Raw genomic sequence first — 57671 nt, 5'->3', positions numbered from 1 at the left:
TGTGCGCGATGCCGGCATCCGGAACGGTCGTTGCCGCACGCGCGGCGATCGAGGAGGTCGCGGCGGAGACCGGTGTGGATGCCGACGGCATCGTTGCGCGCGGGAGCTATGCCCGTAGCTGCTGGGTCCAGGGCGGCGAGGGCGACTGGCTGATCGAGCATGTCGCAAACGAATCTCCGCATCGCGGCGGCGGTCTGGTGCAGGCCCTGATCGGCCGCGCGCTCGCCGACGGCAAGGCTGCGGGCTATGCCCAGGCGTCGGTTTCGTTCGTGATCGGCAACGACGTGGCCGAACGCTGCTACGCCAAGGCCGGCTTTGGCTTCGCCGAAGAGAAGCGTGACGCCGCATTCGAGGCGCTGACCGGTGCGCCGGGCTTTCGCAGATTTGCGCGAGCGATTTGAGGCGGTGCTCGACCCCCCATCCACCGCCGTCGTCCTGGCGAAAGCCAGGACGACGCTGAATGTGTGGCCTGACTTTTGAGTCGGGTATCTGAGCCCTGCGACAGGTTTTGCCGAGTTGCCTGTCGGGCAGTCACATATCGCGTCACATTCAGCGTCAGCCATCGTCGCTTGCCGGGTCCCCTGCGCGATGGCAGAATTGCCTCATCTTGTGCAAGATCGGACACGGCCGTGCCACTCATCCGGATTTGGGTCTATGACGGCATCCTCGCTTCGGGGGTCGCCGGCATTGTCGACGTGTTCACCGCCGCCAATTCAGTGGCGGCGAACCGGCCCAGGCGTCAGAACGGCAAGCCGTCGCAGCTGCGGTGGCGCATCGAGTCCCTGAGCGGCCGGCCGATACAGACCGCGTCCGGCCAGATCGTCGGTGTCGACGGACCGATCAGCGCGCGGTCATCGGCGGATGCGGTCGTGATCCCCGGACCGTTCGTCGGCGATATCGAGCGGTTCTTCGCGCGGCTCGATACGGTCGAGCCGCTGCTCGCCGCACTGCGGCGGCAGCATGAGCGCGGCACCCTGCTCGCGTCCTATTGTACCGGCAGCGTCATCCTCGCCGAAGCCGGCCTGCTTGACGGCCGGGTCGCGACCACCCATTGGGCAAAGGGGCGGACATTCGCGATGCGCTATCCGGCGGTGGACCTGCGCGTTGCCGAAATCCTCACCGAGCAGAACCGGATCGTCTGCTCGGGCGCGGTGACCACGTCGCTCAATCTTGCGCTGCGGCTGGTCGAGAAATTCGCCGGCACCGACGTGGCGACCGAGACCGGCAAGCTGATGCTGATCGACGGCAATCGCGTTTCGCAGGCGCCCTATGCCAGCCGCACCCACGACATACAGCATTCCGACGCGTTGGTGGCGCAGGCGCAAAGCCTGATGGAGAAGTCGCTGCAACGGGGCTTCAGCCTCGCCCGGCTGGCGCGCGACCTTGCGGTCAGCGAGCGCACCTTGAACCGTCGCTTCAAGCTGGCGGTCGGCGAAGCGCCCCTGCAATATCTGCAGGCGCTGCGCGTCGACGTCGCCAAGCGCCTGATCGAATCCAGGCGGCTGAAGCTCGACGCCGTCAGCGCGCGCGTCGGCTACAACGACCTGTCGACCTTCCGCCGCCTGTTCAAGCGCGAAACCGGGCTATCGCCCCGCGAATACCAGCGCCGGTTTGCGCGTGTCACCGCGCGCATCGCACTGGCCGGCTGACGACGCGGTGTCCGAAATGCCCCTGCGAATGGCGATACTGCCACTGCTGCCGGAGGCACCCCGCGCATAGACCTCATGCTGGCAACAACAGGAGGTTTCCCAATGCCGATGATCGATGTGACAATTCCCGAAGGAGCCCTGAAGCCGCAAGCGGAAGCGCGGCTCATCAAGGAGCTCGGCGACATCCTGATCGGTCACGAGGGATTCGACCCGGCCAACAAGGTTGCGCAAAGTGTCACGGTCGTGTTTCTGCACCGGCCGGCTGCTGTCTATGTGGCGGGCGAGCCGTCGCCGTCGCCACGGTATCGCATCGTCCCGACGGTGCCCGAGGGGCAGTACACCGAGGCCTCGCGCGCGGCCTTGGTAAAGGACGTGACCGACGCGGTGGTGCGCGCCGCAGGCGGTTCGTTCGAGGATGTGGCGCCGCAGGTCTGGGTGTTTCCAACCGAGATACCGGACGGCCAGTGGGGCAGCCGTGGCGTCATTCGTCCGCTGCCGGACATCCAGGCCTTCATCGCGGGCGAGCACGAGCGCAAGGTCGGCGAGGCGCGTCTTGCACGCCGCCGGCGCGTCAAGGCGCTGGAGTTGCTCGGGGGCGCGTTCGACGCCGCCCGCAAGGGCATCGACTGAGGCGGCGAGGGACCATGACAATCGACACGCATTTCAGGCTCGCGGCGATCCAGGCCGCCGCGATCCCGTTCGATCGCGAAGCGTCGGTGGAGAAGGCCTGTCGCCTGATCCGCGAGGCCGGCGCCATGGGGGCCACGATTGCCGCCTTCGGCGAGACCTGGCTGCCCGGCTATCCCTTCTTCTGTCACGCTCCGACCGGGCCGAGCACCTTCCGCGCGATGGCGGAATATCTCGACAGCGCCGTCGAGATTCCGTCGCCCGCGACCGACCAGCTCTGCGATGCCGCAGCGGCTGCCGGGATCGATGTCGTGATCGGCATTGCTGAACGCGATGCGGTCACGAAGGGCACGGTGTACTGCACGTTGCTGTTCATCGGCCGCGAGGGCCGAATCCTCGGCCGCCATCGCAAGCTCAAGCCGACCTTCAACGAGCGTTCGGTGTGGGCCGATGGCGACGCAGTCGGCCTGCGTGTGTATGAGCGGCCCTATGGCAGGATCAGCGGGCTCAATTGCTGGGAGCACAACACCATGTTGCCCGGCTATGCGCTGGCCGCGCAGGGAACGCAGATCCATGTCGCCGCGTGGCCGGGACGGGAGCCCGCCGCGGCGCCGCCATCGCCGACGCCGCTCTGGCCACGCCAGGTGCTGCTGTCACGCGCGTTCGCGTCCCAGGCCGGCTGCTACGTCATCGCCGTCGGCGGCGTGCGGTCGCACGAGGTGACGCCCGAACGCTATCGCGAGCTGTCGACGATCGAGTACAGCGGCGACAGCGTGATCATCGATCCGCGCGGCGAGATCATCGCCGGGCCGGCACAGGGCGAAACCATCCTGATCGCCGAGGGATCACGGCAAGCAGTGCTCGCCGCCAAGGCGCTATGCGATATCGGTGGCCATTACTCGCGGCCGGACCTGCTGCGGCTGATCGTCGACCGCAATCCGCAGGATCGGGTGATCGATTGCAGCTTCGCCGGGCGGGTCACGCCGGACATGTGGGAGTAGTGCGATCGGCGCGGGTATCCCGCGCCGTTCGCGCTTGTAGCGGAGAAGGCTCACTCCGCTTCCGGCGCGACCATACCGCGGCGACGACCGTGCGTGACAGCAACGCGGTGCGAACCGGACGCGCTCGATCCGGCGGGGCGCGGCGTCGATTAATGCATGGTGGGGTGCAAAGGAGCGTCATCTGCGATGGCGCTCAGCCCGTGGTCCATGATCGCAACTCTGAAAACAATCCAATTGTCATCTGCGTGTCGCGTTAGTCCAAACCCATGTCGCGATTGTCCAAGTGTCAGGACGGCGCGTCGTCGTAGTCGTCTTTGCCCTCCGACTGTCTCCATTATCGAGGACCGATCCGTGATTAAGCTTTTTCGCCGCTCGTTCGTTGCCGGCCTGCTGTCGCTTGGCCTGGCTCTGCTGTCTCCGCCTGTCGCGCAGGCCCAGGCGCAGGGCACCGACACCATTCTGGTGCTCGACGCATCCGGCTCGATGTGGGGCCTCGTCGACGGCCAGAGCAAGATCGCCGCGGCACGGCAGGCGGTCGATTCGATCCTGTCGAAATGGAATCCCGCCGATCGCCTCGGCGTGATGGTCTACGGCCATCGCTCGAAGGGCGACTGCAAGGACATCGAGCTGATGATCCCGGTCAGCAAGTTCGATCCGGCGCGGATCAAGGCCGCGGTCGACGGCATCAATCCGAAGGGCAAGACGCCGATCGCGGATTCGCTGCGCGCCGCTGCCGAGGCACTGCACTCGACCGAGAACAAGGCCAACGTGATCCTGGTCTCCGACGGGATCGAGACCTGCGCGCCGGATCCGTGCGGCGCCGCGGCCGAGCTGAAGAAGGCCGGCATCGGCTTCACCGCCCATGTGATCGGCCTCGACGTCGCCGATCCCGCGGCGAAGAGCCAGCTGCAATGCATCGCGCGTGCGACCGGCGGCGTCTATCTCGATGCCAGCAACGCCGCGAGCCTGACCGGCGCGCTGACCAAGGCGGTGGCGGCGACGCAGGGCACCAAGGTCGCGAGCGAGGCGCCGCCGAAGCCGGCGGCGGCCGATCCCTATCTCGGCAAGAACATTCGCGGCGTGGCGCGGCTCGCCGAAGGGCTGGATCCGATCAGCGACGAGGACGTCAACTGGGGCATCTACAAGCGCGCCGGCGACGAGAAGGGCGAACACGTCAACACCTTCTACGGTGCGCCGTTCGCCGACAACATCGCGCCCGGCGACTACGTCGTCGAGGTGAGCTACCGGCAGCTCAAGCGCGAGTTTCCGCTCAAGGTCGAGAAGGGCAAGCCGGCGGCGCTCGACGTCATCCTCGATGCCGGCTACGTCACCAGCGAAGGCTCGGTGGCCGGTGGCGCGGCCAAGGTCGATGACGTGGTCTGGCAGGTCTCCGACAAGGGCGGCAGACTGATCGCGCAGGAATACGACGCGGTACCGCGCTTCGTGCTCGCCGCAGGCAGCTATGTGCTGACCCTGACCAAGGGGCAGTCGAAGACCAGCAAGCCGTTCTCGGTCGCCGCCGGCGATTCCAGCAACGTCCAGCTCAGCCTCGATGTCGGCAAGCTGATCGTGACCTCGACTTACGCCGAGGGCGGCCCGAAGGTCGAGAAGGACATCGTGGTCGCGGTCCGTCAGCCCGCCAAGGCCGACGGCGACGAGGGCGAGAAGGTCGCGCAGGAATACGACGCCGAGTCCAGGTTCGATCTGCCGAGCGGCAGCTACGACGTGACGGCTGTGGTCGGCGAGGCCAAGGGCACGGTGCGCGCGGAGGTGAAGTCCGGCGCGCCGACCCGGATCAACGTCAACCTCAACGCCGGCGTGGTCGGGATCAAGGCCGACGGCGCCCAGGAGATCGACATCCTCAGCGCCGAGCGCGACCTCAACGACGAGCGCAAGCGCATCTCGGTGAGCTATGACGCGGCCTATAACGTCGCACTCAGCGCCGGCGACTATGTCGCGGTCGCCATCTATGCCGACGGCCACAAGGTCGAGAAGCCATTCTCGATCGCCGCCGGCAAGCGCCAGACGCTGGAGATCAAGCAGTAGGGGCGGTGGTGCTTCACCGCTGTGCGTAAGGAACGCGTGGCCAGATGCCCACTTCGGCCGTCGTGAGTTTGCGGCGTGAGGTGGGCACCCTCTCAGGCTCCCTCCCCCTTGCGGGGGAGGGTGGGGAGAGGGGTAAGCCCCGGGCGAGGTGACTGAACAAGGCTTGCTGTCGCAATCTCGTCGTTCTGCAAATGGAGAGAGTGCGCCGTGTGGCCACCCCTCTCCCCAACCCTCCCCCGCAAGGGGGGAGGGAGCCCGTCTGCTCGTGCGTCCATCACACAAGCGGGAAGCTGCACACGCGCTTGCATGCGCGTGTCGCGGACGCCCTCACGCCCTTGCGGCGGCGTGGGAGAACACCACCTCGATCAGCGTGCCGGTGCGGCCGCCGGTGCGGATCTGGAATTTGGCGCGGTTGGCTTCGACCAGCGCCTTGGTCAGCGACAGGCTGACGCCGCCGGAGCCGGCCTGATCGGATGGCGTTGGCGCCCGGAACGGCTCGAGTGCGGCAGCGACCTCGTTGTCGTTGAGGCTCTGGCCGGTGTCGCGCACCCGCAGCATCACCTCGCCGAAATCCGACAGCGCGGTCGAGACGATCACCTGGCCGCCGGCATTGGCGAGATGGATCGAGTTGCCGATCAGGTTCAGCGTGATCTGGCGCAGCGCGCGGGCGTCGGCGACAACAGGCGGCAGCGTATGCGCGAGCGAGGTGCGGATGATGATGCGCTCGCGGTTGGCCTGCGGCTGCATCACGGCGACGCAGCTCTCCACCATCTCGTTGAGGTTCTGGCTGGTGAAGGCGAGATCGAGCTTGCCGGTCTCGATCCGCGACAGATCGAGCAGGTCGTTGACGATCGCGATCACCCGTTCGCCGGAGGCGCGGATGTCCTTCATGTATTCGACATAGCGCTCGTTGCCGAGCGCGCCGAAGCGCTCTGTTATCATCACCTCGGCAAAGCCGATGATGGCGTTGAGCGGCGTGCGCAGCTCGTGGCTGATCCGCGCCAGCACGTCGGTCTTGGCGTTGGCGGCGCGTTCGGCGAGCCGCCGCGCCTCGCGCAGTTCGCCCTCGCTCTTCCTGGTCTGCGAGAGGTCGCGGAACACCGCGAAGAAGTTCGGCCCGTCGGCGCGGGTGCGGCCCATCGTTACCGACAGCGGGATGATGCCACCCTGGCGGACGCGCCCGAGCGTCTCGCGGCCATGATCGAGCAGGCTGGCGACGCCCGCCGATTTCAAGCTGGAGAGATAGTCGAAGATGCCGTGCTGGCTTTCCGGCGCAAACAGGTCGGCGAGATTATGCGTGACGAACTCGTCGCCGTCATAGCCGAACAGCGCTTCGGCGCTGCGGTTGCAGGAATGGATGTTGCCTTCGGCATCGAACATGATGATGCCCTCGGCCGCGGTGTCGAGGATCGCGCCGAGCTCCTCGGCGTCGGCGTGGCCGGCCTGCGGCGGCGGTGGCGCCAGCACCGGCTCCACGATCGCGGCCGGTTCGGGATCGGAGAGCGCGGCTGCGACCGCAGTGTCTTCGTTCAGCGTGCGCGAGAAGATCAGCGCCAGCGCGGACTCGTCGTCCCAGTTGATGGTGTGCAGCCGCGCTTCCGCGGACACCTGCTCGGCCTGGCCGTTCTGGTTGGCCGAGATCGTGACCGGCGTGCCGGTGCCGGAGGTGCTGCTCGCCTGCGAGACGCCGGGCTCGACATAGAGCGCATCGAGCCCGCCGGCGGCTTCCAGCGCGTGCAGGCTGTCATAGCCCATGCGGGCGAGGAAGGCGTGATTGGCATAGAGCAGGCGGTCGAGCCGGTAGATCAGGATGCCGACCGGCAACAGATCGAGCAGCGCGCGGTCGCGCCGGGAGTCGGCGCGCGGCGCGGGCTCGGCCGCCGCGAGCCAGCCGGCCTTTGGCGGCTCGGCCGGCGTCTCCTGCTGCGTAACCTTTTCCTGCTGAGACGCAGCCTCTTGCGGCGGCTCGCCTGCGGACGGCTCGTCGGCGATCGGCTCAGCGGTGGCACTGTCGTTGGTAGGCGCGGTGAGGCCGGCCTCGCTCTCGAGCCGCGCCGACAATTGGCGGGCGAGCTCGTTGAAGGCGTTGTTCTCGACAGGTGTCAGCGAGGGCGGCCGGGTGTCGCCGGCAAGACGGAACGGCACCACATTCTGCGGTGTGTCTTGACGCACTTCCTGCGTTTCCTCGTGCGTTTCCACGGCGTGATCCGGATCGGCTTGGTGTGAAGTCTCTGCTGCTGTCGGCTCGGTCAATTCCTCGGGTGGTGCGGCTGCGTTGGTATCGGGCGGCGGCTCCGCGTGTGGCGGAGGACTTTCATGTGGCGGCGCAGCGGTGCGCGGCGCCGGCGCGACGTCGGCCGACAGCAATTGCGGCACGATCGAGCCGCTGAAGAACTCATAGCGGCGCAACGCGGCGAGTCGCGCAAGCCCGTCGAGATCACGACACACACCAAAGCCGCGATAGCCGGCGAAATTCCGGTTGCGGTCTAACACCGGCAGGCCGGACAATTCGACCGGCAAGCGGCCGCCGCCGTCGACCGGCCAGTTCAGCGTGATGCCGCTCCAGGTGTCGTGGCTGGCGAAGGCCTGCATCACGCGGCCTTCGGGATCGACGCCGAAGCTCTCGGCGATGTCGCTCCACAGCCGGCCGAAGCCGGCCGCGGTGTGCAGGCCGATCAGCCGGGTGAATTCGTCGGAGCCGAGCGAGAAGCGGGCCTCATGGTCCATCTGCCACATGAAGCGCAGCGGATGCCGCCGCACCGGCAACGGCTCGTCGAGCCAGGATGGCGGTTTTGCTGGTGCTGATGCCACGGGCTCCGGCTCGGCGACCGGCGGCACGGGCAGATCCGCGATCGCATAGGGCGAGGGGACGGGATCGGCGGGCGGCGCCGGTGTTTCCGAAGCTGGCGCAGCTGCGGTCGCTTCGAGAACGGATGCGGGCTCCGCCGCAGGCGCTGCGACCCGCTCCTCGGCGGGCACTTCGATCAGCGCTTCCGACAGCGGCTCCTCGACGGCGGGCGTTTCGTCGGGCGTGGTGTCGAGAGGCGCGGTCTCGACGTGCGCCTCTTCTGCTGCCGCGGGAGATGGAGCCGCGTGCACGGGCTCCTCGACCTGCGCTTCCATAGGCGCCTCGATCAGCGCTTCCGACAGTGGCTCCTCGACAGCGGGCGTCACGTCAGGCGTGGTGTCGAATGCCGCGGTCTCGACGGGCGCCGTCTCCACGTGCGCGTCTTCTGCTGCCGCGAGCGATGGAGCTGCGTCCGCAGGCCTGGATTCAGCGGGACTGATGATCGGTTCGGCTACTGCCTCGTCCGCCGGTGGATCAAGCGCATCGAACAGCGTGAAGGTGGCCGGCGCTTCGCTGGCCGGTGCGGGGGCTTCATCCTGCACGGTGGGTTGCTCGACAGCGGCAGGCGCCGGCGGCGGCTCGACTGCGGCGGCCTCTTGCGGCGTCGTCGCTGCGGTGACCGGCGTTTCCGGCTCAACCGGCTCAGGCGCAATCGGCGCCGCCGGTCTGGCAGCGAGATGCGGGGCCGGCTTGATCAACGCGATCAGCGCGCGATCGGCGCCGCGGCCGATCCGTTGCAGCACGACGCGGCCGATCGCGACGCTCGCCGCCGCGCGGCCCTGCGCCAGCGCCTCGTCGCGCGCGGCATCGAGGCCGGCTTCGGTGAGATCATGCAGGCCGGGCAGCGAACGTGCGCCTTCGTTGGTTGCGATCAACAGTCCATCGCCGTTGAAGGCGGCGGCGGGACGGTCCAGTCCCTGCACCAGCCGCTGCAATCGCTCGGCAAGCGGCATGCTGCGGCCGCCGGCATTGAGCGCCGAAATCAGGATGCCGTGGCTGCCGTTCGGCAGGTCGATACGGATGCAGCCGCAGGTCGCGAGCATTCCGGGTGCCGCGCCGAAGCCGCGTAGCCGCTCCAGCCGCACCGCGCCGTTGGCGCCGAGGCCAGGGCCGAGCCGGGCAACCTGGCGGCGATGCGGATCGGCCGGACCGAAGGCGCGCTTGGCCAATTCAGCGCTGTTAGCGGCGCCAAATACCTGCGCGCCGACCGGATTGGCCCAGAGAATCCGTGCGCCGTCAGCCGACCACAGCCATGCCGGCAGGTTGCCCGTCGCATGGTCCGCCAGCTTGACATCGCCGAGCGCCTGGATCTGGAATTCCGCGTCACTCATCACGCAAGATTTGACTGCATAGGTTTGGCTTCTTCCTTAGCTTTGCCGAAGGCCGGCAGCCGCAGGACGACAGCCTTAACAGAAGGTTAGTATCGCAACTGGGGGGCGGCAGGTCCATGTCCGCAGGCAGGATGCCGCCGCCAAAGCCGGGATAACGTTAACTTGGCTGAACGATCCACAGCCGTTTGGCGTTGTCGGGCAAAGGCGGCTGCGACAGCATGATGCGGAACCAGGCGGCACCGCGTCACACCTGCGATGGCAGTGCCACGATATATCGTGCCGTCTAGTCCACCTCTATTCTGCCTCTATTCTACTTTGGGCCCGCAGGGCCAACCGGCGGGCCGATCACCAAGCGAGGGAGAGCGACCATGAGCGACAACGGGCGTGACCATTTCGAGATCCCCAAGTTCGAAATCCCCAAGGACATGCGGTCGATGGCCGAGGCGAGCTTCGACCAGGCGCGCAAGGCTTTCGAGCAATTCGTGACCAACGCCAGGGACACCGCCGGCAAGATCGAGGAGCGCAACGCCACGATGCGCGCCGGCGCCAAGGACCTGTCCACCAAGGCGCTGTCCTACGCCGAAAAGAACGTGCAGTCGTCGCTGGACTACGCCCAGTCGCTGCTCAAGGCCAAGGACCTCACCGAGGTGATGCGGCTGCACAGCGAATATGTGCAGGGCCAGATGCGCTCGCTCGCCGAACAGGCCAGCGAAATGGGCCAGGCGGTCAGCCGCGCGGCGATGGACGCGGTCAAGCCGAAGAGCTGACGGGGCGAGTCGATTCAGGCTGATTTTGGCCCTCAAACTTGGTCGGGCGCGGTAACCCCATATTCCGTCACATAAAAAATGTGGCGTCGCACGCGATCTTACGTTGCGTTGCACAAAATTGACATGATATGGGTGTTTATTAGGCGCGCCCGACGAAGGGCACTCCCGTGAATCAAGGCAGCGTGATCCATTTCAGCGCTCCCGGCCTGATGGGCTCGGGGACGTCCGCAATGGTCACATCTACTCACCCGTTGCGAAGGATTACACGTATGACCAACCCGTCCGATCCGTTCTCCGCCTCCATCATCCCGTTCGAGGTTCCCGAGCAGGTGCGCGCGTTCGCCGAAAAGGGCGTGCTGCAGGCCCGCGACAGCTACGCCAAGTTCAAGGACGCCGCCGAGACCCACAACTCGACGGTCGAGGCCGTGTTCACCTCGATGAACAAGGGCGCCACCGCCTATTCGGCCAAGCTGATCGAGTTCTTCAAGGCCAATACCACTTCGTCGCTCGACTTCGCCCAGGAGCTGTTCAGCGTGAAGTCGCCGACCGAAGCGGTCGAGCTGTGGACGTCGCACGCCCGCAAGCAGTTCGAGACCTACACCGCGCAGGCCAAGGAACTGGCCGAGCTCGGCCAGAAGGTCGCCAGCGAGACCGCCGAGCCGATCAAGGCCAGCGCCTCGAAGTTCTATCAGCAGCCGGCCGCCTGATCGCGGTCTGCACGAGCTAACGAAAGGCCCGGGCCTTGCTGGTCCGGGCCTTTTTGCTGGACGGGCCATCGAACGGCCCGAGATAAGAGCGGAAATCGGCGCGTTACGGCCTTGCCAAAGGCGGGCGTTGCACCTAGTTTCCGCCCGAAATCGCCGCCCCCCTTCATGTGGGGCCGTGCGTCAGGATGCAGTTGTAGCTCAGTTGGTTAGAGCGCCTGTCTGTGGAACAGGAGGTCGGTGGTTCGAGCCCACCCAACTGTACCAACAAGATCAAATCTTTAGAGAAAACATCGAAGGCTGGCGGATTGCCGTAGCTACCAACTAGCTACCACCAGAGCGCAAGTGTATTGCGCTCGCTTGAGCGCGACCGAAATTCACGTGGAGGGCGCGTTTTAGGCTGCTGTCGGTGTGAAGGAAAATGGACGGACTCGCATCGACATCCGTCTCGGATCCGCCGGTTAACCCGGATTACGCCTCACTATCCGACGTGCCTCGCACTCCTCGGCGCCACGCTCCCGGACTGACGCCGACCATTGCTGAAAATACCCTCGTAAAGTGGCTCTGATTGGCAAACCCAGCCGATTTCGCAACCTCGGACAGCGGCAGATCGCGGATGGTCATCAACTGCTCGGCCGTCTTCACCCGCCGGCGAAGTAGCCATCGATGCGGCGGCAGACCGGTGGAGATTCGGAACGCCCGCGAGAAATGATCGACCGAAAGATCAAACTCGGCTGCGATCTGCCGCAAAGGAGTCTTTCCGGCGAGATCGGCATTGAGCCTATCGCAAGCACGGTCTAATTGCCACGGAGCGAGGCCGCCGCGGATCGGCTTGGCGCTGCGCGGGAGGCCACCGTAGGTTTGAGCGATGTGTGCAGTAAGTGCGTGCAACATGTGGTCGACGAAAAGCTGGTTGGCCTCGTCCGCTCGACGCAAAGCTTCCACGAGCGACGCACCGAGGTTACGGACGACTGCGTCGTCGTGGCCTATACCCGGCTCATAGGCAAGCTCGCCAATGCGCGGTGCGCCGGCCTGCCTCGCAATGTCGTCAAGGGCAGAGCGCGGAAGATAGAAAAAGAGGGAGTGAAACGGCTTGTCGATGACGTACCGCAGAGACCGGGGAGGAGCCGGGCACGATTCCGTTTCTCAAGCGCTTTACCGTATTTGGTCTCGGCTACCAAAACCCACTTCCCGCGCTATGACGTCGATCGAGTGCCGGCCGTCTTCGACCATCACCTTTGCCGTCTCGATGCGCAGGTTTTCAACCGCTTTGGCCGGCGACTGGCCCGTCTCCTCATGAAATGCGCGGCTGAATTGACGCGGACTGAGATGCGCCGCCTCTGCAAGCTGCTCGACCGTCAGCGGGGCATGGAGATTGCGGCGGGCAAACTCTAACGCGCGTTGAATTCGGTCGGATTTCGGTTCGATTTCGAGCAGCGCCGAATGTTGCGTCTGCCCGCCCGCCCGCCGATGAGACATCACCAAGTTTCTCGCCACCGATCGGGCGAGTTGTTTTCCTGCGTCTTTCTCCACCATGGCCAGCGCCAGATCGATGCAGGCCGTGCACCCGGCCGAGGTCCAGATCGAACCATCCACAATGAAGATACGATCTTCGTCTAGCCTCGCCTTCGGGAAACGCTCCCGGAAATAGCGGGCGTAGGCCCAATGAGTCGTGACGCGGCGATCATCCAACAGACCGGCCTCCGCAAGGACCAGCGCTCCGGTGCAGATCGACGCAACCCGTCGGGCTTTGCGCGGAGCGTTCCTCACATAGGTGAGGAGCTCTGGCGAAAAGGTTGGCTTTTCGACGAGGGTTCCGAGCACGATCAACGTGTCGAACTCGGTCTCGTCGAACTTTTCCGTCTCCAGGGTCAGGCCACTAGAGGTTTTGACGGGCCCCCCGTTTTCGGAGAGGACGCACAAATCATAGAGCGGCTCCGGCGCAAGCATGTTTGCACATTCGAAGACGGAGACCGTGCTCAAGCTCAGTACTTGAAAATGCGGGAAGGTGATAAAGCCGATGCGTCGCATGGGAGGTCTCCAATATCGAACCGCACGCGGTAACTGTCTCCCCGACGCCCAGGCTTGCACGTGTATCCTGCCATGCGCATCGTGGCCAGCCAACGTGTTGGGAAGTTGAATAGCCGTCGCGATAAGTGCCAGTATCTCTGCGCGGCACCTCCGCCTTGGTTAGAAGATCGGATCAGCTGGAGGCGGTAATATCCGTCCAAAGAGCAACGAACACGGGCCGCTAGCCCGTCGAATTACCGTTCGTGCCCGCCGTCGCGTAGCGCTACGCGAAGCGACTTCGCAAGCTGTCGCGCCCGGAGCCGCACGCGCACACGGCTCCTTGGGTCATCTTCGGTCTTTGGGCTACGACATGATGTCCGTCGCCACCCATCGCTGACAATTCTCCGCATTCACACGGACTGACCGCTTCGGGTCGCGAGCGTCGTCTTGTGCAATAGACGGGTGCTCGTCAACTTCCGCTATGCCCCGTTTGCGACCGAGTTCGTGACGCGACGCAATATGTCGCGAAATTGCTAACCGAAGGGTCATGTCGGCTCATCAGAAGAACAACAATATGCAAGGTGACTCATCAAAAAGAATTGGATTCTCTCGATGCCCGCGAACTTCGACTTTTCACACAGCCTGGGCCACAAGCAGACATACGCGGGGGGCCACGGCACCGCGCGGTTCGTCTGTCAGCCCCCGGGGCCGTCCTTCATGATGTAGCCCATCAGGTCGTCCACGTTGTGCTCCAAATCCCGGATGATGTTCTTGACGACGTCTCCGATCGAGATCACGCCCACGACCTTGCCCGCGTCCAGCACTGGCAGATGGCGAAAGCCGCGCTGAGCCATCATTGCCATGCAGCCCTCCAGCCGATCGTCCGGCTTGACCGTCACCGGGTTGCCCGTCATCACTTGGCCCACCGGCGTCTGCTTCGCATCGAGCCCGGGCAGCAGAACTTTGATGGCGCAGTCACCCTGGGTCACGATACCGACCAGCACGTCGTCGTCGATGACCAGCACCGACCGGACCCGGTTGTCGCGCATCTGGCGCAAAGCTTCGACGACCATGTCGCCGGAACGAACATGGATCAGGGCGCCACTCTTCTGGGCCAGAGCGTTTTTTACTGTGCTCATCGATTTCCTCTCGTGGGCTCTGTCCTGTCCGCCTTGATGGTCCGCATCGAAGGATAGTCGAAATATCTTGCGTCGTCAGCACCGCGCCGATGTCTTCGGCGAAGCCTGCCACCGATCCCGACAGCGGGATTTTCACCGCCTCCATGGCGTAGCCCTGGTACCCAGGTTCAAGCGGTCTAAGCACTGGCACGGGCTCAAGGGCTGCTATGGAGCCCACTGCAGACTACCTGGACCCGAAAATCCATTTCTGAGATTGAACCCTTAGCTGACATGCGCTTGCTGTGAGGGGATTGCAATTCGTGGAAGTGAAGCGCGAGCCGCGCTCTCGAACGAAAATTGAACGTATCTGGCGCGGTTTCCGGTGCGGTCGCCGCGCTGCGGGCAACAAAGACCAAGCAAGACGTTGATATTCTTGGTGGGCCCGGCAGGACTCGAACCTGCAACCAGACCGCTATGAGCGGCAGGAAATGGGATGCGGTGATTGATTATTCTACATTTTTTTTGATGTTTAGCCGCGTTTATCGCGCTTGGCGAGATCGCTTCTGGTGCGAAACTGGTGCGGTTGGCCTAGCTTTCGATAGCGACCGCTGAACGGCGTGGCTCGTAAGGTCGTCTTCCACTCTCTCCGCCCCACTGCTTCTACTCCGCATTTAACCGTTCGAAGCGACAGCAACGCAAGCGTCCCTTCACTCCCAACTTTTCTTCGCGTTTATGACCTGTGGCTTTGCTGCAGATTGGCAGTGCAGGAAAGGCGCTTCGGTCAGAGCGTTTTCGGCATTCGACTCCACACGTACTCCGGAGCGTGCACAGCTGAGTTGTTAGGAGTGGCCGCTGTTGGCGTAAATCTGACACTAAGGCCGGTCCGATCGGCCGAGGCCTCAGTTTGGATCGCGGCAACGATGGGACTCGCCAGGAGGGCGCGTTGGGTTGATTTTGAGAGCGTACTGACTTGCCTGTTCGAAGCGGTCAAAGTGATCTTGGGCGTGCCAGCCTTCCTCGGGAAAAGTCCTGCCTCCAAATGAACCGATGCGCGACAGTTCATTGATGCGCCGGCCGTGGCCAATATCATGAGCCGCGATTTAATCAGTCTGCGGGATTAAAATCCAACTATTCGATGTTGGATCTGCAGACGGCGCGTGTGGTGAGAATACGGGGCCCTTAATCGAGAGGTGTCCCGATGAACTCCATCCTGCCGAACGAAGCATTCGATGACCGCCCGTTGTTTTCGGGACTTAGGGTTCTCGATATCGCCAGCTTCATCGCCGGGCCTACCGCTACGACCGTGCTGTCGGACTTTGGTGCCGAAGTGGTCAAGGTGGAAGCGCCCGGGATGGGGGATCCGTATCGACACACATACTTGAGCCCGCCAAATCCATCTTCGAAAGAAAACTACGCATGGCAGCTCACCAATCGCAACAAGCGAAGCTTGGTGGTGGATTTGAAGAACCCACATTCGGCGGAGGTTTTGGCCCGCCTAGTAAAGTGGGCCGACGTTCTCGTGACGAATTTTCCTCCTCGGGTGCGACAAAGGCTGGGTTTGAACTACGAAGATGTATCTTTGCTCAATCCACGTCTCATCTACGCCGATATCACCGGATATGGTGAGGTGGGACCGGAAGCGGACAAGCCCGGATACGACACGACTGCGTATTGGGCGCGTTCGGGTTTGATGCATGTCACTCGCCAAGCGTCTAGTCCGCCCGCCTTGCCGGTGCCGGGGGTTGGCGACCATGCCACAGCGATTTCCCTCTACGCTGGCATCGTGAGCGGGCTTTATCGGCGCGAGCGCACCGGCAAGGGCTGCAATGTCCAAACCTCTTTGATCGCCAATGGCGTATGGGCGACAGCCATGTGGCTGCAGGGCGCACTGCAGGGCGCGAAGTTCAGCGACGAAATTGATCGACGCCGGCCCCCGAATGCACTCTTCAACAGTTACCGAAGCCAGGATAGTCGCTGGATCTTGCTCGCGTTCGTCCAGGAAGACAAGAACTGGCCCGCTTTTGCTCGGGCTATCGAGCGCCCCGACATGCTGTCGGATCCGAGGTTCGCCGATGCGGAGCGTCGCCGCGCACGTTCACCGCCAGCGACAGATCGAGATCTTCAAGCGGAAACGTGTCGATCGGTCCGAGCCGCAGGACCCCGGCATTCACCACGACGGCGTCAAGCGGGCCCAATTGATCTGCTGCGAAGTCAACCGCGTGTTGGATCGCTTTGCTATCCGCGCTATCTGCCTTCAATGCGGTGGCTCGGCGCCCTCTTGCTTCGACAGCGGCGACAATTTCCGCAGCACGATCCGGTTGAGAGACAAAGGTGAACGCGACATCGAAGCCGTCTTCACCCAAACGTTTAACGATGGCGCCACCGATGCCTCGAGCACCGCCGAAGACCATTGCTACCTTGTTCGTCATGGGACCAGCACCAGCTTGCCCGCGGTCTTACGGCTTTCCATGTCGGCCTGGGCGCGGCTTGCCTCCGCCAACGGATACTAACCGCCCGGATGGATTCTGAGCTTTCCTTCCCTGATCCAGTCGAAGAGCTGCTTTGAGTGCTGCCGCAGCAATTCCACTGTGTAGATATGATGAAAGAAAGTCGCATAGCCAATTTTGATGCTGTTCGGCAGTGTCATGAGATCGAGGCCGCCAGGCCCGCCCAGAACCGGGCTGTACCAGCAGAAGGTGCCGGACCGCCTCAGGATGTCGAGCGAACCCTGGAATGTGGTCGGCCCCGAGCCGTCGTATACGACGTGAACACCTTCGCCCCCTGTTAGGCGCAGTGCCTCTTCCGCGAAGCGGCTCTGCGTATCGACAATCACGTGATCGGCGCCGGCCGCCTTGGCGATTGCGACCTTCTCCTCCGACGAGACGCGGCCGATCACCCGGCCTCCGCGTATTTTGATGACCTGTGTCAGGAGGAGGCCGACACCCCCCGCGGCTGCGTGGATGAATGCGATGTCGCCCGGTTGGACCGGATAGAAGTCGGTCGCGAAATGGCTCGCGGTGAGCCCGTTCATCATGACCGATGCAGCCGTGCGGTCGTCAATGTCATCCGGGATCGGGACGAGTGCGGTTGCTGGAATTGAAATCCGTTCAGCGTAGCTGCCCGGGGCGTATACCCAAGCGACGCGCTGATTGGTGACAAACCCCTCGACGCCATCGCCTACTGAGGCAACGCGCCCGGCGCCCTCGACGCCGAGAATCTTTGGGTTCGGTCTGTCCGTCCATGCAATTCCCTGGCGGACGCCGATGTCCATGAAGTTGATCCCTGCATAGGCGATGTCGACCAGGACTTCGCCCGGACCAGCAACTGGTTCCGGCATATCGACATGCTCCAGCATCTCGCGGCCGCCTATGCCATTCATCACGACTGCTTTCATCATATCACCTTTGTTGAACGATCGTTCCGTTATTGGGCAAAAAAACTAGCGCATTGCCCGAAGCGCCATCTCGCCAAGACTGGTGAGATCCTTCGGTTTAGCCCCGCCGCGAGCCGCGATCCGAATGCCGGCGAAGCTTGCCATCAGGAAAGTCGCCAGTTGATCGGGATCGAGCGCACCAGAGATGTCGCCCTCGGCCTGCGCCTTGCGGATGCTGTCCAGCATAGCGGCGCGAAGCCCCCGATCCGCCGCGGCATTGATCTCCGTGAGCTCGGGACGGGCGCAGCCGAACTCGGCAATTGAGCTCACACCCAAGCAAGGCACCTTTGCCTTGCGCACGACGCGGTCAAGCATCGCGCGGATACCGTCGATCGCGCGCTTCCCTGTACGCAATGCGGCACGATGCTCGCTGCCTTCCGCAATCACATAGCGCCGCACCACGCTAAGGTAGAGCTGCCATTTGTCGCCAAAGGCGTCGTAGAGACTCTGGCGACCGATCCCCATCGCATCAACGAGCATCTGCGCGGAGGTGCCTTCATATCCGTGCTCGCGGAAGACACTTGTCGCGCCATTGAGCGCCGTATCGATATCGAAGGTTCGGGGTCTTGCCATGATCCGAATATAGGATTGGCGGAACGATCATTCAAGTATGTGCCGGCTAAAATCCAACCCTCGTTCATCTTTCTCGCCGTATCGTGTGAGATCGATGCCGGAGACCGTGAAGCCCAACTCGTTGGTTACAGGTTCAAAGTTGATCGACATATCCTCACCCACAGCCGGTTACGGCCCTGTCTTTTCGTTCACGCGAAGCATGCGGCTCCTGTCATCCGCTCGCTAAGCTTCCAGAGGCGATCGGCCAGATCCTCGTCCATCGCCCATGGGCGAACGCCAGGTCCGAGGTATGTGTCGTCGTCGGACACCGCTTCGGCGATGTTGCAATCTGTCAATCGGCTTGCAAATTTGACGGGGGGCAATATTGCAAGCCGAATGACAGTTGCAATCTTCACAATAGAGGCCACCGAGGCCTTCGATCTGGGGACTGGTTGCGCACCAGACGCTGGTCGCGGCGCCCTGTGCAATCGTCTTGCTGCCTGCCGGACCCTCGCGCTGAACCCGGCCCTCCGCGTCGATAATGCCCATCGCCATCAGTTCTTCGCGGGATAGGTAGCGAGCGATATCGGTCAGGACGCTGCCGGGGTGCAACGAAAAGGCGCGAATGCCGTACGACGCGCCGCGCTCGTCGAGCCCCAGCGCGAAAACCGCGTTCGCCGTCTTCGACTGACCGTAGGAATCCCACTTGTCATAGGGACGGCGCTCATAATTGGGATCTTCGAAATTCACCTTTCCGCGGCGGTGGCCGCGCGAGGAAACCGAGACCACGCGCGCACCGCCCGCATCGGCCAGCGCCGGCCACAGCCGTGCCGCGAGTTGGAAATGGCCGAGGTGATTGATCGCGAACTGGCTCTCGTAGCCGCGCGCGTCCTTTTCAAGCCCGGGAGGTGCCATGATCGCAGCGCTATTGACGAGCATGTGAAGTGGCCGCTTGCTTGCGAGAAACTCGGCGACGAATCGATCGATCGAAACAGGATCTGCCAGGTCCATCGCCGCCTCTTCGATACCCGCGAAGGGCGCAAGCGCCGTCTTCGCCTTGTCGGGCGTGCGGGCGGGGACGATAACGGTCGCGCCTGCACCCGCCAATACGCGGATGTCTCGAGCCCGATACCCGAATATCCGCCGGTCACGATCGCGACCTTGCCCGAAAGATCACGCCCAGTGATAATCTCGTCGGCCGTCGTCTTGGGACCGAAATCCGAGGGAAGCTGCACTTGCATTCGGGCCATTCGCAATCCTTTCCGTCATTTGTCGCCAAAGCTCGCGGAAGACACCTGTCGCGCCATTGAGCGCCGTATCGACATCGAAGGTTCGGGGTCTTGCCATGACCTCTATATAGAAGTTACGGAACGATTGTTCAAGTAATTTTGCGACGAAAGCAAAATCGAGCTCGCCGCTCTTTATCAACGCCAACAAGGTGTCGCTGTATCCGACCTCTGGATACTCGCTCGTGAAATAAGCAAGCGCGGGGGCCAACGCGGCCTTGCTTAGCGTTGGCGGAATACCGACGGCGATTCGGCCCGAGAGAGTGCCGGCAAGGGCGCGGATCTCGTCCGTCGCACAATTGACCTCATAGAGGATCTGAGAGGCGCGCGCATAAAGTTTCTGTCCTGCGACGGTCGCAACGACGCCTCGTCCCAATCGTTCGAACAGTTCGGTGTGCAAGTCGGATTCCAGTGCAGCGATTTGGTTGCTGACACCCGGCCGAGTGGCATTGAGCCGCTTAAAGGCGCTCGCGCGCCTTTCTCAGGAAGCCGTCTCGTCGGGCCGCTGCAGCAAACGCTCGCTGACTGACCAGAGCTTTTCCGCAGCGAGCGCATCCGTCGCCCAGGGACGTACGCCCTCGAGTCCGTGCTAGTCGTTCGGCACAGGCTTCGCGATATCGAAATCCTCGCAATAGACCCCGCCCACGCCGTTCAGTCGAGGGCTGGTTGCACACCAGATGGACGTTGCTGCGCCTTGCTCTGCGCTCTTGAAGCCTTCGGGAACGGACAATTTCCCGTCTTCACCGCGAACTTGCTCCCGTGCGGCTAACTCAGCGTCCGACATGTGCCGGGCGAGTTCGGTGGCGATTCCGCCCGGGTGCTCCGAGAACGCACGAATCCCGTGCTCCGCGCCGATCGTGTCCAACTGCATCGAAAGCAGCGCCACGGCGCTCTTGGACTGGCCGTAGGCCAGCATCGGATCATACGGGCGTTTGTCGAAATGCAGATCGGCGAAATCAACGCCGCTGAACATGTGGCCGATCGACGAAAGGTTCACGACACGCGCGTTGCCAGATCGCTTGAGAGGCTCCCAAAGGCCGAGCGTCAATTGGAAGGGGCCGAGGAAGTTCGTAGCGAACTGCATGTCGTAGCCGCGACGGTCGCGGGTTTCAGGCGGCGCATAGACGCCGGCGTTGTTGATCAGGATGTCGAGTGGACGCCCAGCCTGCACAAATCGAACTGGTTGATAGACGCGGGATCGGACAGGTCCAGCGGCAGCACCTCGACCTCGACGATGCCCCTCAGATTTCGCTCGGCTTTGTCCATGTCCCTGGCGCCGACCACGACATTTGCGCCCGCGCTGGCAAGGGCCATGCACGCGATCGCCATCGGCCCGCGCCAGGTGGCCCCTCATCACTGATAAGAGAGTCTTCTTACCCCGACCGAGATTTAGAAGCCGCAGTCTCTTAGTCCTTTCTGGAAAGCCGGAAACGCGAGCCGACAGCAATGAAGTCAACATCCAGACATTGATTTCCTCGACGAAATTGGCCCAAACCGCCGCATCGAAAGTATTCGAGATTGATCCGCCAGCGCTTCTCGTGCGGAGAGTAGGTTGCAAAATCATTCTGGGCGCTGGGAGGCCCCCTTGCAGATTGCAGCGATATATTGTCGGACTTCGGCAGGCAGATCGTCGATATGGTGAGGATTCCAAGGGTCATTCTTAGTGACGGCGCGGCCCATGGAACCAGCCGTCACCACACTGCAAAGCAGAAGGAAAAGGGCCAACAACGAGGTTCGCATTGTCATTCGGCACTCCTCTGTGAGTGGCGAACAATCCGACCGAGGCAAATGGGCTGGTCTACTACTCTGACCGTGTGGTCTATGGCTCCCCGAGATCACCCGTTCTCGGCATAGACAATCCTCATCCCGACGAAACAACGGGTCTCGTCGCAGGCGTCAGCGCGCGAAAGCGACCGGCGCGAAATAGCTATCGCGCGCCCCGGGCTTCTCGACCGGGAAGGGCGGGAAGGGACTGGCGCGATGAAGCAGTTCGAGCGCCTCCCGGTCGAGCACTGTATTGCCTGACGACTTGGATATTTCGCTTGCGATCACTTCGCCCGCACGATTCAGGTCGAACCGCAGCACCGTCGTTCCCGAGACACCATGCGCCGCCGCCGGGTAACGTTTGAAGCGTTGCAGATGACCGAACACCAGCGCGTTATAGGCCCTCGCGCTCGCTTGTGAGAACTGGCCGACATGCTCGGTCTTCGGCGGCGCGCGTGTCTCGGGCGCGGGCGGCTGCACCTGCGGCTTTGGCTCCTCGACTTGCTTGGGCGTCTCTTGCGGCAGGGTGACCTCGGCCTGTGCTTGCGGCGGTGGCGGCTGTTCAACCTTCTCGACTGGCTGCTCCTGCTTGGGCTGCTCCTTGGGCGTCTCCTCCGCCTGCTGCATGGTCGGGCCGACCGCGATATCCTGGTTCTGAATTTCAGGCGAGCTGGCGTCGACTGGGGCGAGCGTGACGCTGATCGCAGGAATGATGTTGGGCTCGACGGGTCTGCGGGAATACCACAGTGCAATGGCGGCCACGATCGCGGCATGCGCCAGCAGGATTGACAGTGCGGCGAGCGTCCAACGTGATACGCCGCGATTGTCAGGCAGATGCAGGGCGCGGGCGTTCATGGCTTCGCCGCCGGCGCTTCCAGCCCGACCAGGGCAAGCTTGAGATAGCCGGCGTCGCGCAAGGTGTTCATCACCTCCATCAGCTCGCCATAGCTCAGCGACTTGTCGGCGCGGACGAAGATGGTTTCGTCCTTGTGGTTGTTGGTGGCGCTATCCAGCGCACTCGCGAGGGTTTCGCGCGCCACAACGGTTTCGCCGACGGCAATGGTCTGGTCCGGTTTGATCGTGACGAAAACCGGCTTGTCCGGGCGAGGCTGCTCGGGTGCCGTGCTCGCGGGAAGGTTCACGCCGATGTCGACGGTCGCAAGCGGCGCGGCAACCATGAAGATGATGAGCAGCACCAGGATCACGTCAATGAAGGGCGTGACGTTGATCTCATGCTGGATTTCGAGTTCATCGGCGTTCGAACGTGAACCGAGACGGACAGCCATGGCGGTCACTCCGCAGCGCGTGGCAGGACCACATCGCGGCTGCGCTGGCCGCGGCTGATCATAAGCAGGAGCTGCGCCGAGGCGTCACTCAGGAGCGCGCGATAGCCGGCGATCACGCGAGCGAGGTGGTTGTAGATCACGACCGCCGGGATGGCGGCCACAAGCCCGAGCGCGGTGGCGAGCAGCGCCTCGGCAATGCCGGGCGCAACCACCGCGAGGTTCGTGGTATGGGATTCCGAAATGCCGATGAAAGAGTTCATGATGCCCCAAACCGTGCCGAACAGGCCGACAAAGGGGGCGGTCGCGCCGATGGTGGCAAGAATGCCAATGCCGCGCGAAATCTCTCGCGTCATCGCTGCTTCCACACGTTCCAGCCGAAGCGCGACACGCTCCTTGAAGCCGTCGTCGACGATACCGTCGGACAGTTCCGCCTCGCGCTCCGTCGAGAGGATCAGCTGCGCGACAGCATCGCGGTCGCCATTGCATTCATGGGCCGCCTCCGTGAGGCTGCCACCTTGCTCCAGCATTCTCACCCGCCGCAGCGCGCGACCCCTGCCGACGCGCAGCTCGATGGTCTTGGCAAGCCAGACCGTCCAGGTCACGAGCGAGGCGAAGGCGAGCCCGATCATGACGGCCTTCACGACGATATCGGCGTTGAGGAACATTCCCCACGGCGACAGATTGCGCGGCAACAGGGAATCCGGAACTTGGGCGAACGCGGGCTGCGAGTGGATCGCGAGGGCCGCAAGAATGAGGCCTCTCGGCAGCAGCCGGAGCCAAATTCTGCGCTGAGCCTTTTTTTCGCTAGCTTTCATCTCGTTCTTTCTCGTCTCAATCGGCCCCCACTTGTACCCCATACTTGTGGGCCTACTCGCGCGCTAACCAGTCGCTAAAGCAATCCCTCAAGGTGATAATTCACGCCGGCTTTGACTTGGTTGACCTCGGTCTTGACGGTCACGCTGGTGCCGAACGGATTGACGAAATCCAGGTCTTTGCCGCCGAAGGCGAGATGGTCGTACTCGAGCTTCGCCGACCAGTGTGATCCCAGCATGTATTCCAGGCCGCCGCCCGCGATCCATCCTAGACGGGTGGTGTTAGCAGAAGTGACACCGTCGAGCCCGCTGTTCACCTCCATGCGATAATCGGCGTTCATCCACGCGGCGCCGCCCTTTGCGTAGAGCATCAGCGGCCCGGAGACGTAGCCGATTCTGCCGGTGAAGGTGTCATACCAGTTGTGGTCGCTTGTGACCGAGAGCGAGGCCGTGCCGGCTGGATCGACGAAATTGGCTTTGCCTTGAGCCGACGTCCAGGCGAGTTCGCCTTCGATGCCGACCAACACGCTCGGCATGAGCAGATAATTGTAACCGGCCTGCAAACCGCCGAGCACTCCGCTCGGATTGGTCGTGCCCCACCCAATCGGCGTGAGCACGTGCTCGCCTGAGCTGAACGCGCCGCCGAAGTTGGCGCCGACATAGGGGCCAGCCCAATCGTAAACGGTTGCCATGGGTGTGGGAGCCTTGCTGTGGAGGGCGGGCAAGACGCCGGCAGTCTTCTCCGGAGCGCCGAGCTTCTGCGATATGCCGAAGTAGTACCTGCGCCGCGGTCCGTATTGAGGCGCGAACACGCCGATGCCGCTGCCGTTGCGGATCTGGTAGATGTAGTCGGTCACGTTGACCACGTCGAACCGCACCGTTACCGGCAGTCCGTTCCAGCCACTGGCAAATTCATGCGACAGGCCGGTATTGACCTGCCAATAGGATGGCAGGTGGTCGCAGTTCGGGCAAAGCACGCCCGCCGGCGTCGTGCGCAAGCCAGTGCCGTAGATGAAGGTTGCACTCGCGGTGGTGCCGTCCAACCAGGTGCTGGTGTCGCTCCACCGGTATGCGACCCGTCCCGAACCAGTATAGGCTTGATCATGGTCGGTGTGGATCCAATTATTCCGGATGTAGATCAGGTCGTCCGGACTAAACAGGGTCTGGTTTGATACGACGGTGTGTGCGTGCTGGACGCCCCAGGCCCAACTGGTGTCAGCGGAGAAGCCGCCGGATCTATATCTGAGTTTCAGCTCGGCGCCGTAATTCTCGGCTCTGTCATAGTTGAACGCGGTGAGCACATAGGCTTGGCCGAACTGCCCATCATCAAGCAGATCCCTGGCAGTCTTGTAGTAGATGCTGCCGCCAATCTCGAGGCTTGGACAATTTGCTGCTGGGGCAGGTGCTTTGCCGGGCATTGAGCTTGAGGTCGTCGGGCATTGCGGCAGCAGTTGTTGCGTGAAGCCGGCGTCGTACACGTTCGCCCGTTCGGGTTGGATCGCGCCGACATTCTGGAGCGGCTGGCCTGCCACTTGGCCGGGCAGCACGGCCGCCTGATCGGGGGTGATTGTCGGAGTCCCGGCGGTGGTGCCGTTGAAGATCTGCGTTGGAATCGTTCGGCCAAGCACCTGTTGGGGCGGTTCGAACGTTCGCATGTAGCCGATGTGCAGGACAGTCGACCACCATGGCTTGTAAGTCAGGCTTGCGCGCGGACTGAATTGGTTGGCGTCGACATATTGGTAGATCTGGTCGAACCGCAGGCCGTAGTTGAGCGTGAGTTGCTGGGTGAGCCGCCATTCATCCTGGGCATAGGCCCCAAGCTGCCAGCCGAATAATTTGCTGCTGTCGAGAATGTTGAAGGGTCTGTCGATCGCAGTCAGCCCGCTGGGATCATTCGGGTCGAGCGGCTGGACCGTGCTTCCGGTGGCGATGCTGGTCTGCTCGCCGTTGGTGTAGAAGCCGGCCCGAAGCGTGTGCGCTTCGTTCAGGCGGTAAGAGAAATCGCCGGAAACCCCATTCAGGAACGAGCTGCGGTACGCATCGGATGCGACGTTGTTGATGAAGAGATCGCCCACCGGGTCGGGAACAAAATGAAGATCGCTGTAACGCGAATAATAGGCGAGCTGCGCATCGAAATTGCCTTCGGATTTCTGCCAGGCAATGACGTTGTAGGCGTTCTTCTCGTATTGGTTTTGATTAAGGGTGGCCGAATCGAAACTACCCTTGCCAAACGCTGTATAGGCGGGAGCATTCGGGTTTGGGGTGCCATCCGGGTTGAGGCAGGGATTTGTGGGGTCGAATGGACCGCCGCAAAAGCCTCCCACGTTGCCAGGCTGTCCGGGATTGTTGGGGATCTGGTAACGGGTCTCTCCGAACCCCGAAATGGTGACTACTCGCGCAGTTGGATCGAGCACCGTGGAGGTATAGGCGAAGAACCTGCCTTGTTCGGAATGATCGTGAATGGCGTTGAGCGTCGCTATGGGATTCTCAAGGCCGAGGCCGGTGCTGAGATAGCGGCCAGCGACGTAATACTCGGTCTTCCCCTCGACCCCGCCATATTCGAAGCTTGGCGTGATGGTCTGACGGCTGCCGCCGTAGACGCTGACGCTGCCGCCGGACAGGGCCGCTCCGGTCTTGGTCGTGATGTCGAGGATGCCGGCGGTACGCAGGCCATATTGCGCCGGCAGTGCACCCGTGATCAGGCCGATGCTGCCGATGAAAGACGTCTCCAGAAGCTGCGAGAAGCCGGACACGCCATCCGGCAGCAGAATCCCGTTGATCCGGTACTGAACGTTGGCGTGCTCGTTGCGGACGTGAAAATCCCCCGAGCTCGTCGAGTCCTGGTAGACGCCCGGAAATTGCAGCACGATATCGCTGAGCTGGGCGGCATTGCCCTGCGGCAGGCTCTCGATATCCCTCTGGCTAAGTTGATAGTTTGTCGTGCCAACCTTGGGCATGATGACGTTGTCGCGCCGCTGGTCGAAATTCTGGGTCTGCTGGACGACCTGGCGATTCGCCGCAGCCTGGGCCTGCTCCGCGCTTGGCACGGGCGCCGCTGTCGACGGCGGATTGCGCACAACCTGCCGTGGCGAGGGCGTTTGCGGCCGCCGCCGCTCGGCCGGCGCCGCGACCCGGGTCTCGGGCAGGACGTTGGCGCCCGGAGGCGCGGCCTGCACGGCCGGCGTTGATTGCGGGGTCGGCGAATTGGCCGGTGACTCTGAGGGCGCCGGTGTGGCCGAGCTTTCCGGCTGCGGCGAAGGCTGGGCGGACGGGGAGGCACTCGGCTGCGGCGTTGAGGTCGTCCCCTGCGGGGCCGGGCCTGTGGGGGCTTGGGCGAGCGCGGCTGCACCCGATGCCACCACGAGCGTGAGCGACGATGCCGACCGCAAAATGCCGCGGAAGGTGCGAAGGAGAAACGGAGTGCCCATGAAAAATGTTTCCTGACTGAACGCCTGCCCGCGACGCAAAAGCGTCGTGGTACGGAAGGAGCTTCGGCCCTGGCTCGCGGCGCGCCCATGGCGCGGCACAGCGGCGGATCGAAGCGGCGATGTCAGGAAATCGGAGGTCCGCGTGATTCAAACGCAGCCCGCGGCGACTGCAACAAGAAGCGGAAATGATCGACGGGATGATCGATCCTCGCATCAGCAAATTCCACCTGCAGCACCGGCGGCGTTGGCGCCAGGGCGTTGCCCATGACCGCAGTGGCCATGCAGATCGGACAGAGATAGTCGGGATGGCTGTCTGACGGGCTATGACGATTCTGGCCGCCATCGGCGCCCGCTATGGCGGCAATAAGCACGCCGGAGCCCTCGGGCACTTTCCCGGCGAAGCCGTGAACGTGACCGAAAGCGAACGTCAGGTTGATGACGAGCGCGATCAGCGCAAGCCATGAACCATACCTATTATGTTTCCGAAACCAGCGCATCCGGAAGCAATTGCCCTCCGCTCGAGCCGATCTTATCCAAGCTTGTCGTAACATCAAAGGGTCGAAAATTGGCCTTGCGCCGAAAATCGACCAGCCGTCGGGCGACGAACTGGGTTATTCGATGGGGACCGGTGGTGATCGTTTCCAGGCCGTCCAATTTAGCGCGATCCTCAGGAAAACAATCACATCTTGCGGAGTTGGCGCCGAGCTTGGCAGCGGGCTTGTCTGTGCCTGCGTAGCGACATCGGTTGCCAACTTCACAGGTGGAAGTCGGGGTACTTGCGCCGGCCAGCCTCTAAACCAGCGGGCCCACTAGGGCCAGTCTGTGAGCGCGCCGGCGACGATTTGATTGAATTGCTTACTCGGTCAAATGAAGCCGACTTACAGTTTCGGGCTGGGCGAGCGCATGGCGCTCAAAATATGGAAGAAATGGCGCACCCGACACGATTCGAACGTGTGACCATTGCATTCGGAGGGCAAAGCCAAGCGACGTGTCAATCGGCGTGGGGGCCCGACGCCGATCGGCGAACCAAGCCGTTGATCTAGCAAACATCGGAGGAGTCAATGTTTGCCGCTTATCTTCAGTCAGTCGCGGCGTGGCGCTCACGTCTTCTCAGCCTGAATCACTTGGAAGGGGGCCGAGCAGCTATGAGGTGCGTAACCTTGGGTTCAGCCATGGCTCCGAACTCGCGGACCGCGTCCTGAACGACCCGGTCCGCATTCGTCACGCGTTGGTGCTGTCGAAGATGCTCGAGCCAGGACGCCACCATGAACGTTTCCAGGAACCGTCCGCTCTCTGCCGTGTCCTCGAAGATGTCCCATGCATAGGCGCCGTCGCGCCGTCTCTGTAGGCCTAACTTCATCACGGAGGAGAGGAAGGCGTCGCGCCTTTCCGGAGCGATCAGGTATTCGACTGTGACGAGGACCGGTCCATGATCCGCATCGGCATCGTTGGTCAATATGGGCGCTGGCCAATGCATCGACGGCGCAAGGTCCACTCCAGCGCCGGCTTGAAGCTTCCAACGCCAAGTCAGTACGATTCCGGCAACAGCTCCGGCTGCGGCGACAAAATGCGCAACCGGAAGGCCAAGCCCTGAGGCAAGCTGCCCCCACAGCGCGCTGCCAGCGGTCATCGCTCCGAAGAGGACAGTGACGAACATGGCCAAGCCGCGGCCGCGTACCCAATCGGGCAACGAGACCTGGACCGAGACGTTGACCGTCGCGAGAACGGCAATCCATGAGATGCCCGCGATGAGGCAAGCCGCAAGACCGGTCGCGGCGTGATGCGCGATGCCGAGAAGGATCAGGCTCAGCGAAGTACCGAGCGTTCCGGCCGCCACGAGCCGGTCGGGTCCGAGTGTCGTCTTCATCCAGGACAGAGCGAACGCACCCACGACGGCGCCGATGCCGATGGCTCCAAGCAGAATCCCGTACAGTTCCGGACCACCCGCGATTTGATTGCGCGCCACGAGTGGGAGGAGGGCCCAATAAGCACTCGCGAAGAAGAAGAAGGCCACCGCTCTGACGAGCGTTGCGCGGAGGTTCGGATTGAACCGCACGTGGCGGAAGCCGACCACCATAGCGCCGGCGAGACGCTCCGGCGGCAGCCCGCTCCCTGGCGAAGGATCCGGCCGCCACCAAAGGAGGGCCCCGATCACGGCGAAATTGCTCAATGCGTTGACCCAGAACGGCGCGGCGATGCCCAGTCCACCGATGACCACGCCGCCGAGCGCTGGTCCGATGGCCCTGCTGATGTTGACGCCGACGCCGTTGCTGGCCACGGCCGCCGCCAAGTCCTCTTTCGGGACAAGCTGCGGAACGACCGATTGCCACGCCGGCGCGGTGAACGCGGCCCCGGCACCGAGCAGGAACGTGAACAAGAGCAGAATGGGCGGCGTGACGAGATTCAGTCCGACGAGCACGGCGCTTGCTCCCGCGACGATCGTGAGGGCGATCTCGCAACCGATCAAAAAGCGCCGCTTGTCGACGGTATCCGCCAGCGCTCCGGCCGGCAGCGCGAACAGGAACATCGGGAGGCTGCTTGCCACCTGAACCAAGGAGACGGTGAGCGGATCGGCGTCGAGGTTCGTCATCAACCACCCGGACGCGGCGTTGTACATCCATGTGCCGACGTTGGCGACGACAGTGGCGATCCACACCACCGTGAAGGTCGGATGGCGAAACGCTATCCATGGCGAAGCGCTGCGCGGAGCATTCGGTGGGATAGGCTTCTCGTTGCTTGAAGACATCGCGCTCACTTGACCGATCAGACTTTGCCCGTGAAACCTACCGGAGTTCGCCCAACTGTCCGGGCTTCCGCCGTCAGTCATGCGCCGGATTCAACACCGTGGTGTAGTTGGCTGGCAACCACTCGAACTGGCCATCGACCGATCGGACATGTCCGATTCCGGGAAATGCGATGTGAGCCGCCGCAATCCAGGTGCCGGTCCGGGCAGCCTGGGCAAAGATTTCCGTTCGTTCCGCCTCTGCCGACATGGGATCGCTATCGTAGGTCACCGTGATAGCGGGGTCGGGAAACTGGATCGGCGCAACATGGACCAGATCTCCCCAGACCAGAAGCGTTTTGCCTTCGCTGGAGACTTCGTACGACGTGTGGCCTGGCGTGTGTCCGGGAGTGGGGATGGCGCGGATCCCCGGCGATAGTTCCAAACCTTCCGAAAAGGACTTCAGTCGGCCTGCTTCCGAGTAGGGCTTCAACGAAGCGCGATCTCCCTCGAACATCGGCCTGAGGAATTTGGGAGCCTCGTTCTCGTTCTTGGCATTGAGCCAGTAGTCCAAATCCTTCTGGTTGACCCGTACGATGGCGTTGGGAAATGCCGGCGTTCCTTGAGGCGCCATGCCTCCGACATGATCCGCATGAAGGTGCGTCAGATAGATCTCGTCGATCTGCTCCGGCTTGTAACCGGCTGCCCCTAGATTCTCCACCAGATGTCCGCAGCACGCGCCGTATAGACTGCCGGCACCGCTGTCGATCAGAATAAGCTTCTGTCCCGTGTTTACCAGGAAGGCATTGATCGAGCCTTCCACAGGAGCAGGGAGATCGGACGCTGCGAGCAGAGCCTCGGCCTTGCCGGGATGAGTCTCGGCGAGCCTCACGGCCTTTCGCTCGCCGCTCGATACGCTCTCGTTCCGCGTCATCACTTCGTGGACGGGAAACGGATGCGTGCCATCGAGCAGCGCGGTTATCTCGAAGCGCCCCAGCATCATTCTGTAGAAGCCCGGCGCCTGTGTCCGGACCTGGGGAGCTGCGGCATACGCGCCGCCGTCGCGGGAAATGATCGCCAGCGCAAAGAACACGACGATTGGGACGGATCTCATCTTTGCCTCCTAGAATCGAACGATTCAGTCGCGGGCAGCGGCAACCATGGCAGGTGTAACCCGGCCTTCGGCATGTCCTCGGGGGCCTGCACCGAATGGCCGCGGCCGTTCACGTCGCGCGATATCATCTGTCGTCCCACTCGATGCCGATCGAGCATCGGCCAATACCGCTAGCTCGTCTTGTCCGATCTCAAGACGGATTGGACGTTGTTGCGGGAGAGCATCGAGGTCTCAGCCATTCCATCCTTTGAGGAAGTCCAGGAGGAGCTTGTTGACGACCTCTGGCTGTTCCTCCTGCGGAAGATGACCGCAGCGTTCGATCGGAGCGACGGTGAGATTCTCCGCCATCTCGCTCCAGACCGCCTTCATATCGAACAAGCCTCCGACGGCGCCGAAATCCTCGCCCCAAAGGGAGAGGACGGGGCACTTGATCTTCCGGTCGGCGTCGTCCAGGTCCTGGGCGATGTCTTCCGCGCTCGCGCGATAATCGGCCATCGCCCCCCGCACCGCGCCCGGCGCGCTGTAGGCCCTCACATAGGTGTCGAACGCTTCGCCGGTGATCGTCGTCGGATCGTGGCACCATTCGGAAAAGGAATGCCGAAGCCAGATGTGCTCTCGCCCGGCGATCAATGCCTCGGGCAGATCGGGAATCTGGTGGAACATGAAGAACCAGTATTCGCGGGCGGCCTTCGCGCTCATCTCGCGCGCGACGATGCGGGTCGGAACGTTGTCCATGACGACGAGGCGATCGACGAGATCCGGATGGTCCTTGACGAGACGGGTCGCGACCCTTGCCCCGCGGTCATGACCGACGAGGGCGATGCGACCCACCCCGAGTGCCTTCAGCAGCTCGACGATGTCGTTCGCCATCGTCCGCTTATCGTAGCCGCTCGCCGGCTTGTCGGTTTCTCCGTATCCGCGAAGGTCCGGGGCGATCACCCGGTAGCTGGAGGCGAGGGCCGGGATCTGGAAGCGCCAGGCGAAGTTGGTCTCCGGAAAGCCATGCAGGAGGACGACTGGGGGGCCGACCCCGGCCTCGAGGTAGAACTGCCTGATGCCATTGGCTCGGCAGGTGGTCCGACGAATGGTGGTCACCGATCTGAGCCCAAGTGTAAGGTTACGGGCCATCATCTTTCGACAGGCCGATCGGGCGTGATTGCAGGATTCCACGGTGCTTTGTACGATTGCGTCGCCGCGGCGGAAAAAAAGGCAACAATTGCCTCGGTAACGGTTCCACTATCGCGAGAAAGTCCAAGACGCGATGAGGTTTGCGGTTGTCTGATCAGGACGACCGGCCACCTGCGAGAATGGAGCCGGCAGGGCGGATATTGCTTATCGGACGGACGGCCTTTGGGGCCGCGGAATGGACATCAGCGACGTGAGCGCGCGAGGAATTCACCACGTTACGGCGATCGTCGGCGATGTGCGCCGCGCCGCCGAATTCTACCGTGGGGTACTCGGCCTCAAACGGGTCAAGAAAACGGTCTGCTACGACGATCCGGGGAGCTATCATGTCTACTACGGCGATGATCTCGGCTGTCCCGGCACCGTGATCAGCACGCTCGCCTGGAATTGCGTGGCGCCGGGGTTGGCCGGCGTTGGCGAAGTCGTTCAGACCGCCTTTCGAGCTGCGCCGCAGTCCATCGACCAATGGGCAGACAGGCTTGATTCATTCGATGTACCCAGCCGTCCGCAAGAGTCCGCTTTCGGGGAGCGCATGCTCTGTTTCGCAGATCCCGACGGTACGGCGCTCGCGCTGGTCGAGACATTGGAAGGATCGCCGCAACCAGCCGATCGTGGGGGCGCGCTCCGCCCGCTGCACGGCCTCCACAACATCACGCTCAACGTCCGCGAGGAGGATGCAACCGTTGATATCCTGCAAAATGTCTTCGATTTCGAGCTGGTTTCACGGAAGGATGGGACTATCCGCCTCGCAGTGCATGACGATCCAGGCGGCACGATCACCTTGTGCGTCATCGGAAAGTCTTCGCGGGGGCGCCTCGGCGGCGGTACCATTCGGCACGTTGCCTTCCGCGCGAGGGATCTCGACGACCGATCGGAGATGGTCGAGAAGCTTCGTTCGGCATACGGCATCGTGGTGAGCGATCCCATCGAGCGGACCTATCTGAACGCAGTGTGCTTTCGCGCCCCCTGCGGCGTGCTTTTCGAGATCGCAACCGACGGTCCGGGATTCTCCGTCGACGAGGCGCCCGAGCGATTGGGAGAAAAACTGCAGCTTCCCGCTTTCCTCGAAGAGCGTCGCCTCGAACTGCAGGCGATCCTTCCTCCGCTCAACTAGATGTCTTGCCGGCTCGTTTCGCCCTGCTTTGCGGGAACGCCTTTCCTGCGGACTTCGTTCGGTCTGCCTTACCCTCCATGAAGTCGGTCAGCCGAGGGCAGACGAAGTCAAGGAAGGCTTTCACGCGGAAGGGTAGACGTGGCCCACCGTGGTAGAGCGCGTGAATCTGCTCGTCGTCGCCAACCGTGCCCTTTAGAACTTCGACCAGGCGGCCGGCTTCCATGTCGTCGCGAATGTGGTAGTCGGCGAGCCTTGCGAGGCCGAGCCCAGCGATCGCCATCCTGCGCAATGTTTGAGCATTGTTCGCAACTAGCGGACCGCTGACTTTCCTATCGACAATGCGACCGCTCTCCTTCAGGGGCCAGACCGGCGCAGAGCGTCGGAAGTTGAATCCAAGGCACCTGTGGCTTGAAAGATCCTCTACCTTCTTGGGTTCACCCATGTGCTGAAGATAGGCAGGAGACGCGACGATTCTTCTCTTTACGAGGCCGATGCGTCTGGCGACCATCGCGGAGTCCTGTAGTGCGCCCACGCGGAAGGCGACGTCCGTCCGATCGAGATAGAGATCGACGATCTCGTCGGAGAGCGAAATATCGACAACGATGCCGGGGTGAGCTTTCAAAAAGTCCGGAAGCAGAGGCTCTAGTCCGAGGATTCCGAACGAAATGGTGGTATTGACCCGGATCGTTCCCCCAGCCGTCGTCGCGCCCCGGGAAATGCCGCGCTCGATGCCATCGAGTTCGGCGACGAGGGCAAGGCTCTTCTCATGGTACATGCGACCTTCGGCCGTCAACGCCAAGCGCCGGGTCGAGCGCTCGAATAGTCGGACGCCTAACCTTTCCTCGATCCTTCCGATGAGCTTGCTGACCGTGGACGGCGTCATGAGAAGACGGCGGGCAGCTTCGGAATAATTTCCCGCGTCCACCACTCGGAGGAAGACCTGCATTTCCCCGACACGATTGTCCATACTCGATCCATCTATGAAACAGTTTCACAAATAATGTGGATCCGGGGTGGATTATCAAGCCCATGTTTCTTCACCTATCGTCGGTCATCGTTTCCCTTCCAACGCATTTTCCGACTAGCAGGTCGCTGTCGGCCGATCGTCGGATCGACGACTTGAACAGAGACGATTATCTCTCTATGAGAGAAAATCGCTCGACCGACGCGAACTAGATTTGGTCGTCTGTCGGTAGCTTGTACGGTGGCGGATGGCTTTGGACGCTCCAATGAAGGAAGAGTCTGATGGCGCGTCTGGCGGCTTCTATGGTCGTCGGCTCAGTCAGCATCTCGGCATGGAGGGCGACTGTGTGCTGCGTGTACATCGCGAGGGACACTTGGCGCTCGCGATGACCCGACTGACCTGCTCTCGGTTCGTTCGAGAACGGACTGCGGCGATTCCTTCCGAGCCGGCCTTCAGCATCCTGCACCAACTCGGCGATCTCGACAGGCATTCCTGCTGGCTCGCGGGCAAGCCCAGATACTCGGGGGCGTTCGGCGCTGGCACGGTCAGCGTCATCAACCTGATGGACAACCCCCAATGCGAATTCAAGGGCCCGGTCGACGCCGTTCAATATTACGTACCGAAGAGCGCTCTCGACGAATTCGCACGCGAGCATGGCGCCAAGCCGGTCGCGGCGCTCAAATGGAGCAGGGATCAGCGCGATCCTTATCTGTCGACCTTGTCGAGCGTGCTGCTCAGCGCCGTCGAGCACGATCCGGAGACTAATCAGCTATTCACGGATCAGATCGGTTTGAGCCTGCTCGCTCATTTTGCGCAGAGCTACGGCGGCCTGCGTCCGCAGGACAGTGCGGTCGGCGGAGGACTGGCTCCTTGGCAGGAGCGTCGCGCCAAGGAGATCATGCGGGCGCGACTTGCCAGCGGGTTGACGATTGCCGACGTCGCTGCGGAGTGCAAACTGACGCCTAGTCACTTCGCAAGATCGTTCCGGCGCAGCACGGGCATCGCTCCGCACGAATTCCTCTCTCAGCTCCGGATCGAAGAGGCCAAACGCCAGATGTTGAGCACGAAGCTTCCGCTTGCCGACATCGCGCTCATCTGTGGCTTTGGCGACCAGAGCTACTTTACGAGGGTGTTTTCCCGTAGCGTCGGAGCCAGCCCCGGCGCTTGGCGACGGGCTCGTGCTGAAGGCTGACCCCAACGCGATTTGGCCTCAGGCGGGGCGGATCATATCGCGGGCATAAGCCAGTCCGATCCCGTATCCGCCAGCATGTGTCTCGACGATGGCGCGAGCGCCGTCGTAAGTTTCGTGCCGCGTCCAGTCGCGTTGCATTTCGAGCAGGACCTGAATCCACGATGTCAGATGAGCTCCGGCGGCCTCCATCCGGCTGAGAGCGAGTTCGTGGCTTGCGGGAGTGAGACCTCCGCAGGCGTCGCCGACGACATAAACCTCCAGACCCGTCGACAGCGCCGATAACACGGCGAATGTCACGCAGGCTTCAGTGAGAAGACCTGAAACGATGAGACGTCCGCGGCCGGTGGCGAGGACGGCGTCACGCGCCTTCTCGTCCTCCCAAACGTTCATGCTGCGGCGGTCGATCGGCTCGATGCCCGGGAGGGCCGACTTGACGGCCGGCATCAGCGGACCGCTGTATACCTTTGTCGCGGAAGTCGATGCGACGACTGGCAGGCCAAATACCGTTGCGGTCTTCGCGAGCGCGACGACGTTGTTCATGAGCGCCTGCCGGTCGATCGATCCGACTCCGAATGCCAAGCCGGCCTGTTGGTCGACCAGAAGCAGTGCGCAGTCCTTCGGTTCCAGCAAGTGGAGGGGATTCGACGCCATGTGACCTCTCCGTTACGACTTCAGGAACGCGAGCAGGTCCGCGTTGACCTGATCGGCGTGCGTTGTCGTCGTGGCGTGTGGAGCGCCCGGATAAGTCTTAAGCTTGGCGCCTTTGATCATCTCTGCGGCCAGCTTGCCGGTATAGGCGAGCGGAACGACCTGATCATCCTCGCCGTGGACTACCAGCGTTGGGACGTCGATCTTGGCCATGTCGGGCCGAAAATCGGTCTCCGAAAAAGCGGTCACACAATCGAGCGTCGCCTTGATCGATGCCTGAAGAGCGATCTGAAGGGTCTGCTTGAACACGCCCTGGGACACCTTCATGCCGTGGTTGGTCCCGTAAAAGAGGGGATTGAAGTCGTCGAGGAACTGCGGACGATCCTTGATTAGGCCGGCCTTGATGCCGTCGAACACCGATTTGTCGACGCCGTCGTGGTCCGCGGTCTTGACGAACAACGGCGTGACGCAGCTCAGCAGCACGAACTTCGAGACGCGCGCGGAGCCGTGCCGGGCAACATAGCGGGTGATGTCTCCGCCGCCCATCGAGAATCCGACGAGCGTCACTTCCTTCAGTTCGAGATGCTTGATGAGCTCCGCGATGTCATCGGCGAAGGTATCGTAGTCGTACCCCGTCCAGGGTTGACCGGAGCGGCCGAAGCCTCTGCGATCGAACGCTACGGTCCGGTAGCCGCGTTCGGCCAGAAAGAGCATCTGCGCATCCCACATGTCGGCGCTCAGCGGCCAGCCGTGACTGAGCAGGACCGGTTTTCCGCTTCCCCAGTCCTTGTAGTAAAGCTCTGTACCATCTCGCAATTTCAGCAAGGCCATTATTCTCTCCGTAACGAGGTGACGAGCATTAGCGTCTTCTTGCCGCCTTCGATCCTCTTGCGCGCAAAAGTCGCGGATAGAGAGCGCGATGGCTTGGACTATCTGCGCGTGCATTGGACATGCTGGCGATCTCGGATGAGAGCCCAGTGGGTGCTCGGCATTTGGTCGCACGCGAACGGATCATCGGGCCTGAGTCCAAGCCGTGACGAGATCGTCCAAGCGCGAGCGGCGGCGAACGGCCATGATCCGGGCGCTTGCACAATCCCCCTACGCTCGATCGGCCACGTCGATCGCAAGGAGAACCTCTCGATGTCGAAGCTCGAAATGCTCACCCCGGAAAATAGCGCCATCGCACTGATCGACTATCAGCCGGCGATGTTTCAGGGCGTCCAGTCCCACGACCGTCTGGTCACGATCAACAACGTCCAGATTCTCGCGAAGGCCGCCAAGCTCTTCAAGATTCCGACCGTTCTTACGACCGTCGCTCGGGACTCCTTCTCGGGACCCTTCATACCGGAGGTGACCTCGCTATTCCCGGACCATGACGTCATCGATCGGACGTCCATGAATTCGTGGCTCGACGCCAATTTCCGAAAGGCCGTGGCCGCCACGGGCCGCAAGAAGTTCGTGTTGGCAGGTCTTTGGACCGAGGCGTGCGTGATCTTCCCGACCTTGGACATGCTCAGGGAGGGCTATGAAATTTACATCGCAGCCGATGCCTGCGGCGATCTTTCGCTCGAGGCCCACAATCGTGCCATGGAGCGAGCGATCCAGGCGGGGGCGGTTCCCATTACGTCCTCTCAGTACGCCTACGAACTGCAACAGGACTGGGCGCGCAGCGAGACCTACGAAGGGATGATGGACATCCAGCGCGCGCACTCGCCGTACGGCATCCAGATCCGCTTCTCCAAGTGGGCGTTGGGCGAGCATGCGTCCGAGGGCGGCACGAAAGCCGCCTGACGTCGGCGGCGTCCTATCTGGAGCATGCGATGAAAATCTATGTTCTCTCACTGGGCGCCGGCCTTCTGGTCGGCGTCGTCTACAGCCTCCTGAACGTGCGATCGCCGGCTCCGCCGTTGGTGGCCCTGGTGGGCCTTCTCGGCATTCTGGCCGGCGAGCAGATCGTACCGGTCGGACGGCAACTGATGTCCGGGCACGGTCTCGCGGCCGCGTGGCGTCAAGCCAAGTGCGCGCCGCATATGTTCGGGCTGTTGCCGGGGCGTCATAGCGATCAAGCACAGAACGCGAGTTCGCTGGAAGGTCAGGAGAAGCATTCATGAGCACGGCACCGGACATCATTCTGCATCGTGGTCTGTTCACCACGCTCGACCGCTCCAATCCGACGGCTTCGGCCGTCGCCATCGCCGACGGCCGGTTCGTGGCCGTCGGGCACGATCAAGAGGTAATGAAGCTCGCCGGTCCTGCCACGAAGGTCGTCGATCTCAGGGGGCGTCGCGTGTTGCCCGGCCTGATCGACAACCATCTTCACATCATCCGGGGCGGTCTGAACTTCAACATGGAGCTCCGCTGGGACGGGGTGCGCTCGCTTGCGGACGCGATGGGTATGTTGAAGCGGCAGGTCGCCGTTACCCCGCCGCCGCAGTGGGTGCGGGTGGTGGGTGGGTTCACCGAGCACCAGTTCGTGGAGAAGCGGCTTCCGACCATCGACGAACTCAACGCAGTCGCTCCGGACACGCCGGTCTTCCTGCTTCATCTCTACGACCGGGCCATCCTGAACGGCGCTGCGCTGCGGGCAGTCGGCTATACCAAGGATACCCCGGAACCGCCCGGCGGCGAGATTTTGCGCGACGGGAACGGCAATCCGACGGGGCTGCTGCTGGCCAAACCGAACGCCAACATCCTCTACGCGACACTCGCCAAGGGGCCGAAGCTGCCCTTCGACTACCAGGTCAACTCGACCCGTCATTTCATGCGGGAGTTGAATCGGCTGGGCGTGACCGGCGCGATCGATGCCGGCGGCGGCTTCCAGAACTATCCGGAGGACTATGCCGTCATTCAGAAGCTGAACGACGAAGGGCTCCTGACGATCCGGCTCGCCTACAATCTCTTCACGCAGAAGCCCAAGGGCGAGAAGGAGGACTTCCTCAACTGGACGAAGACGTCCAAGTACAAACAGGGCGACGATTACTTCCGCCACAACGGGGCTGGCGAGATGCTGGTGTTCTCCGCAGCCGATTTCGAGGATTTTCGCGTTGCGCGTCCAGACATGCCTCCGGAGATGGAGGGCGAGCTCGAGGAAGTCGTTCGCGTCCTCGTCCAAAACAAATGGCCCTGGCGGCTCCATGCGACCTACGACGAGACGATCTCGCGAGCGCTCGACGTGTTCGAGCGGGTCGACCAGGACATGCCCCTGGAAGGCCTTCACTGGTTCTTCGATCACGCCGAGACGATCTCTGATCAGTCGATCGACCGTATCGCGGCGCTCGGCGGCGGCATCGCCGTGCAGCACCGTATGGCCTATCAGGGCGAATACTTCGTCGAAAGATACGGGGCGGGGGCCGCCGAGGCGACGCCGCCGGTCAAGAAGATCATCGACAAGGGCGTCAAGATATCGGCCGGCACCGACGCGACCCGCGTAGCTTCCTACAATCCGTGGGTCTCGCTATCCTGGCTCGTCACCGGCCGCACCGTGGGCGGACTGCGGATCACACCGCAGCGCAATTGCCTGGACCGCGAGACGGCGCTGCGCATGTGGACCGAGAACGTGACCTGGTTCTCGAACGAGGAGGGCAACAAGGGCCGCATTCAGGTCGGCCAACTTGCCGATCTCATCGTACCCGATCGCGACTACTTCTCCTGCAGCGAGGCCGAGATCGCGGATACGACGTCTCTGCTGACCATGGTCGGCGGGAGGATTGTGTTCGGAGCAAGCGACTTCTCCAAACTCGAGGCGGTCACTCCGCCGCCGGCCATGCCGGACTGGTCGCCCGTCCGCCGCTTCGGCGGCTATGCGGCCTGGGCGGACGACAAGGAGAAGACGAAACAAAGCAGCCTGGCAGTGAAGGCCATGCAGATGTGCGGCTGCGCAAACTCTTGTGGCGTGCACGGACACGATCACGCCACGGCGTGGTCCAGCCGGTTGCCGATCTCCGATTTGAGGAGCTTCTGGGGCGCGCTCGGCTGCGCTTGCTGGGCGGTCTGACATGGCTTCCGGGGACTCGCCGAACTGGATCTCCGCAATCCTTCGCTGGCCGCTCCTGTGGCATGCGGCCAGGCTGTTGCTGGTGTCCGCCTACTTGCTTGGCGGCCTGGCGAAATTGCTCGACTTCGCGAGCGCAGCCGCCGAGCAGGAGCATTTTGGTCTGCATCCGGGCTGGCTGTGGGCCGCGACTGCCATCGTCGTGGAGCTCGGTGGTTCTCTGCTCGTCGTCGTGAATCGCTTCGTGTGGCTCGGGGCCGGCGGGCTCGGCGTGCTGACGTTCGTCGCAATGCTCACCGCGAACGCGTTCTGGACGATGAGTGGCCATGAGAGGTTCATGGCGACGAATTCCTTCTTCGAACATCTCGGGTTGATCGCAGGACTCGTCATCGTGTCGATTGTTTCCGATGTGGGTTCCCCGAGCCGCGCTGCGCGATCTCAATCCCTCCAGGGAGTTGCTCAATGAAGTCAACCAAGCTATTCGCTCTGCTGGCGTTTACTGCGGCTCTCGCAGCGGCGCCGGTCTTCGCCAAGGACATGCCGAAGTCAAGAGAGGCGCAGGTGGCCGTCGCTCCGCAATACGACACAACGCATGTCTACGTGGCGCCCGAGGACGTGGACAAGTTCGTGACCAGCTTCCTGGCGACTTTCGGAGGCAAGACCACCAAGCAGGTGGTGGCAACCGTCACGCCCACGCCAAGCAGCACGACGTCGCAACTGCTGCAGACCCCAGTGGGGACCGTCTCGCTGTTCGGCTTCAAGACCCCGATTCCGTATCCGTTCGGTGCGGAACGCAACGGCTATCTGGTCAGCGACATGGACGGGGCGATCAAGGCGGCCCGCGCGGCGGGTGCCGACGTGGTCGTTTCCACTTTCCCCGATCCTATCGGGCGCGACGCCGTGATCCAGTGGCCTGGCGGCGTCAACCTGCAGATCTACTGGCACACGACGAAGCCCGACTACGCTCCGTTCGAGCGGATTCCGGAGAACCGCGTCTACGTGTCCCCTGATCGGGTGGCGGCATTCACCAAGGGCTTCGTTGCATTTTCCCACGGCAAGATCGTCTCCGACGATGCGAAGGCACCGGGCGCCGAGATCGGCAGGTCGGACGCCACCTACAGACGCATCCGGATCGAGTCACTCTTCGGGAAGATGGTCGTACTGGTCACGGATGGCCATCTGCCCTATCCCTATGGGCGGGAGACGACGGGCTACGAAGTAGCTGATCTTGCTGCGACGCTCGACAAGGCGAAGAACGCCGGCGCCACTGTACTCGTCGAACCCGCCACGTCGGACGGCCGCTCCGCGGCGTTCGTCATGTTTCCGGGCGGATACGTCGCCGAAATTCACTCACTCGCTCCGAAGAACGCCCCGCGGACCAGTGGCAAATAAGGGTAATGACTGTCGATGTCGGATCTGGCCGGTCTGCGGAGCTCCTGGATTTTGCTCGTACTTGCCACGTTTGGCGCCGGTATCGACCACGCGCTCGCGGATGATGGAGACGCGACGCTTCCGAAACGACCCGCTATTCAAGCAAACCGCTGGGCGGAGGACTGGTCGGTTCTGGCCGATCCGAGACTGCGTACCGAGCCGTTCGACGAGCTCAAGTACATTCCGCTTTGGGCCACCGATCCTAAGAGCTACATTTCGCTGGGCGCCACGTTGCGGGAGCGCTTCGAGAGCAACAACGCGGCCGGCTTCGGCACCGGCAACACGCCATCCGATAGCTACTTCCTGCAACGGCTGCAGGTCCATGCCGACATCCACTTCAACGAAAACTGGCGTGCGTTCGTCCAGTTGGAGGACGATCGGGCCTTTCACAAGTTCAACGTCACTTCGGTCGATCAGGACAGGCTAGACCTTCGTCTGGCCTTCGTCGAATACGTCAACACGTTCTCGGGCGGTACCTTGAAGGCGCGTGCCGGGCGACAGGATTTTGCCTTCGACCTGCAGCGCTTCGTATCGTCGCGGGACGGGCCCAACGTCCGGCAGTCGTTCGATGCGTTGTGGGCGGACTGGGAAACTGGTCCCTGGCGCTTCATCGGCTTCGTCAGCCGTCCCGTGCAATACTTCGATGGGCAGCCGTTCGACGACACGTCCAACGATAGCTTCAGATTCAGCACGCTGAGGGTCGAACGCAAGGTACTCGGCGACAAGGAACTGTCCGGCTACTATTCGCTCTACGAACGCAGCAACGCCAAATATCTGGATGCCCTCGGGGCCGAGCACCGGCATGTCTTTGACCTCCGCTTCGCGGGCAACGCGCAGCACCTCGATTGGGATCTTGAGGCCATGGGGCAGGTGGGCCAAGTGGGCGCGAAGGACATTCAGGCCTGGGCCGTCGGCGCGCGGACGGGCTACACCTTCGTCAGCATACCCTGGCAGCCGCGTGTCGGCCTGCAGGTCGATGCCGCATCCGGCGACCATCATCCCGGAGACGGAACGCTGGGGACCTTCAACCCGCTGTTTCCGAACGGATACTACTTCACGCTCGCCGGCTACACCGGCTACGTGAACCTGGTGCACCTCAAGCCGTCAATCACCGTCAGTCCGGCGAACGGATTGAAGGTGATGGGCGCCATCGGCCTGCAATGGCGTGAAACGACGGCCGACGCGATCTACGTCCAGCCGAATGTGCCGATAGCGGGGACCGCGGGCAACGGGAGCAATTGGACCGGTGCATACGGACAACTCCGGGTCGACTATGCCTTCAACGACCATCTGACAGGAGCCATCGAGGCGGTGCATTTCGACGTCGGCGACACGATCATCCGTGCCGGCGGGCACACCAGCAACTACCTCGGCGTCCAACTTCAGTACGGATGGTGAGATGCCGCGGCACATACTCCTCCTTCCGCTCTTGATGAGTCTGAATGCCGGTTTCGTCGACACGGCAGCTTTCCTCGCGCTCCAGGGATTGTTCACTGCGCACGTTACCGGCAATTTCGTCACGTTCGGCGCGGCCATGGTGCTCGGCACGTCCGGTGCCCTCGCGAAACTGCTGGCGCTGCCGGTCTTCTGCCTGGTCGTGATCGGCACTCGGGTCTTCAGCTTCTTTCTGCCTGTGATTGGATTGCCGATCTTTCGCTCGATGCTCGCCCTCAAGGTGCTGCTGCTGGCAATTGGCGCGGTCTGCGCGGTCCGCTTCGGACCATTCGTCCAAGGCGATAGCTGGCAGGCGATCTGCACCGGCATGATCCTGGTCGCGGCGATGGCCATTCAGAACGCCGCGCATCGCATCCACATGGGGACGGAGCCCCCGAGCACTCTCATGACAGGCACCACCACCCAGATCATGATCGACGTCGCCGACGTCATACGGGGCGCGCCCGTCTCGGTACTGACGGTGGCCAGGCCGCGTCTCGGCAAGATGGCCGCAAGCGTGACGGCATTTGCCCTGGGTTGCGCCGCCGGCGCAATTCTCTACGCGAAGCTCGGGACGTGGTGTTTCGTCATCCCACCGTTGATCGCCGCGCCAGCCGTCTTGCTGGCGGCCGCCGAGCCCAAGTGATGGGACGGGAGCGGCAAAGGGTCGTGACGGCGAATTTCGAGCTTTTTGACCAGCACCAGGAGACTAAGATGCAGGACCTTTCACCCGAAGCAACGCGCCTGACGCCGCTCCGGACACCGTCGGACCTCGGCGACAACGCGACGACCGACATCTCCGCGGCTCTCACCGGGCTGTTGGCCGACATGTTTGCGCTCTATCTCAAGACCAAGAACTTCCATTGGCACATGTCGGGCCCTCATTTTCGCGACTACCACCTGCTGCTCGACGAGCAGGGCGATCAGATATTCGCGACGACCGACGTCATCGCCGAGCGCGTTCGCAAACTTGGTGGCACGACGATCCGATCGATCGGTCACATCAACCGCATTCAGCGGCTTCTGGACAATGACGCGGCCTACGTGACTCCCGAGGATATGCTCGCCGAGCTCCTGGACGACAACAAGCGGATGACGACCTTGCTGCGTGAGGCGCACGCGGTGTGCGAAGAGCACAACGACGTGGCGTCGACGAGCCTCATCGAAAACTGGATCGACGAGGCCGAACGGCGGACCTGGTTTCTGTACGAATGCACGCGGCCCAGAGCGTAGTCGCGCCGAGGCGCCCCGTCCGGTGGACCGGGGCGCCTCGTAGCTCACGCAAGATCGTCAGGAGACCATGGCTTGGTGTTTCGTTTCGGCTACCCAAGTGCGGGCGAGCGCGACGTCGGCTTGCGAAAGCTGATGGCCGACAGGGAGCACGCGACGGTCGACCCCGGCTCCGGCCGTCGACAGCATATCCGCCAGTGCGGCGGCATTGTCGCCTGGCACGATGGGGTCGTGCTGTCCAGACAGGATCAGGACCGGCTTCCCTTCGAGCTTCGCATCTGGAGGGTCTGTCAGCGGGACCATGGCGCGAAGCAGAACGGCTCCGGACAGGGCTTGTGGTTTCACCAGTAGGAGTGCGGCGGCAATGTTGGCGCCGTTCGAGTAGCCCACGGCGAGAGGCGCATCGATGCCATACCGGTCGCGGGCGTACTGGACGAATTCCCCGAGTTCGAGCGCGCGATGGCGGACGTCTTCCTCGTCGAAGACGCCTTCGGCGAGGCGGCGAAAGAAGCGCGGCATCCCGTTCTCGAGAACGCGGCCGCGAGGCGACAGGAGCGGGGAGCCTGGCGAGATCATGGCACCGAGTTGCAGCAGATCGTTCTCGTCGCCGCCCGTGCCGTGAAGGAGCAGCAAGGGCGGCGCGCCCGTCCGACCGCCAGGTTCGAAGCGATACGTGAATGGAGGCCTTGTGGTCATGACGCGGCTCCTTGAAGCTCGGGCAGAACACCCTCGATTTCCTTGCGGTGCGGCTCGAGGAAGCTCGGCAGTTTCAGGTCGCGGCCGAGCGTTTCGACCGGTTCGTCCACCGCAAACCCTGGAATATCCGTCGCGATCTCGAACAGGACGCCGCCCGGCTCCCGGAAGTAGATCGATCGGAAGTAATTGCGATCCTTCTGTTCGGTGGGATGCAGTCCATGATTGCTGATGAGCTTCTCGGCCATGTCCCCCTGTTCGGCGTCGTCCTTGGCACGGAATGCGATGTGGTGCACCGAGCCGCGGCCCTGCCTGCCGCGCAGAAAGCCTTTCGCCTCATAGATGTCGACCACGTTTCCCTGCGCGTCGCCCGGCGCCTTGAACCGGATTACGGAGCCCTCCCGCGCGGTCTCGCGGAAGCCGAACACGCCGGTAAGAACCCTGGCGGTCCTAGTCGCGTCGTCGAGCAGGAGAGTGACGCCCTGGAAGCCGCGGATTGCATGCTCCGCCGGTACGTCGCCGTTGCTCCATGCCGGTTCGTCCTCGGCGCCGGGGATACCGACGAGCGCAAGCGCCATGCCGTCCGGGTCAGAGAAGGCGAGCACGGATTCGCCGAAGCGCTTTTCGAGCGCCTCGAACTTGATGCCCTTTTCCAGGAAGCGCTGCGTCCAGTAACCGAGCGAGCCCTGCGGGACACGGAAAGTGGTTTGATGGGTTTCGCCGACGCCGCGGCGTCCCTCCGGAGCCCCTTCCCAGGGGAAGAAGGTGAGGATCGTGCCTGGCCGGCCGGCCTCGTCTCCATAATAGAAATGGTAGGTGGCCGGATCGTCGAAATTGACCGTCTTCTTGACGAAACGCAGGCCGAGATCCCGCGTGTAGAAGCCGAAGTTCTTCCGCGGGTCGCCTGCGATGGCGGTGACGTGATGGATGCCTGACATCTTGCCCTCTGGGTTCGAAAGAGCCGCTTGGCTCTGCCCCGACATGTCGGATGGCTTTGAATAGAGAACAATCCATGCTCTTGTGGCATCTCTGTCTACAAATTGGCGACAATCGGGGTCTGACATGGACAAGTTGGCCTGCCTGAAGGCCTTCGCGAAGGTGGTGGAAACCGGGAGTTTTTCCGAGGCGGGCCGCCAGTTGCGCCTGTCCAGGTCCGCCGTCAGCAAATACGTCGCGGAACTGGAAGAGAGTCTTGGCGTGCAGCTTCTGAACCGCACGACCAGACACGCGAGTCCGAACGAGAACGGTCAGCTCTATTTTGAGCGGGCGCTGGTGATCCTCTCTGAGCTCGATGCCGCCGATCAGGCGGTTGCGCATTTGCAGTCGACGCCGCGCGGCCTCCTGCGCGTCAATGCACCGATGTCCTTCGGCACGATCAGACTGGGGCCGGCAATCGCCGACTTCATGACCAAATATCCGGAGATGCAGCTTCAGCTTGTGCTGAGCGACGACCTCGTCGATCCGGTCCAGGATGGATTCGATGTGACACTCCGGATTGCCGAGCTCGAATCGTCGAGTTTGATCGCCCGGAAGATTACGCCGATGCCGAGAGTGGTCTGTGCTTCGCCGGACTATCTCAAGCGGCACGGTACGCCCCATCACCCGCAAGACCTCCGTGATCACGTCTCGCTGACCTATGGTTTCCTGCTCACCGGCAATCAGTGGAAGCTGACCGGCGCGGATGGGGAGCACTGGATCCAGCCCGCCTGGTCTCTATGCGTCAACAACGCGGAGGTGCTGCGCGACGTCGCCGTCAAGGGAAGGGGCGTGGCGTTGATACCCGAGTTCATCGCCGGAGAGGCACTCCAGCAGGGACGATTGAAGGCGATATTGAACGACTTTTGGGCGCCGCCGCTTACGTTGTACGCGGTCTATCCACCGACCAGACACCTGTCAGTGAAGGTGCGGCTCTTCATCGATTTCCTCGTCGAACGCTTCGGCCGTGAAGTCGATAAGCGAGGGAACTGAAATGGCTTCCGAGACTTCCGATCCGTCGCCTCGATCCTATCCCCCGTCGGTATCGTTCGTGCGAAGAGCCGGCCCGATCGCTGTCGCCGCCGGCAGCGCGGACACTTTCGTCGAGGTCGAAAACTGGCTGCTGGAAGAGGCATCTGCCGAGAGGCAGATGATCGAGCTCCTCGTCAAGCTGATCCATCGGATGATGGCCGCCCGCTCTTCGGTCGATCGACTAACCCTGCACATCGGCACGCTCCACCCCCAGCTCGCGGGGTTCGCGTGGGTCTGGAACGCTGAGGATGGTTTCTGCGACGAGGTGCGGGTCGGTGACGCTGCGGTCGACTCCGATGCCTACAAGCTCAATCCGCTGCAGCGCATTGTGGAGACCGGCGAGACGATCCGACGAACGCCGAATCAGCCGTCGGCGCAGGCGGAATTTCCCATCATGATCGAACTCGCGGCTGCCGGCATGACCGATTACGTGGCGATTCCCTTATCTGGTCTGGATACACGTAACGTGATCACCATCGCGACGAAAGCGGCCGGCGGTTTCGCCGAGGCGGAGATAGATGCCCTGACCCGCCTCTTCAAACTATTCGCCTTGCACGTGCAACGGCACAGCGAGTTGAAGATCTCCGAAAACGCGCTGGGCGCCTACCTTGGTTACGGCGCCGCCGCTAAGGTGCTCGAAGGCGCGATCAAACGCGGCGCAGGAGACTCGATCCGCGCCGTGATTTGGGTCTCGGATCTCCGAAACTTCACGAAAATGTCGGACGTACTGGCCCCGGCCGACATGCTAGTGCTGCTCAACGCTTACTTCGAGGCGATGGTGAGCGCCGTGGCCGCTCACGGCGGCGAAATTCTCAAATTCATCGGCGACGGAATGCTCGCCGTCTTTCCGGTGACGGTCGGAGCCGCCGAAGCGTCGCGCGCGGCCGTCTCGGCGGCGAGGGAGGCGATTGCCAGACTCGAAGCCGCCAATCGGAACATCCGTATCGCATCCGACGCCGAAGGCCGCGCCTTGCTGCGGGCAGGCATCGTCCTTCACGAAGGTGAGGTCTTTTTCGGCAATATCGGCGCTCCAGACCGCCTTGACTTCACGGTCATCGGCGCGGCCGTCAATGAGGCCTGCCGCGTGGAAGCGCTCACCAAGATTATAGGCCGGGACTTGCTCATGACGGAAGCCGTCGCCCGACATCTCTCTCAGGATGCCGAGCATCTCGGTGAGCACCAGTTGCGGGGCGTCTCCGCCCGGATGTCCGTGTACGGGATGGCGGGCTAATGGATGCGCTGGCCTGCCAGTTCGGCGGTTCGGCCAGCACTAAGCTCGCTCCGCGGTCTCTCTGCTGCCAGTGTCGAGTGTCGGATAGTCGAGATATCCGGAATCCGAACCGCCATATACCCCGAACGGCTGCGGCGAGTTGTAGGGGCCGCCAACTCGAATTCGCGCCGGAAGGTCCGGATTTGCGAGAAAGAGACGGCCGAAGGCGACCGCGTCCGCCTCTCCGGAATCGACGATCCGCGCGGCATGCTCGGGGGTGATGCCCGCATTGACGATGAGGGGGCCGCGATAGTGTTCACGGAATATCGACAGCATCCTTTCGTAGTCGGGCGCACCGGTCCAGGCGTTGGTGTCGGCAAGGTGTAGATATGCAAGCCCGGCAGTTCCCAGCCAATTTGCGAGTTGGCCATAGGTATCCTTCGGTTTCGGATCCCGAACGCTGTTGTAGTCGGCGAAGGGCGATAGCCGCAGTCCTATCCGTGAACGCGGCACGACATCGGAAATCGCCGCGACGATTTCCAGAAGCAACCTGGATCGTCTTTCGGCACTCCCGCCATAGTCGTCGGTTCGCAGGTTAATCGTCGGGGACAGAAACTGGTGGATCAGATAACCATTGGCGCCGTGGATCTCGACCCCGTCGAACCCCGCGCGCACGGCGTTGGCGGCCGCTAGTCGGAATTCGCTCACGACACCCTGGATCTCCTCAGGGGTCATTGCGCGCGACGACGTAGCAGCGATCCGCACGTACGCGTCGTTGGCGAGGAGCGCCCATACCTGCAGCCGATCCAGATCGTCATTCACGCCCGACGGAGATAGCGGTTGTTTGTCGGACAGCAGGCCACGCGCGCTCGCCCGCCCGCCGTGCCAGAGCTGCGCGACGACGCGCCCACCTGCTTCGTGGATCCGATCGACAGCCGCTTTCCATCCTTCGGTCTGTTCCTCCGTCCAAAGACCGGGCGTCCGGTCGAAGGCGCGGGACATCGGTCCCACGTTCACGCCTTCGGTTATGATGAGGCCGGCGCTCGCCCGCGCTGCGTAGTAATCCGACGCAGAGGGATTAATGACGCCGCGCTGGTCGGCGCGCGAGCGCGTCATCGGGGCCATCACGATCCTGTTCGCGAGATCGAGATCGCCCAGGGACACCGGATCGAAGAGACTTGTCATGTTTCACACTCCTTGAAGGATCGTTCGCCGAGTCGGGTCGAGTTAGTCGCTGCTTCTTTCGCCCGACCAGCGATTGCCCGGCGCAAGACTGTATTGGTAGAGAGCGTTCCCGTATTCGAGCTGCAGCCGCTTGGCGCTAGAGAGCGCGACGTCGACTTTCGCGTGCCCCGATGCGCATGTCTTGCAACCTCCGAATGGGGTCAGAGCGTCAGTGACGCGATGCCTTGCCGGTCCGTGAGGAAAGTGTCGGCAGCTGCACGAGCAGACCCGCCGCCGCCAGCGCTGCCCCGTAGCCGCAGACACCGAGCCAGGACAGATGCGCGTACGCCCAACTTGCCCCGAGGGACCCGAGCGAACCGCCGACGAACATCGCCGTCATGAACACGGTATTCAGCCTGCTTCGGGCCTCCGGACGGAGTGCGAAGATCAGATGTTGATTCGAAACGAGCGCGGCGTTCACGCCCACGTCGAGCAACACCACCCCGACCACCAGTCCGGCGATGGCGTTCCAGCCCGCGAAGGCGATCCAAGAGGAAACGGATATGGCGGCAGCGATCGCAATAACCAGATGGGGTCCCCGCTTGTCGGCTACGCGACCAGCGAGAGGCGCAGCGAGGATGCCCGACGCGCCGATGACGCCGAACAGACCGGCGATCTCCGGTCCGAGTCCGAAGGCGGGTTCTCGAAGGTGAAGAGACAGGACGGTCCAGAAGGCGATGAAGGAGGCGAACAGCATTGCTTGCGTCGCTGCGGCCAGTCGAAGCGCCGGCTCCTCGACGAGCAGGTGGACGAGCGAGCGCAGCGCGGCAGGGTATCCGATACGTTGCGTCGCATGGTGGCGCGGTAGGATCAGACGGACCAGCGCGGCGGCGCCGAGCGCCAAAGGCGCGCCGAGCCAGAACATCTCGCGCCATCCGAAGTGCGACCCGACGAAACCGGCTATCGTGCGGCTGAGGAGAATGCCGCCCAGGATTCCGCTGACCACCGTTCCGACTGCCGCGCCTCTGGTCCGGTCGTCGGCAAGCGTTGCGGCAAACGGGACGAGCTGTTGGGCCACGGTGGCCGCCACACCCAGCATGAGCGACGCCGCAATCAACGCGAACGTAGACGGGGCGATCGCCGCGAATGCGAGAGCCGCTGCCAGAACGACGAACTGCGCGGCGATGAGGCGTCGCCTTTCGACCAGATCTCCTAGGGGCACCAGGAACAGGAGGCCGACGGCGTAGCCGAATTGCGTGGCCGTGGGAATGAGACCGATTGCCGAGGAATTCGGGTAGCTCGCCTCGATCAGGCCCAGCAGGGGCTGGTTATAATAGATGTTCGCGACCGCGATCCCCGCGCAGACCGTCATAGCGAACGTGCGTGCGCGCGTGAGTTCGGGGACCTGTTGGTCCGTCGCAATCGTTGACGTCGACATGGCGGCAAATCCTCGTTTCGTCGGCACGCAGTCTCGGTTCGATGCGCCCGGCTCTTGACCTCAAGCAGGATCGAGAGTTAATTATCAATCGATAAATAGCAAGATATCCTCGAAAATGGATGGCTCCCATGAGCGTGTGCTTCATCGGCGCGACCGCGACGATGTTGGCGGTCGCTGCGACCGCACCTCGGCTGCACGTTCGCTTTTCAGACGTGAGAGTCTTGATCGATTCTTACGTTGCGGATGAACGCACGTATTGGATTCCGTACGCACGCTTTGGATTGGCTCGTCGAACTGTGATCGGGGGTTTGTGCAAGTCGCGCATGAAACTGAAAAGATGAGGCCCGGACCTGCTTGATATGGCGATCGCATCCTGGAGGGGAGGGCGATGAAGCTCAGGTTCGTTCTGCTCGCACTGCTTGCCATCGGAACATTCGGTGGGACGGCTGCACTTCTATATGCTTGGGAATCATCGATTGCTCCGATCGATCCGAGGTCGCTCGGCGCACTGGATCGTGCCGTGGTGCGCCGCGGAGCGAGCCTTGCCCTCCTTGGCGACTGCGCCACATGCCATACCGCGCCCGGCGGCCCCCCATACGCCGGAGGGCTTGCGATGCCGACGCCCTTCGGAACGATCTACTCCACCAACATCACGCCAGATCCGGAGACGGGCATCGGGCGATGGTCGGAGCAGGCGTTCATTCGCGCTCTGCGGTCCGGTGTCGATCGCGAAGGACGCCACCTCTATCCAGCTTTTCCGTATGACCATTTCACGCGTGTGTCGGACGACGATACGAAGGCGTTGTACGCCTTCTTCATGTCGCTCGATCCGGTCAAGTCGTCGGCACCACCGAACGAGCTTCCCTTTCCCCTCAACGTCCGTCTGACGTTGGCCGGCTGGAAGCTTCTCTTCCTCCGTCGGGCGCGTTTCGTCGCCGATCCGTCGAAGGACGAGAAATGGAACAGGGGCAAGTATCTGGTCGACGGACTGGGCCACTGCGGCGCCTGCCATTCCCCTCGAAATCTTCTCGGCGCGGAAATGAAATCGGCCGGTTTCGCAGGCGGCGAGGCCGAAGGCTGGCGCGCCTATGCGCTCGGGCGAGGCTCACTATCGCCAGTCGCATGGGACGAAGCCGCCCTCGCGGACTATCTCGCACGTGGCTCGCATCCCCTGCATGGGACCGCTCAGGGGCCTATGGCGAACGTGGTCGACAATTTGTCCCACGTCGATCCCGCGGACGTCGGCGCAATGGCCCACTATCTCGCCTCTCTAGGCAAAGGAGAGGGACGGAATGATGCGGAGCGGGCAGCTTCGGGCCCCGGGCGATTCTCGCAGGCCGCCGGCGCTCAGGCGGCGACGCCGGCCATCCCGTCCGAGCCGGGCGGTGCCATCTACGCCACGGTCTGCGCGTCGTGCCACGATGGCGACAGACCCTTGCCGCTCGGCGGCTTGAGACTCGATCTCTCCACCGCGGTCGCAGACGCGACGCCCGTTAACCTGATCAATCTGGTGGTGCGGGGGATACCGGCAGCTGCCGGCGCGTCCGCGCATCCCATCATGCCCGGTTTCGGCGATGTCCTTGACGACCGGCAGGTCTCCGATCTCGCCAGCTATTTGCGCACCCGGTTTGCGGGAAAGCAGCAATGGGATGGGTTGACCAAGGCGGTTGCGGAAGCGAGAGGCGGCCGGTGAGTTCAGACCGAAAAAGACACAGGAGGCTCGGTGAGACGCCATGACAACCCTGATCGTCAACGGCGACAGCCGTACCATCGAGGCTAGTCCCGACACGCCGCTACTCTACGTCCTCAGGGACGAGCTTGGACTGAACGCGGCGAAATTCGGGTGCGGGCTTGGCCAATGCGGAGCTTGCACGGTCATTGTGGATGGCAAGGCTGTGTTCTCCTGCGTGACGCCGGTGATGGTATTGGAGGGACGGACGGTCACCACGCTGGAAGGAATCGGGAGCCGGGACGCTCCTGGCCCGATGCAGCGCGCCTTCATCGCCGAACAGGCCGCACAATGCGGATACTGCATTCCCGGCATGATGATGCGCGCCCAGGCATTGCTCAATCGCGATCCGCACGCCACCGACGAGTCGATCGAAGCGGAATTGCAACCTCATCTTTGCCGATGCGGAACGCACATGCGCATCCTGCGTGCGATCCGGCGCGCCGCAGAAGAGATGCGGCCAAAGACAGTTGAGGCGAGGACAGCTCGATGATGCAGGCTGTCTCTCGGCGCAGCGTTCTGGCCGGCGCCGGCGCGCTCATCGTCGCCTTCCGGCTCTCCGGGACGCACGCACAGACCGAAACCGGCACGGGCGGAAGTCCCTCGAAGCACGGCCTGCCAGGAAGCCTCGACGACACTCCGAGGATCGACGCGTGGATCCGCATCGACGCGTCCGGTGCCGCGACGATCCTCACCGGAAAGGCCGAGCTTGGACAGGGCCTTAAAACAGCGCTTCTTCAGGTCGCGGCGGAGGAGCTGAAGTTGCCGCTAGAGCGGTTATCGCTGGTCACGGCCGACACGGCGCGGACGCCCAATGAAGGCTACACCGCCGCCAGCCATTCGATGCAGGACTCCGGCACCGCGATTCGGAATGCGGCGGCGCAAGCGCGCGAACTACTCCGGGACGAAGCGGCTCGCAGACTCGGCATGTCCGCCGCCTCGCTGCAGGTACGTGGCGGCGAGGTGTTCGGGACCGATGGCAAGCGCCTCGGCTATGGTGAATTGGTTCGCGATCAATTGCTGTCGGTCGACGCCGGTCAGACGTCGCGCCTGACCTCGCCGGCAGACTTCGCCGTGATGAGTCGGCCCGTTCCAAGGGTCGATATTCCGGCCAAGGTGACGGGTGGAGCGGCGTACGTCCACGATCTGCGCCCCGAAGGGATGCTGCACGGTCGTGTCGTTCGCCCGCCGAGTTATGGCGCTACGTTGCGGGACTGCGACGTCGCGCGGGTCGAGCGGATGGCCGGGATCGTCAAGGTCGTGCGGGACGGCAATTTCCTCGGCGTAATCGCGGAACGCGAGTGGGCCGCAGTGCAGGGAATGCGAACTCTTGCGGCCACGACGAATTGGATCGAGCGCGAGGCACTGCCGGACGAGGCGGATCTGCCGGCCGCACTGATGAATCTGCCATCGCGCGACACGACGATTCACGGCACCGGAAATCCCGGCGCGCCGGGGATCCTGGTCGAAGGCACCTTCAGCAGGCCCTATCTCACGCATGGATCAATCGGACCGTCGTGCGCGCTTGCGCAACTCGAGGAAGGAAAGCTCACGCTTTGGACCCATACCCAAGGTGTGTTCTTCCTTCGGGATGCGATCGCCGGCATGCTGCGGATGCCCGCCGAGAACGTGCGCTGCGTCCATGCGGAAGGCGCCGGATGCTACGGCCACAACGGTGCCGATGACGTTGCGGCCGACGCGGCGATACTCGCCGTCGCGGTGCCCGGGCGGCCGGTCAGGGTCCAACTGATGCGCGAACAGGAGCACGCATGGGATCCGTTCGGGCCGGGCATGGTGGTCAAGCTGAAGGCGACAGTCGGCGCCGACGGCGCGATCGCCGATTGGCACCACGAAGTTTGGAGCCAGTCGCACATGATGCGGCCCGGCCCGCCGGGGACGCTGATTGCCGCCCGACTGAAGTCGGACCCCTTTCCGCCCGCGCCACCCGTCGCGCTTGCGCAGCCGGAAGGCGGCGGCGACCGGAACGCGATTCCGCTCTACGCGATCGCGAACTGCCGCGTGGTCAGTCATTTCGTTCCCGACATGCCCTTGCGCGGTTCGTCCATGCGTTCCTTGGGCGCCTATCTCAACGTCTTCTCGATCGAGGCTGTCCTGGACGAATTGGCCGTCCGCTCGAATCAGGATCCCGTGGCATTTCGTCTTCGGCACATGGAAGATCCACGCGCGCGCGCCGTTATTGAATCGGCGGCCTCGCGTTTCGGGTGGACCGCACGGGTAAAGTCTTCGGAAAATATCGGCTTCGGGATCGGCTTCGCGCGCTACAAGAATCTGGAGGCTTGGTGCGCAGTGGCTGTCGAGGTCGAGGTTATCCGGCTGAACGGCGCGGTTCGCGTCCGCAGGGTCGTGGCGGCGGTGGACACCGGGCAGATCGTGAACCCGGACGGCGTCCGCAACCAGATCGAAGGCGGCATTTTGCAGGCGACGAGCTGGACGCTCTTCGAGCGGGTGACGTTCGACCGAACCCGCGTCACGTCCGTGGACTGGTCGGCCTATCCGATCGTGCGGTTCGACAGCGTCCCGGGAACGGTGGAAGTCCACCTGGTGGACCGGCCGGGCGATGCCTTCTACGGCGTCGCCGAGGCTGCGCAAGGACCAACGGGAGCCGCGCTCGCCAACGCAATCAGGGATGCAACGGGCGTTCGGTTCTACCAACTTCCGATTACGCCTGCGCGCATCAAAAAAGCGATGGACGCTTAGTTGGCGCAGGATGCTCTCTCGATTTCGCCCGAAGCGATCCGTTCGCTCGACGGAGGCCGCGCAAAGCAACCATTGGCCAAGGATTTTGAACCGCGTCCGTAGCGCGTCGACGGAGCGGAGGTGGATCCAGCTACCGGACCTAGGTCGCAGTCTCCGCCGGCAGAACAGGGCGGATGCCGCCGAGGAACGTCATCACCTTCGCGTCAATGATCGAATTGACGTCCGTTTCGAGCGGCATCGAATAGATGAACTTGCGTACTCCGAGATAGAAGATGGCCGCGTGAAGGCCCCACACCATCTCGATTTCGAGAACGGTGATCGGGAGGTCACGGGTCGAGGGACGCCCGTACTCGAACCTGATCTCCTCGATCAGCTTCTCGAACGCGCGTTCGCGCAGCATCTTGAGATAGCGCGCGTTCAATCCAAGATCCTTCAAGCCCGCAAACATGAACAGGCGGATCCACTCGTACGTGAGAATGACCTCGGCGTACTCGCGATAGAACTGGATCAGCCTGGTCTTGAGGGGAACCGAGCGATCGGTGATGATCTTCTCCCATGAGGGCTTCCATCGCTCGACGAAAACTTCCTGATAGACCCGCTCGATGAGGGCATCCTTGCTTGGGAAGTAGCGATAAAGCAGGGGTTGGGTGATTCGCAGCCGTCTCGCTAGCTCGCGGGTCTGCCCCTCGAATCCGAACTCGGCGAAGAATGAGACCGCCTCTCGCGCGATGATGCTTTCCCGCTCGGACGGGTCCAGCCTTTGCTGCTCTCGGATAGGCGCTCTGGGACGCGCTCTGCTGGGCTTCTTCACACCGGATTCGTGGGTTTGAGTGCAGAATCTTCAACTTCATACACTGATTTGCCGTCCCAGCCGATCCCGCGGCCACTCTCACCAAGTTGTTTATCATTTGATAAATAATAGTTGACGTGGATCAATGCCGGGCACATAATTGATCAAGCGATAAATAACTGGAGGCCGGTCCAACCGCGCGCCGAAGGGGAGGCTGCTTGATGACCAAAGATCGCCGGACGCAGGAAGCACAGCCGAGGGCACTAGTGATCGGCGGATCCATGGCCGGGCTGTTCGCGGCATTGCTGCTGCGCCGTCAAGGATGGAAAGTCGACATATACGAACGCATCGGCGCCGAACTGGCTGGGCGAGGCGCCGGGATCGTCACGCATCGCGAACTGTTCGAGGTGTTGGCAAGGGCCGGCATCGACACTGAGGCGGCCGCCGTTGGAGTTGCTGTTCCAGGGCGGCGCGTGCTTGATCGCACCGGCCGCATCGAAGGCGAGCGTGAGTTGCGTCAGGTTCTCACGTCGTGGGGTCATCTCTACGGGCTTCTGAGGGCGGCCCTTCCGGGAGAGAACTATCATCACGGCAAAAATCTGGTGGACGTTGCGGAGACCGGCGACCGCGTGCTGGCGCGCTTCTCAGACGGCTCCGAGGCCTCGGGCGATCTGCTGATTGGCGCGGACGGTATATTTTCGTGCGTCCGGGCGCGGCTCGCTCCGGATGTCCGTCCAAGATACGCCGGATACGTCGCATGGCGAGGCCTCGTCGATGAACGCGACCTTTCGCCCCGGACCCGAGCGGAATTGTGCGACTGGTTCGCCTTCAGCCTGCCTCCGGGGGAGCAGATGCTCGGCTATCCCGTAGCGGGCGCCAATGAAGAGATGGATGTCGGCGAGAGGCGGTTCAATTTCGTTTGGTACCGTCCGGCCGACTCCGAGCACGGGCTTGCCGATCTCCTGACCGACATAGACGGCGTCCGGCACGAACTGTCCATTCCGCCGCCCCGGATTCGTCCGGACGTCATCGCCTCAATGCGACGGGAAGCGGAGCGCCTGCTCGCGCCGCAGTTCGCCGAGGTCGTCCGCCTCACTCGCCAGCCGTTCATACAGGCCATCCTGGATCTCGAGACGCCGCGTATGGCGCTCGGATCCCGAACTGTGATCCTGGGCGACGCGGCCTTCGTTGCCAGACCCCACGTCGGAATGGGAGTAACGAAGGCAGCGGAGGACGCGGCGGCGCTGGTCGACGCACTGCGGGCCCATCCTCAAGAGTTTTCCGCCGCGCTCGCGAAATTCGAATCGACCCGGCTTTCGTTCGGAGCGGCTGTCGTGCGGCGCGCGCGCGATCTTGGCGCCTACATGCAGGCACAGATCGCCACCCCCGAAGAGCGAGCAATGGCGGAACGCCACCGCAGCGCTGAGGCGGTGATGGCGGAGACCGCCGTCTCGGTCGGAATCGCTGCGTAACCGAATTCAATAATTCAAGGAGGGAGGACGACCAATCAATGGACCTGCAAGCCATTCAGAACAATCCGGCGTTCAGACAGCTCGCAAGCGAGCGCACGCGCTTCAGCGTAAGCATGTCGATCGTCATGGCGACCGCGTACTTCGCCTACAATACTGACCATCGCATTCTGGCCCCGCCTGCTCGGACATCCGCTCTGGAGCGGTACCGTGATCACCTGGGGCGTCCTGATCGGCATTAGTCTGATCGCGTTCGGCTTCCTGCTCACGGCCCTCTACGTCCGACGGGCCAATACCCGTTTCGATCGGCTCAGCCAAGTTCTGATGGAGGATTTCCGATGATTTCGCGTTCGGCCTGCGGGGCCCTTTTTGCGACCGCATTTGCCCTTGTTTCCAATTCTGCGGCGGCCGATGTGCTGACTGGCGCGGTCGGTGCGCGGCAATCGCTGAACGTCACGGCGATCGCCATGTTCCTTGGTTTCGCAGCCGTGAGTCTCGCGATCACATGGTGGGCGGCGGGACGCGGCACGCATACGGCAAAGGACTTCTATGCCGCCGGCGGCGGACTAAAAGGCGTCCAGAACGGACTCGCGATCGCGGGCGACTATACCTCGGCCGCGACGTTCCTAGGTGTTACGGCGCTGGTCTACACATCTGGCTATGACGGCATGATCTACGCGATCGGCTTTCTCGTCGGCTTCCCGATGATCCTGTTTCTGATCGCGGAGCCGCTGCGCAATCTCGGCCGCTATACCTTCGCCGACGT

50 protein-coding genes, 1 tRNA gene and 5 pseudogenes (1 of these 56 running past the window's edge) are annotated in these 57671 nt (G+C 62.8%); 28 read left to right on the top strand and 28 right to left on the bottom strand.

The features are described 5' to 3' along the window. The 5 genes from FNJ47_RS06525 to FNJ47_RS06505 form a co-directional block, all read left to right on the top strand. Nucleotides 1-401, top strand: the 3' portion of a protein-coding gene (locus FNJ47_RS06525) for a GNAT family N-acetyltransferase (RefSeq protein WP_163151794.1). 244 nt of this gene lie to the left of the window's left edge; the window shows 401 of its 645 coding nt (coding positions 245-645); its start codon lies off the left edge, out of view; the stop codon is at nt 399-401. A gap of 228 nt (nt 402-629) precedes the next feature. Continuing rightward, on the top strand, nt 630-1649 hold the full coding sequence (locus FNJ47_RS06520; RefSeq protein ID WP_163151792.1) for a helix-turn-helix domain-containing protein: 1020 nt from the start codon (nt 630-632) through the stop codon (nt 1647-1649). Nucleotides 1650-1751: 102 nt separating this feature from the next. Further along, entirely contained in the window at nt 1752-2279 is a 528-nt protein-coding gene (locus FNJ47_RS06515; protein ID WP_163151790.1) for a tautomerase family protein, read from the top strand. A 14-nt stretch (nt 2280-2293) separates the two neighbouring features. Then, on the top strand, nt 2294-3277 hold the full coding sequence (locus FNJ47_RS06510; protein WP_163151788.1) for a carbon-nitrogen hydrolase family protein: 984 nt from the start codon (nt 2294-2296) through the stop codon (nt 3275-3277). 351 nt (nt 3278-3628) lie between these two features. Then, nucleotides 3629-5323 carry a VWA domain-containing protein gene (locus FNJ47_RS06505; protein ID WP_163151786.1) on the top strand — a complete coding sequence of 565 codons (1695 nt, stop codon included), beginning with the start codon at nt 3629-3631 and terminating at the stop codon, nt 5321-5323. Between the two features lie 327 nt (nt 5324-5650). Here the strand turns inward: FNJ47_RS06505 and FNJ47_RS06500 are convergent, their stop codons facing one another. Beyond that, nucleotides 5651-9502, bottom strand: coding sequence for a PAS domain-containing protein (locus tag FNJ47_RS06500; RefSeq protein ID WP_163151784.1), 3852 nt, complete (start codon nt 9500-9502; stop codon nt 5651-5653). A 368-nt stretch (nt 9503-9870) separates the two neighbouring features. On the opposite strand from FNJ47_RS06500, the gene FNJ47_RS06495 reads away from it, so the two are divergent. The 3 genes from FNJ47_RS06495 (at nt 9871) to FNJ47_RS06485 (ending at nt 11240) form a co-directional block, all read left to right on the top strand. Then, a complete protein-coding gene (locus FNJ47_RS06495) occupies nt 9871-10269 on the top strand; it encodes a phasin family protein (protein ID WP_163151782.1) in 399 nt (132 codons plus the stop codon). 269 nt (nt 10270-10538) lie between these two features. Then, on the top strand, nt 10539-10976 hold the full coding sequence (locus FNJ47_RS06490) for a phasin (protein WP_074130367.1): 438 nt from the start codon (nt 10539-10541) through the stop codon (nt 10974-10976). Nucleotides 10977-11163: 187 nt separating this feature from the next. After that, nucleotides 11164-11240 (top strand) — tRNA-His (locus FNJ47_RS06485). Nucleotides 11241-11444: 204 nt separating this feature from the next. On the opposite strand, the pseudogene FNJ47_RS06480 reads toward FNJ47_RS06485, so the two are convergent. From FNJ47_RS06480 to FNJ47_RS06470, 3 genes and pseudogenes are all read right to left on the bottom strand, one after another. Beyond that, nucleotides 11445-12092, bottom strand: a pseudogene (locus FNJ47_RS06480) (helix-turn-helix domain-containing protein); the annotation flags it as partial. A 36-nt stretch (nt 12093-12128) separates the two neighbouring features. After that, nucleotides 12129-13004: a GlxA family transcriptional regulator gene (locus tag FNJ47_RS06475; protein WP_163151780.1), complete on the bottom strand. Its 876-nt coding sequence runs from the start codon at nt 13002-13004 to the stop codon at nt 12129-12131. Between the two features lie 674 nt (nt 13005-13678). Next, nucleotides 13679-14122, bottom strand: a complete 444-nt coding sequence (locus FNJ47_RS06470) for a CBS domain-containing protein (protein ID WP_163151778.1) — start codon at nt 14120-14122, stop codon at nt 13679-13681. 336 nt (nt 14123-14458) lie between these two features. Here FNJ47_RS06470 and FNJ47_RS06465 point away from each other — a divergent pair, with 336 nt between their 5' ends. After that, on the top strand, nt 14459-14713 hold the full coding sequence (locus FNJ47_RS06465) for a hypothetical protein (protein ID WP_163151776.1): 255 nt from the start codon (nt 14459-14461) through the stop codon (nt 14711-14713). 586 nt (nt 14714-15299) lie between these two features. Continuing rightward, nucleotides 15300-16217, top strand: a pseudogene (locus FNJ47_RS06460) (CaiB/BaiF CoA transferase family protein); the annotation flags it as partial. Here FNJ47_RS06460 and FNJ47_RS54640 read toward each other — a convergent pair. The 16 genes and pseudogenes from FNJ47_RS54640 to FNJ47_RS06380 form a co-directional block, all read right to left on the bottom strand. Continuing rightward, nucleotides 16132-16512, bottom strand: coding sequence for an SDR family NAD(P)-dependent oxidoreductase (locus tag FNJ47_RS54640; protein ID WP_163151816.1), 381 nt, complete (start codon nt 16510-16512; stop codon nt 16132-16134). The pseudogene FNJ47_RS06460 and the gene FNJ47_RS54640 sit on opposite strands and share 86 nt — an antisense overlap. 14 nt (nt 16513-16526) lie before the next feature. Beyond that, nucleotides 16527-17495, bottom strand: a pseudogene (locus tag FNJ47_RS06450) (quinone oxidoreductase family protein). Between the two features lie 45 nt (nt 17496-17540). After that, complete coding sequence (locus tag FNJ47_RS06445; protein WP_163151774.1) at nt 17541-18107, bottom strand: TetR/AcrR family transcriptional regulator; 567 nt, start codon at nt 18105-18107, stop codon at nt 17541-17543. Nucleotides 18108-18295: 188 nt separating this feature from the next. Beyond that, nucleotides 18296-19336: pseudogene (locus tag FNJ47_RS06440) on the bottom strand (SDR family NAD(P)-dependent oxidoreductase). Continuing rightward, nucleotides 19260-19820: pseudogene (locus FNJ47_RS06435) on the bottom strand (LysR family transcriptional regulator); the annotation flags it as partial. The pseudogenes FNJ47_RS06435 and FNJ47_RS06440, both read right to left, overlap by 77 nt. Before the next feature lie 141 nt (nt 19821-19961). Continuing rightward, nucleotides 19962-20543, bottom strand: coding sequence for an SDR family NAD(P)-dependent oxidoreductase (locus FNJ47_RS06430; RefSeq protein ID WP_163151770.1), 582 nt, complete (start codon nt 20541-20543; stop codon nt 19962-19964). Further along, nucleotides 20513-20686, bottom strand: coding sequence for a hypothetical protein (locus FNJ47_RS06425; protein ID WP_163151768.1), 174 nt, complete (start codon nt 20684-20686; stop codon nt 20513-20515). Before FNJ47_RS06425 ends, FNJ47_RS06430 begins: the two co-directional genes overlap by 31 nt. Before the next feature lie 582 nt (nt 20687-21268). Continuing rightward, entirely contained in the window at nt 21269-21991 is a 723-nt protein-coding gene (locus tag FNJ47_RS06420; RefSeq protein ID WP_163151766.1) for an energy transducer TonB, read from the bottom strand. Then, nucleotides 21988-22422, bottom strand: coding sequence for a TonB system transport protein ExbD (exbD, locus tag FNJ47_RS06415; RefSeq protein WP_163151764.1), 435 nt, complete (start codon nt 22420-22422; stop codon nt 21988-21990). The genes FNJ47_RS06420 and exbD overlap by 4 nt, the downstream gene beginning before the upstream one ends. 5 nt (nt 22423-22427) lie before the next feature. Next, entirely contained in the window at nt 22428-23237 is an 810-nt protein-coding gene (exbB, locus tag FNJ47_RS06410; protein WP_163151762.1) for a tonB-system energizer ExbB, read from the bottom strand. Between the two features lie 74 nt (nt 23238-23311). Beyond that, nucleotides 23312-26662, bottom strand: coding sequence for a TonB-dependent receptor domain-containing protein (locus tag FNJ47_RS06405; RefSeq protein WP_163151759.1), 3351 nt, complete (start codon nt 26660-26662; stop codon nt 23312-23314). 122 nt (nt 26663-26784) lie between these two features. Continuing rightward, entirely contained in the window at nt 26785-27159 is a 375-nt protein-coding gene (locus tag FNJ47_RS54635; RefSeq protein WP_430649356.1) for a DUF2946 family protein, read from the bottom strand. After that, the gene (locus tag FNJ47_RS06395) at nt 27137-27316 is read right to left on the bottom strand and encodes a hypothetical protein (protein ID WP_163151755.1); all 180 of its coding nucleotides are present in this window, start codon (nt 27314-27316) and stop codon (nt 27137-27139) included. The genes FNJ47_RS54635 and FNJ47_RS06395 overlap by 23 nt, the downstream gene beginning before the upstream one ends. A 466-nt stretch (nt 27317-27782) precedes the next feature. After that, nucleotides 27783-29408, bottom strand: coding sequence for an MFS transporter (locus tag FNJ47_RS06390; RefSeq protein ID WP_163151814.1), 1626 nt, complete (start codon nt 29406-29408; stop codon nt 27783-27785). 73 nt (nt 29409-29481) lie between these two features. Then, nucleotides 29482-30477 carry an MBL fold metallo-hydrolase gene (locus FNJ47_RS06385; protein ID WP_347341622.1) on the bottom strand — a complete coding sequence of 332 codons (996 nt, stop codon included), beginning with the start codon at nt 30475-30477 and terminating at the stop codon, nt 29482-29484. A gap of 252 nt (nt 30478-30729) precedes the next feature. Beyond that, entirely contained in the window at nt 30730-31593 is an 864-nt protein-coding gene (locus FNJ47_RS06380) for an alpha/beta fold hydrolase (protein ID WP_347341621.1), read from the bottom strand. A 268-nt stretch (nt 31594-31861) separates the two neighbouring features. Between FNJ47_RS06380 and FNJ47_RS06375 the strand changes: the two genes are divergently transcribed. Then, nucleotides 31862-32797, top strand: coding sequence for a ring-cleaving dioxygenase (locus FNJ47_RS06375; RefSeq protein ID WP_165445567.1), 936 nt, complete (start codon nt 31862-31864; stop codon nt 32795-32797). On the opposite strand, the gene FNJ47_RS06370 is transcribed toward FNJ47_RS06375, so the two are convergent. After that, nucleotides 32790-33764 carry a LysR family transcriptional regulator gene (locus FNJ47_RS06370; protein WP_163151750.1) on the bottom strand — a complete coding sequence of 325 codons (975 nt, stop codon included), beginning with the start codon at nt 33762-33764 and terminating at the stop codon, nt 32790-32792. The genes FNJ47_RS06375 and FNJ47_RS06370 overlap by 8 nt on opposite strands. A gap of 262 nt (nt 33765-34026) precedes the next feature. On the opposite strand from FNJ47_RS06370, the gene FNJ47_RS06365 reads away from it, so the two are divergent. Further along, nucleotides 34027-34953, top strand: coding sequence for a helix-turn-helix domain-containing protein (locus FNJ47_RS06365; protein ID WP_163151748.1), 927 nt, complete (start codon nt 34027-34029; stop codon nt 34951-34953). Nucleotides 34954-34971: 18 nt separating this feature from the next. Here FNJ47_RS06365 and FNJ47_RS06360 read toward each other — a convergent pair whose 3' ends face one another. Both FNJ47_RS06360 and FNJ47_RS06355 read right to left on the bottom strand, forming a co-directional pair. Further along, on the bottom strand, nt 34972-35604 hold the full coding sequence (locus FNJ47_RS06360) for a hydrolase (protein ID WP_163151746.1): 633 nt from the start codon (nt 35602-35604) through the stop codon (nt 34972-34974). A 12-nt stretch (nt 35605-35616) separates the two neighbouring features. Next, nucleotides 35617-36432 carry an alpha/beta fold hydrolase gene (locus FNJ47_RS06355; protein WP_163151810.1) on the bottom strand — a complete coding sequence of 272 codons (816 nt, stop codon included), beginning with the start codon at nt 36430-36432 and terminating at the stop codon, nt 35617-35619. A gap of 309 nt (nt 36433-36741) precedes the next feature. Here FNJ47_RS06355 and FNJ47_RS06350 point away from each other — a divergent pair, with 309 nt between their 5' ends. From FNJ47_RS06350 to FNJ47_RS06315, 8 genes are all read left to right on the top strand, one after another. Beyond that, nucleotides 36742-37392: a hydrolase gene (locus FNJ47_RS06350; protein ID WP_163151744.1), complete on the top strand. Its 651-nt coding sequence runs from the start codon at nt 36742-36744 to the stop codon at nt 37390-37392. Between the two features lie 29 nt (nt 37393-37421). Next, nucleotides 37422-37712, top strand: a complete 291-nt coding sequence (locus FNJ47_RS06345) for a XapX domain-containing protein (protein WP_163151742.1) — start codon at nt 37422-37424, stop codon at nt 37710-37712. Further along, nucleotides 37709-39595 (top strand): amidohydrolase, encoded by a 1887-nt coding sequence (locus FNJ47_RS06340; protein ID WP_163151740.1) that lies wholly within the window; start codon nt 37709-37711, stop codon nt 39593-39595. The genes FNJ47_RS06345 and FNJ47_RS06340 overlap by 4 nt, the downstream gene beginning before the upstream one ends. Nucleotide 39596: 1 nt before the next feature. Next, the gene (locus FNJ47_RS06335; RefSeq protein ID WP_163151738.1) at nt 39597-40058 is read left to right on the top strand and encodes a DoxX family protein; all 462 of its coding nucleotides are present in this window, start codon (nt 39597-39599) and stop codon (nt 40056-40058) included. Then, on the top strand, nt 40055-40984 hold the full coding sequence (locus tag FNJ47_RS06330) for a VOC family protein (RefSeq protein WP_163151736.1): 930 nt from the start codon (nt 40055-40057) through the stop codon (nt 40982-40984). Before FNJ47_RS06335 ends, FNJ47_RS06330 begins: the two co-directional genes overlap by 4 nt. A gap of 15 nt (nt 40985-40999) precedes the next feature. Then, nucleotides 41000-42421, top strand: a complete 1422-nt coding sequence (locus tag FNJ47_RS06325) for an alginate export family protein (RefSeq protein WP_163151734.1) — start codon at nt 41000-41002, stop codon at nt 42419-42421. 1 nt (nt 42422) lies between these two features. Next, nucleotides 42423-43103 (top strand): YoaK family protein, encoded by a 681-nt coding sequence (locus FNJ47_RS06320; protein WP_163151731.1) that lies wholly within the window; start codon nt 42423-42425, stop codon nt 43101-43103. Nucleotides 43104-43171: 68 nt separating this feature from the next. Next, a complete protein-coding gene (locus FNJ47_RS06315) occupies nt 43172-43690 on the top strand; it encodes a Dps family protein (protein WP_163151808.1) in 519 nt (172 codons plus the stop codon). 57 nt (nt 43691-43747) lie between these two features. On the opposite strand, the gene FNJ47_RS06310 is transcribed toward FNJ47_RS06315, so the two are convergent. Next, nucleotides 43748-44383 (bottom strand): alpha/beta hydrolase, encoded by a 636-nt coding sequence (locus tag FNJ47_RS06310; protein WP_163151729.1) that lies wholly within the window; start codon nt 44381-44383, stop codon nt 43748-43750. Continuing rightward, entirely contained in the window at nt 44380-45318 is a 939-nt protein-coding gene (locus FNJ47_RS06305; protein ID WP_163151727.1) for a ring-cleaving dioxygenase, read from the bottom strand. The genes FNJ47_RS06310 and FNJ47_RS06305 overlap by 4 nt, the downstream gene beginning before the upstream one ends. Nucleotides 45319-45442: 124 nt before the next feature. Between FNJ47_RS06305 and FNJ47_RS06300 the strand changes: the two genes are divergently transcribed. Next, nucleotides 45443-46348 carry a LysR family transcriptional regulator gene (locus FNJ47_RS06300; RefSeq protein ID WP_163151725.1) on the top strand — a complete coding sequence of 302 codons (906 nt, stop codon included), beginning with the start codon at nt 45443-45445 and terminating at the stop codon, nt 46346-46348. Between the two features lies 1 nt (nt 46349). Continuing rightward, nucleotides 46350-47618, top strand: coding sequence for an adenylate/guanylate cyclase domain-containing protein (locus tag FNJ47_RS06295; protein ID WP_163151723.1), 1269 nt, complete (start codon nt 46350-46352; stop codon nt 47616-47618). A gap of 39 nt (nt 47619-47657) precedes the next feature. Here FNJ47_RS06295 and FNJ47_RS06290 read toward each other — a convergent pair whose 3' ends face one another. Then, entirely contained in the window at nt 47658-48782 is a 1125-nt protein-coding gene (locus FNJ47_RS06290; protein ID WP_163151721.1) for an alkene reductase, read from the bottom strand. Nucleotides 48783-48990: 208 nt separating this feature from the next. Next, a complete protein-coding gene (locus FNJ47_RS06285; RefSeq protein ID WP_163151719.1) occupies nt 48991-50199 on the bottom strand; it encodes an MFS transporter in 1209 nt (402 codons plus the stop codon). Nucleotides 50200-50587: 388 nt separating this feature from the next. On the opposite strand from FNJ47_RS06285, the gene FNJ47_RS06280 reads away from it, so the two are divergent. From FNJ47_RS06280 to FNJ47_RS06270, 3 genes are read left to right on the top strand one after another with little or no spacing between them, the layout of a single operon-like run. Beyond that, on the top strand, nt 50588-51892 hold the full coding sequence (locus FNJ47_RS06280) for a c-type cytochrome (RefSeq protein ID WP_163151716.1): 1305 nt from the start codon (nt 50588-50590) through the stop codon (nt 51890-51892). 40 nt (nt 51893-51932) lie between these two features. Then, nucleotides 51933-52421: a (2Fe-2S)-binding protein gene (locus FNJ47_RS06275; protein WP_163151714.1), complete on the top strand. Its 489-nt coding sequence runs from the start codon at nt 51933-51935 to the stop codon at nt 52419-52421. Continuing rightward, nucleotides 52418-54646, top strand: a complete 2229-nt coding sequence (locus FNJ47_RS06270; RefSeq protein ID WP_163151712.1) for a xanthine dehydrogenase family protein molybdopterin-binding subunit — start codon at nt 52418-52420, stop codon at nt 54644-54646. The genes FNJ47_RS06275 and FNJ47_RS06270 overlap by 4 nt, the downstream gene beginning before the upstream one ends. A 139-nt stretch (nt 54647-54785) precedes the next feature. On the opposite strand, the gene FNJ47_RS06265 is transcribed toward FNJ47_RS06270, so the two are convergent. Then, nucleotides 54786-55457, bottom strand: coding sequence for a TetR family transcriptional regulator (locus FNJ47_RS06265; protein WP_163151710.1), 672 nt, complete (start codon nt 55455-55457; stop codon nt 54786-54788). A gap of 200 nt (nt 55458-55657) precedes the next feature. On the opposite strand from FNJ47_RS06265, the gene FNJ47_RS06260 reads away from it, so the two are divergent. The 3 genes from FNJ47_RS06260 to FNJ47_RS06250 form a co-directional block, all read left to right on the top strand. After that, a complete protein-coding gene (locus FNJ47_RS06260) occupies nt 55658-56908 on the top strand; it encodes an FAD binding domain-containing protein (RefSeq protein ID WP_163151708.1) in 1251 nt (416 codons plus the stop codon). A gap of 207 nt (nt 56909-57115) precedes the next feature. Continuing rightward, the gene (locus FNJ47_RS51050) at nt 57116-57247 is read left to right on the top strand and encodes a DUF485 domain-containing protein (RefSeq protein WP_347341619.1); all 132 of its coding nucleotides are present in this window, start codon (nt 57116-57118) and stop codon (nt 57245-57247) included. Continuing rightward, on the top strand, nt 57244-57671 hold a 428-nt coding region (locus tag FNJ47_RS06250; protein ID WP_430649355.1), incomplete at its 3' end, for a sodium:solute symporter family transporter. The genes FNJ47_RS51050 and FNJ47_RS06250, both read left to right, overlap by 4 nt.

The organism is Bradyrhizobium uaiense (genome assembly GCF_010811875.1).
Classification (GTDB): domain Bacteria; phylum Pseudomonadota; class Alphaproteobacteria; order Rhizobiales; family Xanthobacteraceae; genus Bradyrhizobium; species Bradyrhizobium uaiense.
The sequence above is the reverse complement of the archived record's forward strand: the minus strand, read 5'-3'. Positions and strand labels throughout refer to the sequence as shown.

Excerpts from the sequence above, each read along its gene's own strand:
- FNJ47_RS06515 (WP_163151790.1), top strand. The coding sequence starts at position 1,752 with ATGCCGATGATCGATGTGACAATTCCCGAAGGAGCCCTGAAGCCGCAA.
- FNJ47_RS06510 (WP_163151788.1), top strand. The coding sequence starts at position 2,294 with ATGACAATCGACACGCATTTCAGGCTCGCGGCGATCCAGGCCGCCGCG.
- FNJ47_RS06500 (WP_163151784.1), bottom strand. The coding sequence starts at position 9,502 with ATGAGTGACGCGGAATTCCAGATCCAGGCGCTCGGCGATGTCAAGCTG.
- FNJ47_RS06495 (WP_163151782.1), top strand. The coding sequence starts at position 9,871 with ATGAGCGACAACGGGCGTGACCATTTCGAGATCCCCAAGTTCGAAATC.
- FNJ47_RS06490 (WP_074130367.1), top strand. The coding sequence starts at position 10,539 with ATGACCAACCCGTCCGATCCGTTCTCCGCCTCCATCATCCCGTTCGAG.
- FNJ47_RS06475 (WP_163151780.1), bottom strand. The coding sequence starts at position 13,004 with ATGCGACGCATCGGCTTTATCACCTTCCCGCATTTTCAAGTACTGAGC.
- FNJ47_RS06470 (WP_163151778.1), bottom strand. The coding sequence starts at position 14,122 with ATGAGCACAGTAAAAAACGCTCTGGCCCAGAAGAGTGGCGCCCTGATC.
- FNJ47_RS54640 (WP_163151816.1), bottom strand. The coding sequence starts at position 16,512 with ATGGTCTTCGGCGGTGCTCGAGGCATCGGTGGCGCCATCGTTAAACGT.
- FNJ47_RS06445 (WP_163151774.1), bottom strand. The coding sequence starts at position 18,107 with ATGGCAAGACCCCGAACCTTCGATATCGATACGGCGCTCAATGGCGCG.
- FNJ47_RS06425 (WP_163151768.1), bottom strand. The coding sequence starts at position 20,686 with ATGGCCCTTGCCAGCGCGGGCGCAAATGTCGTGGTCGGCGCCAGGGAC.
- FNJ47_RS06420 (WP_163151766.1), bottom strand. The coding sequence starts at position 21,991 with ATGAACGCCCGCGCCCTGCATCTGCCTGACAATCGCGGCGTATCACGT.
- exbD (WP_163151764.1), bottom strand. The coding sequence starts at position 22,422 with ATGGCTGTCCGTCTCGGTTCACGTTCGAACGCCGATGAACTCGAAATC.
- exbB (WP_163151762.1), bottom strand. The coding sequence starts at position 23,237 with ATGAAAGCTAGCGAAAAAAAGGCTCAGCGCAGAATTTGGCTCCGGCTG.
- FNJ47_RS06405 (WP_163151759.1), bottom strand. The coding sequence starts at position 26,662 with ATGGGCACTCCGTTTCTCCTTCGCACCTTCCGCGGCATTTTGCGGTCG.
- FNJ47_RS54635 (WP_430649356.1), bottom strand. The coding sequence starts at position 27,159 with ATGCGCTGGTTTCGGAAACATAATAGGTATGGTTCATGGCTTGCGCTG.
- FNJ47_RS06390 (WP_163151814.1), bottom strand. The coding sequence starts at position 29,408 with ATGTCTTCAAGCAACGAGAAGCCTATCCCACCGAATGCTCCGCGCAGC.
- FNJ47_RS06375 (WP_165445567.1), top strand. The coding sequence starts at position 31,862 with ATGGACATCAGCGACGTGAGCGCGCGAGGAATTCACCACGTTACGGCG.
- FNJ47_RS06370 (WP_163151750.1), bottom strand. The coding sequence starts at position 33,764 with ATGGACAATCGTGTCGGGGAAATGCAGGTCTTCCTCCGAGTGGTGGAC.
- FNJ47_RS06365 (WP_163151748.1), top strand. The coding sequence starts at position 34,027 with ATGAAGGAAGAGTCTGATGGCGCGTCTGGCGGCTTCTATGGTCGTCGG.
- FNJ47_RS06360 (WP_163151746.1), bottom strand. The coding sequence starts at position 35,604 with ATGGCGTCGAATCCCCTCCACTTGCTGGAACCGAAGGACTGCGCACTG.
- FNJ47_RS06355 (WP_163151810.1), bottom strand. The coding sequence starts at position 36,432 with ATGGCCTTGCTGAAATTGCGAGATGGTACAGAGCTTTACTACAAGGAC.
- FNJ47_RS06350 (WP_163151744.1), top strand. The coding sequence starts at position 36,742 with ATGTCGAAGCTCGAAATGCTCACCCCGGAAAATAGCGCCATCGCACTG.
- FNJ47_RS06345 (WP_163151742.1), top strand. The coding sequence starts at position 37,422 with ATGAAAATCTATGTTCTCTCACTGGGCGCCGGCCTTCTGGTCGGCGTC.
- FNJ47_RS06340 (WP_163151740.1), top strand. The coding sequence starts at position 37,709 with ATGAGCACGGCACCGGACATCATTCTGCATCGTGGTCTGTTCACCACG.
- FNJ47_RS06335 (WP_163151738.1), top strand. The coding sequence starts at position 39,597 with ATGGCTTCCGGGGACTCGCCGAACTGGATCTCCGCAATCCTTCGCTGG.
- FNJ47_RS06330 (WP_163151736.1), top strand. The coding sequence starts at position 40,055 with ATGAAGTCAACCAAGCTATTCGCTCTGCTGGCGTTTACTGCGGCTCTC.
- FNJ47_RS06325 (WP_163151734.1), top strand. The coding sequence starts at position 41,000 with ATGTCGGATCTGGCCGGTCTGCGGAGCTCCTGGATTTTGCTCGTACTT.
- FNJ47_RS06320 (WP_163151731.1), top strand. The coding sequence starts at position 42,423 with ATGCCGCGGCACATACTCCTCCTTCCGCTCTTGATGAGTCTGAATGCC.
- FNJ47_RS06315 (WP_163151808.1), top strand. The coding sequence starts at position 43,172 with ATGCAGGACCTTTCACCCGAAGCAACGCGCCTGACGCCGCTCCGGACA.
- FNJ47_RS06310 (WP_163151729.1), bottom strand. The coding sequence starts at position 44,383 with ATGACCACAAGGCCTCCATTCACGTATCGCTTCGAACCTGGCGGTCGG.
- FNJ47_RS06305 (WP_163151727.1), bottom strand. The coding sequence starts at position 45,318 with ATGTCAGGCATCCATCACGTCACCGCCATCGCAGGCGACCCGCGGAAG.
- FNJ47_RS06300 (WP_163151725.1), top strand. The coding sequence starts at position 45,443 with ATGGACAAGTTGGCCTGCCTGAAGGCCTTCGCGAAGGTGGTGGAAACC.
- FNJ47_RS06295 (WP_163151723.1), top strand. The coding sequence starts at position 46,350 with ATGGCTTCCGAGACTTCCGATCCGTCGCCTCGATCCTATCCCCCGTCG.
- FNJ47_RS06290 (WP_163151721.1), bottom strand. The coding sequence starts at position 48,782 with ATGACAAGTCTCTTCGATCCGGTGTCCCTGGGCGATCTCGATCTCGCG.
- FNJ47_RS06285 (WP_163151719.1), bottom strand. The coding sequence starts at position 50,199 with ATGTCGACGTCAACGATTGCGACGGACCAACAGGTCCCCGAACTCACG.
- FNJ47_RS06280 (WP_163151716.1), top strand. The coding sequence starts at position 50,588 with ATGAAGCTCAGGTTCGTTCTGCTCGCACTGCTTGCCATCGGAACATTC.
- FNJ47_RS06275 (WP_163151714.1), top strand. The coding sequence starts at position 51,933 with ATGACAACCCTGATCGTCAACGGCGACAGCCGTACCATCGAGGCTAGT.
- FNJ47_RS06270 (WP_163151712.1), top strand. The coding sequence starts at position 52,418 with ATGATGCAGGCTGTCTCTCGGCGCAGCGTTCTGGCCGGCGCCGGCGCG.
- FNJ47_RS06260 (WP_163151708.1), top strand. The coding sequence starts at position 55,658 with ATGACCAAAGATCGCCGGACGCAGGAAGCACAGCCGAGGGCACTAGTG.